This window comes from Ochrobactrum sp. P6BSIII (assembly GCF_014138065.1).
GTDB lineage: Bacteria > Pseudomonadota > Alphaproteobacteria > Rhizobiales > Rhizobiaceae > Brucella.
In genome coordinates, this window is sequence record NZ_JACGXB010000004.1 from 113,030 (window position 1) to 168,992 (window position 55,963).

Genomic DNA, 55,963 nt, shown 5'->3' on the forward strand with positions numbered 1-55,963 from the left:
CCTATTACCGCATGTTTGTCTCTTACCTGCGCACGTTTGCTCGCGTCGGTCTGCAAGCTATCCCGATGCGTGCCGATACCGGCCCGATCGGCGGTGATCTGTCCCACGAGTTCATCATTCTGGCCGAAACCGGCGAAAGCCAGGTCTATTGCGACAAGGCCTATCTCGATCTGGCCGTGCCGGGCGCGGATACGGATTTCCGCAACGATGCGCAGCTCACCGATATCGTCAATCGCTGGACGACGCCTTATGCGGCAACCGACGAAATGCATGACGAGGCTGACTGGGCCAAGGTCAAGGCTGACGATCAGGTTTCAGCGCGCGGCATCGAAGTTGGTCACATCTTCCATTTTGGCACGAAATATTCCGAGCCGATGGGCGCCAAAGTGCAGGGCCCGGATGGCAAGGAACATCTGGTGTCGATGGGTTCCTACGGCATCGGCCCGTCGCGCCTCGTGGCTGCCGCTATCGAAGCATTCCACGACGATGCGGGCATCATCTGGCCGAAGGCCATTGCACCGTTTGGCGCAGGTATCGTGAACATGAAGCCGGGCGATGAAGGTTGCGACGCTGTGAGTGAAAAGCTCTACGAAGCGCTGACCAATGCCGGTGTCGATCCGCTTCTGGACGATACGGATGACCGCCCGGGCGCCAAGTTCGCCACCATGGACCTGATTGGCCTGCCGACGCAGGTGATCGTCGGTCCACGCGGCGTTGCTGCTGGCGAGGTTGAAGTCAAGGATCGCAAGACCGGCGAACGCCAGAACCTGACGGTGGAAGCCGCCATCAACATGCTGACGGCTGAAGCATGAGCGGCGCGGCGGCAGCAAAGTCCGAAGGGCAGGCCAAGGCAGCGGTAAAGCCGCCGAAGTCTGGCCCATTCTCGGCCTTCGAACGGATGATCGCGTGGCGATATCTGCGTGCGCGCCGCCGTGAGACATTCATTTCGGTTATTGCCGGGTTTTCTTTCACCGGCATCATGCTTGGCGTGGCGACGCTCATTATCGTTATGGCGGTGATGAACGGTTTCCGTGCCGAGCTTCTGTCGCGTATTCTTGGCATTAATGGCCATCTGATCATGCAGCCGATTGATCGTCCGCTGGATGATTATGCTGATCTGATCAAGCGTATCGACGGCATTTCCGGCATCAAATTCGCCATTCCCGTTGTGGAAGGGCAGGCTCTGGTGCAGGGCACTATCGGCGCGGGCAATGGCGCATTGGTTCGTGGCCTTCGTGAAGAAGACCTTGAAAAGCTGAAGCTCGTGTCTGGGAATATTCGTCAGGGTACGCTGCAGGGCTTCGACCAAAGCGGTGGTGTGGCCATTGGCACGCGCATGGCCGAAAATCTTGGTCTTTCGGTCGGGGACACGCTGCGGGTGATTTCTCCTGATGGCGACGTAACGCCGTTTGGCGTCAATCCGCGTGTGAAAGCCTATCCGATTGTCGCGATCTTCGAGATCGGCATGTCGGAATACGATAATTCCATCGTGATGATTCCGCTTTCCGAGGCACAGCTTTTCTTCAATCAGGAAGGCAAGGTGCAGTCTCTGGAAATCTTTGTCGATAATCCCGACAAGGTGGATGCGATGCGCGCGCCGGTAGAAGAGGCGGCAGGTCGTCAGTTGACACTTGTTGACTGGCGTCAGCGCAATCAGACCTTCTTCTCGGCGCTGGAAGTTGAGCGCAATGTCATGTTCATGATCCTGACGCTGATCGTGCTTGTCGCTGCGCTTAATATCATTTCCGGTCTCATCATGCTGGTGAAGGACAAGGGGCATGATATCGCCATTCTGCGTACCATGGGCGCGACGCGCGGCGCGGTGATGCGCATATTCCTGATGACGGGTGCCGCCATTGGCGTGACCGGCACGGTCGCCGGTGTGGTGCTCGGCGTGGTCGTATGCCTGAATGTCGAGCGGCTGCGTGAGTTCTTCTCGTGGCTTTCGGGCACGACGCTGTTCAATCCGGAACTCTATTTCCTGAGCCAGTTGCCAGCCAAGATGGACCCGGGCGAGACGATTTCCGTCATCGTCATGGCACTGGTTCTTTCCTTTATCGCCACCATTTTCCCTGCCTGGCGCGCTGCCAAGCTCGATCCGGTCGAAGCATTGAGGTACGAATAATGGCGGCTGAAATTATTCTGCGGCTGGAGAAGGTCAGTCGCGCCTATAAGGAAGTCGACCGCGAGCTGGTCATTCTGAAGGACGCCGATTTCACGCTGCGTCGCGGCGAGATGGTGGCGCTTGTTGCACCATCAGGTGCAGGCAAGTCCACGCTGTTGCATACAGCGGGCCTTCTGGAGCGTCCTGACCATGGCGATGTCTTTCTAGACGGACGTTCTTGCAGCGCTCTCTCGGACGACGACCGCACGGCGGTACGCCGCAACGATATCGGCTTCGTCTATCAGTTCCACCATCTGTTGCCAGAGTTTTCCGCGCTGGAAAATGTGATGATGCCGCAGATGATCCGTGGCCTGACCAAGAAGTCCTCGGCGGAACGTGCGCAGCAATTGCTCGAATATATGAAGATCGGCAAGCGTGCGTCGCACCGTCCTGCCGAGCTCTCTGGTGGTGAACAGCAGCGTGTCGCCATTGCGCGCGCCGTTGCCAATGCGCCGCTTGTTCTGCTGGCCGACGAGCCGACGGGCAATCTCGACCCGACGACCTCGTCCTATGTGTTTGGGGCGCTGGAAGCTCTTGTGCGCCAATCAGGTCTGGCGGCGCTGATCGCTACGCATAATCACGAGCTGGCCCGCCGCATGGACCGCCGTGTGACTTTGCAAGACGGCAAGGTCGTCGATCTGTAAAAGGCGCCGACCAAAGCGCCAATATCTTCTCCATTGCTAAGCCATTGAAACCGCAGGCGCGTGATACCGCCTGCGGTTGCGCGTTTATTATTCGTAAACCCTAAAGTAACTGGCGACTCGAACAGGGTGTTGACTTTGGAACAAAAATAGAACAAAAAATAAACATACGTGAACACAGAGGAGTTTTCCACATGACCGATCTCGTCCACGACGTTTTGTCATTCGTCTCCGTCAGCCTGTTTATTGCAACCTTCGCCATCTGGGTCAGCGCGATCTGAAGTGACTGAAGCATATCTCCGAAAGCCGGGATCCGGTTATGGGCACAGATATGCGCAACAAAGCTTAGCGCGCGCTCGCTGAATTTCGCCGTAGAAACGGGTCGAATGGAATGCGCTTTTGAGGGTTCTCTTGTGTACCCTTTCGATACCGGCGGCTGTCTCTCTGGACATCGCCGGGACATTCCCTGAAACTGAAAGCTCAAGGCGACAGAGTCGCTGGCGACCAGTCGCATTTCAGTAGGCGGTCCCATGAAACGGGTGTATGTCCACCCGCACGGTTCGGTTTGATCGGGGTAAATAGAATGAGTGATGCAGCAGCAGACAATGCAGCCGGTGGAAGCGTTTCCACGCCGCGTTTTGTGCATCTGCGCGTTCACTCGGCCTATTCCTTGCTTGAGGGCGCATTGCCACTTGGCAAGGTTATCAAACAGGCGATTGCCGACCAGGCGCCGGCCATCGCGGTAACTGACACCAACAATCTGTTTGGTGCACTGGAATTTGCGCAGAAGGCATCGAAAGATGGTGTGCAGCCGATTATTGGCTGTCAGGTCGATGTTGCCTTCGGCGACCACAATGACAACGGGCGCAGCGTCAATCGCAGGCTCGCGCTTGATCTGGCTCCTCTCGTCCTGCTCGCCTCGACGGAAGAGGGCTACGCAAATATCGTGCGGCTGGTCAGCCGCTCGTTTCTGGACACGCCTGCGGGCGATCCGGTCCACATAGATGCGAGCTGGCTGCCAGCCCTTGCCAAGGACGTCATTGTTCTGTCGGGTGGGCCGCTTGGGCCGATCGGTCGCTCCTTTGCGGCAGACCGGCCAGACAGAGCGCAATCGCGTCTCGCGTTCCTGCATGAAACATTTGGCAATCGGCTTTACGTCGAATTGCAGCGTTATGCGGGCTATGACCGCGCTCTGGAAGCAAAGACTGTTGCGCTTGCCTATGAGATGGAATTGCCTCTGGTTGCCACCAATGAGGCATTTTTCCTCAAGGCGGAGGATTATGAAGCCCACGATGCGCTTCTGGCCATTGCGGAAGGACAGATCCTCTCCAATGATGATCGCCGCCGCCTGACGCCGGATCATTATCTGAAAAGCCGTGCCGAGATGGCGGCGCTGTTTGCCGATTTGCCCGAGGCGTTGGACAATACGGTCGAGATTGCCGAGCGTTGCAGCTGGTACACGCAAACCCGCGCTCCGATCCTGCCGCGCTTTACCGGAGAATCCGACGATCCGGAAGCCGCTGTGGCCGAGGAAGCGGGAGAACTGGCGCGACAGGCCCGCGAGGGCTTGCAGATGCGGATTGAAAGCGTAGGGCTCGCAGAAGGCTATACGGCGGAACAGTATGCCGAACGACTCGAATATGAGATCGGCATCATCACCCGTATGAAGTTCCCCGGCTACTTCCTGATCGTTGCCGACTTCATCAAATGGGCCAAGGCCCATGGCATTCCGGTCGGGCCGGGCCGTGGTTCGGGTGCGGGCTCGCTCGTCGCTTATGCGCTGACGATTACGGACGTCGATCCGTTGCGTTTCTCGCTGCTGTTCGAGCGCTTCCTCAATCCAGACCGCGTTTCGATGCCCGACTTCGATATCGACTTCTGTCAGGATCGCCGTGAAGAGGTGATCCGCTATGTGCAGGAGAAATACGGGCGCGATCAGGTAGCCCAGATCATCACCTTCGGTACGCTTCAGGCGCGCGCCGTGCTGCGTGACGTCGGCCGCGTTCTCGAAATGCCCTATGGCCAGGTGGACCGGCTCTGCAAGCTCGTGCCACAGAACCCGGCCAATCCGGTGTCGCTGGCGCAGGCCATAGAAACCGAACCGAAGATCACCGAAGAGCGTGAGAAGGAGCCGGTCGTCGGGCGGCTTCTCGATATGGCGCTCAAGCTTGAAGGTCTCTACCGCCACGCTTCGACCCACGCCGCCGGTATCGTGATCGGCGACCGTCCGCTGTCGGAATTGGTGCCGATGTATCGCGATCCACGTTCCGACATGCCAGTCACCCAGTTCAACATGAAATGGGTGGAGCAGGCAGGGCTGGTCAAGTTCGACTTTCTTGGCTTGAAAACGCTGACGGTTCTCGAAACGGCGGTCAAACTCGTCGCGCGCAAAGGGATCGAGATCGATCTGACCCGGTTGCCGTTTGACGATGCGCTGACCTATGAGATGCTGTCGCGCGGTGAAACCGTCGGCGTGTTCCAGGTTGAAAGTGCGGGCATGCGTAAGGCGCTGCTCGGCATGCGCCCGGACCGGATCGAGGACATTATCGCGCTCGTCGCGCTCTATCGTCCGGGTCCGATGGAGAACATTCCGACCTATAATGCGCGCAAGAACGGCGAAGAGGAAATCGCTTCCATTCACCCGAAGATCGATCACCTGATCAAGGAAACGCAAGGCGTTATCGTTTATCAGGAACAGGTGATGCAGATCGCGCAGGTGCTGTCGGGCTATTCGCTCGGTGAAGCTGACCTTCTGCGCCGCGCCATGGGTAAGAAGATTCGCGAGGAAATGGACAAGCAGCGCGTCCGTTTCGTCACCGGCGCTATCGATGGCGGTGTCGACAAGGCGCAGGCGAATATGATCTTCGATCTGCTCGCCAAGTTTGCCGATTACGGCTTCAACAAGTCGCACGCGGCGGCTTACGCCATCGTCTCCTACCAGACCGCCTATATGAAGGCGCATTACCCGGTCGAGTTTCTCGCCGCGTCTATGACCTACGATATGTCGAACACCGACAAGCTCAACGATTTCCGTCGTGAAGCGAATCGTCTGGGCATTGAGGTTGTACCGCCCTCGGTCATGACATCGTTCCGTCCGTTTGAAGTCGGCGAGAAGCAGATTTTCTATTCGCTGGCTGCCATCAAGGGCGTCGGTGAGGCTGCCGTCGATCATATTGTGGATGTGCGTGCTCAGAAGCCGTTTGAAAGCCTTGAGGATTTCTGTGAGCGGATCGATCCGAGGATCGTCAATCGCCGCGTGCTGGAAAGCCTGATCAATGCGGGCGCGATGGATTGCTTCAAGCGTGAGCGCCCGGCAATGAGCGCGGGTATGGACCGCATCATGGGCTTTGCCCAGCGCACGCAGGAAAATGCGGCCAGCGGCCAGTCCGATATTTTCGGATTGTCCGGCGCACCGAAAGAGCAACTCATCCTGCCGCAGGCAGCGCCGTGGCTGCCGTCGGAAATGCTGCACCGCGAATTTCAGGCGGTCGGTTTCTATCTGTCGGCGCATCCGCTGGATGAATATCGCACCGTTCTTGATCGCATGCGTGTGCAAAGCTGGGCCGATTTCTCGGCTGCCGTGAAGCGCGGCGCCAATGCCGGGCGTCTGGCAGGCACAGTGACGGCACGTCAGGAGCGCAAGACCCGTACCGGCAACAAGATGGGCATTGTGCAATTGTCGGATGCCAGCGGCCAGTTTGAAGCCGTGCTGTTCTCGGAAGGTCTCGCGCAATATCGCGATCTTCTGGAAAGTGGCAAATCGGTGGTGATCACTGTGCAGGCTGAAGACCGCCCGGAAGGCATCGGTTTGCGAATACAGACCGTGCAATCGCTTGAAGATGAGGCCTGCCGTATGCAGAAGGCCATGCGGCTTTATCTGCGCTCTGCGGAAGCGGTTCGCCACATCGCGCCACATTTCAACACGCGTGGCGATGGACAGGTCAGCCTCATCGTCATCAAGGATAATGGCCAGCGCGAAGTTGAAATCGAGTTGCCGCATCGCTACCGCGTCAGTCCGCAGATTGCGAGTGCCATGAAAGCCATTCAGGGCGTTGTCGACGTGGAACTGGTTTAGAGCATTTCCAGCAAAAGTGTGAAGCGGTTTTGCGCAGGATAATGTGTTTTAAAGAGCCCGGTCGTGAGACCGGGCTTTTCTTTATGCCACGGATGGCACGCCTAGCGCTTTGCGCACTTCCGGTGCAACCTTGGTGCCAAACAGCTCAATCGATTTCATCGTATATTTATGCGGCAGATTGCCGAGTGCTGTCTGGAAAAGAAAGCGGTCGTGCTTGAAGTAGCTGTGCTGGGTCAGGATCTTGTCGATGACCTGCTGCGGACTGCCCACCAGAAGCGATCCACGCGGCTCACGCATGGCATCGAATTGCTCTCGCGTGGTCGGCGGCCAGCCGCGTTCGCGGCCAAGTTTTGCCATGACATGCGAATAAGACGGATAAAACTCATCCGCCGCTTGTTGTGCATTTTCAGCGACATAGCCGTGCGAGTTGATTCCAACTTTGAGCTTTTCCGGCGCATGACCGGCTTTTGCGCCAGCTTCGCGATAGAAATCGGTCAGTTGTGCAAACCGCTCCGGATAACCACCGATGATGGCAAGCGCCAATGGTAGTCCGAGAAGGGCGGCGCGACCGATCGAAGCTGGCGTGCCGCCGACAGCAAGCCATATGGGGAGTGTTTGCTGGACAGCACGAGGATAGACGCCCCGCCCGTCGATGGCCGCACGCGTTGTCCCGGTCCAGCTCACGCGTTCATTGTCGCGAATGGTCAGAAGCAGATCGAGCTTCTCGGCAAAAAGCGTGTCGTAATCGTCGAGATTGTACCCGAAGAGCGGGAAGGATTCGATGAAGGAGCCGCGTCCGGCCATGATTTCGGCGCGCCCATTCGAGATCAGGTCGAGCGTTGAAAACTGCTGATAAACACGCACGGGATCATCGGAGGAGAGAACAGTGACTGCGCTCGTCAGCCGGATGTTTTTTGTCCGCGAGGCTGCGGCGGCCAGAACAACTGCGGGTGCGGATATGGAATAATCGGGCCGATGGTGTTCACCAAGGCCGAAAACATCAAGCCCCACCTGATCGGCCAGCTCAATCTCCTCGATCAGATTGCTGATACGCTGTTGCGGCGAGATGGGCCTGCCGGTTTCCAGGTCTGGGCCAAGATCGCCAAAGGTATAGATTCCCAGTTCCATGAGGTTTCCGCCTGTTGTTTCTCAATCAATAAAGCCGGATGACATTCGCCACCCGGCTTTGATGCTAAAGCAGTTCTCGATCTACTTCGATAGGATCGAACGCGATCGCGAGGCTGTAATCAATAGGCAGCGGTGAAGCGCTTGCCGATATGCTTGCCCTGTTCGGCCTCATCGACAATGGCGACGGCCAGATCGGCGACCGAAATAGCACTTTCGCCCTTATCGTTGAAAACCGGCTCGTCGCCGCCAAGACGATATTTGCCCGTGCGTTCACCGGGCTGGAGCATGATTGCGGGGGATACGAAGGTCCAGTCTAGACCGTCTTCCTTGCGCAGTTCGTTCAGGGCTTCACGAGCGCCGAGCGCGCCTTCTTTCCATTCTGCGGGGAATTCAGCGGAATCGACAAGCTGCTGGCCGTTGATTGAAAGGCTGCCCGCGCCGCCAACAGCGATCAGGCGCTTGACGCCTGCCTTCTTGGCAGCCTCATTGATCGAGCGACTGCCCTTGATGTGGTTCTCACGAATATTCGCGTCGCCCCAGCCGGGATTGAAAGCGGAAATGATGATGTCGTGACCAGCAAGCTGCTTGGCCAGCGCGTCCGTGTCGTACACGTCCGTCTTGACGGCGGTTACATTGGCAAGCTGTTCAACCTTTTCCGGGTGGCGAACCAGCGCTGTAACATGATGACCGCGCGATGCGGCTTCTTTCAGGATTGCCGCGCCAACAAAACCCGTCGCGCCGATGAGTGCGATTTTAGCCATTCCAATTCCTTCCTTACGCTTTTATAGCGTTGCGGTTTAAGGTATGTTTCATAATCAGGTTATTTCTGGTAACTACATATGTCAGGCTTGAAGGCTTGTGAAGAACGCACTTCTACATGGGTAAGAAACATGGAAGTAACCGCCCAAAAGGCAAGGCGAGGTATGGGGAAGATTGCCAGCTCGGGCGCCGACCCAAAGCCTGATCGTTGCAACCGGGAGGTAATACCGAAGCATCCGGTTTGATCCGATGAAGCGAGTATGTGATAAGAATGACTATGACGATACCAACACGACCAGACGCCAAGACGCCGCTATTGTCTTCAACACCGGCCTTTGAGACGGACGGCAAGGGGTCTTGCCCGATCCGTGACGTGCTTGACCGTGTCGGCGACACATGGAGCATTCTGGTTGTATTCAGTTTGCAAAGCGGCTCTATGCGTTTCAATGCCTTACGGCGTGAAATTGAAGGAATCTCGCAGCGTATGCTGACAGTTACGCTGCGCTCGCTCGAGCGTGACGGGCTGGTTTCGCGCCATGTGCGTCCGACGTCACCGCCGGAGGTGGAGTATTCACTGACCGAGCTTGGCCATTCACTGGCGGGGCCTATCGACAGTCTGGGTCAATGGGCGGTCGCAAACCGAACGGCGTTGCGCAGCGCTCGCTCCCGTTTCGATAGCGAACAGGAATAGCAGGCTGGAACTGATTCCTGTCCGGCACGTTGGCCTTGGGGCGGCGTAACAGGAGACGATTCCATGCCTGCAAAATCTCAAGCCCAACAGAAAGCTGCGGGTGCCGCGCTTGCAGCCAAGCGCGGCGAGATCAAGCTCAGTGAGCTTTTCGGTGCATCGAAGGAAATGTATGAATCGATGACCGAGAAGGAACTGGAGGAATTTGCGGAGACCAAGCGCAAAGGCCTGCCTGAGCATGTCGACGACAAAAAGGCCTCCTGATTTGTAATCAAGGGGCCTCTTCGGTCTGGCGGTTGCCGGTGGGTTTACTCGGCGGCTTTGGTTTGAACCAGTTCGATGGCGGTCAGCTTGCCATTGGTGATGCCGCAACGCAGGTTGACGCCATCCCACTTATAGCCTGTGCTCTTGATGCGCGCTTCGCCCGGCACGGAGATCACGGCTGATACCTTGCGAGGGTCCTTGGTGCTGAACTTCGACGACGTATCATTGGTCGTTGCCGATGAAATGTCATCCTTGGTAAAGCCCAGACGATCGTATTTCTTGTCCTTCTTCACCAGATCATAGCCGCTGGCCACGCAATCGGCGACCTGCGGCGAGGCGTGCTGGTCCTTGACCAAAGTCTGGTAATTCCCGGTAAAATCTTTCGAGCGTTTCGGAACGGCGTCCGCGTGGGCGGCGCTCGCAAAGCCGATTGCGCAAATGGTGGAAAGTATAATTTTAGTCAATTGCATGCCCCACATCCTTTTCGGAAACCGTGCAAAATAAGCAACAAGAGCGCTTCCAACGATTCTATCTCAAGCGGAACCGTTCTGGAATCGATAATACCGCATCAAATTAGAAACCGGATTTGGATTTTTTTATGAATTCCGGGCGGTTAGAGTAAAACTCTCGTGACCACCTTACTGGCATATGCGTGCTGTGCAGCTCTTGCCATGACACCCCTGATCGAGATGCATATTGGTGCGGTGCGCCGCATCGCCATCGGGGCCGATAACGGTCATGAATAGCTTGCAGCTTGCGCCATGCACGGCGCGCCAAAAGGCCTTTTCCTTGTCGGCTCCGTTCCAGCCGCTTTCCAGCTCGGTCTTGCTGCCGTCGGAGAACGTGAACGACATGATGTCGAGCGCATTGCCAAACGCATGTTCGGAGACGCGGCCTGTCGATGCGCCATTCACCTTGCGGCATTGATAATCAGAGCCGGTGCCGATCTGCGTAATCTTGACGTCCTTGCCGTAAATATCGTGGGCAGCGTTTTTCACGTCGTTGCTCCACTGGGCCAGTGTCACTGCCATGGCGCAGTTCGTCGTGACGGGGTTTGCGAGCTTGAGCGGTTCGTCCTTGCCGATTGCCGTCAGTGATAGCGGCGAATGAACGCCGCATTGTGCGCCATCTGCGATGGGCGACAGGAGCTTGCCTTCGACGTCGCCGGAAATGAGCGCAGGGCAGGCGACCTGATAGACACGCTCGTCAGGGGCGGGTTTCGCAGGTTCAGGCTGTTTCGGCTCGGCATGTTCCGGCGGGGTTGGCTTTTCAGGCGGTACGATGACAGCAGGCTGGGCCTCGTTTTTCGGTCCGGGTTTCTCATCCGGTTTGGTTTCCGGTGCCGGTGCCGGGGCTGGCGTCGGCACTGGCGCTGCCTCCGGGACCGGTTCCGGTCTGGGAGCAGGTGTCGGAACGGGAACAACCACAGGCAATGCGGACTGGGATATCGGCCTTTCCGGCGTTTTCTGTTCCTGTCGGGGGGCAGGCTGCCTGCTTTGCCGCTTCTTTTGCGACTTCGCCGACGGGCGCTTGCGCTGCTGCTTTGCCTTTTGCGCGTCGCGTTTCAGGATTTTTTCGATGAATGTCTGCGCCTGGGCGGGCTGAGGGTAAAGGATCGCCGCTCCAGCCGGAGCGAGTAAACTGAGGGTGAGAATTGCGGTAATCGAATCTTTGCGGGATAGGAAACGGGGCAGAACCAGCAACACCGATGAACACCTCATATTCTACAGCCCCGACTGCATAATGCGGTAAATAGAGGCCACGTTCCTTCACGCTTGATGGCAATATGTTGCAAAGGACGGCAAAAAACGCTTTAAACGCCCGGTTATCAGGGCTTTGGCAAGCGTTCGAACTTGACAAGATGACATGCACATGACTAAAAGCCCGCCATCGCTGGCGCTTTAACGCGCTGGCGTTTCATTTGACGTGTCCCGTGGATGGAGATCGCTGCTGCGCGCTTCATCCTGTCAGTCCTCGAAAACGGAGGGCAGAGGAGGGCGCGTTTCCTGTCTGCGCCGTATGGCGCACTAACTTTTTGAAGGAAATGCGATGAGCAAGCGCGAATCCGCAAAGTATAAGATTGACCGCCGTCTTGGCGAAAACATCTGGGGCCGTCCGAAGTCCCCGGTTAACCGTCGTGAATATGGCCCTGGCCAGCACGGCCAGCGCCGCAAGGGCAAGCTCTCGGACTTCGGTGTGCAGCTGCGCGCCAAGCAGAAGCTCAAGGGTTTCTACGGCGATATCTCGGAAAAGCAGTTCCGCAAGACCTATGACGAAGCCGCTCGCCGCAAGGGCGACACGGGTGAAAACCTGATCGGTCTTCTCGAATCGCGTCTGGACGCTGTTGTGTACCGCGCAAAGTTCGTTCCGACGATCTTCGCTGCACGCCAGTTCATCAACCACGGTCACGTGAACGTGAACGGCCGTCGCGTCAACATCCAGTCCTTCCGCCTGAAGGCCGGTGACGTTGTTGAAGTTCGTGAAAAGTCGAAGCAGCTGGTTGTTGTTCTCGAAGCTGTTCAGCTCGCAGAACGCGATGTACCTGACTACATCGAAGCAGATCACAACAAGATGGTTGCGACCTACGCCCGCGTTCCGACCCTGACGGATGTGCCTTACGCCGTCCAGATGGAACCGAACCTCGTCGTCGAATTCTATTCGCGTTAATCTGGTCGCCTTCGGGCACCACTTATCGCAAAGAAATGGCCGCCCATGGTTTCCCCATGGGCGGCTTTTCTGTATGTAAAGCGCAGTACGAGACAGCATCCGAGAAGAACCATGAACGCTTTCGATCTGAACATTGCGCCAGATAATTCGCCCGGTATATCGGAAGACACCAGCGGAGACGGTTGCCATGCGCTGTTTCGCGAAGTGCCCACTTCGGTCGAATTCAACAAGCTGCGCAAGCGCCTTCTGCGTCTGACGCGTCAGGCTATCGAAGATTTCGGGATGGTGAAGCCGGGCGAGCGCTGGATGATCTGTCTGTCCGGCGGCAAGGATTCCTATGGCCTGCTGGCGCTGCTGCTCGACCTCAAATGGCGCGGACTGCTGCCGGTGGAACTGCTGGCCGTCAATCTGGATCAGGGGCAACCGAATTTTCCAAAGCACATTCTGCCCGATTTCCTGAATCGCTATGGCATCGAGCATCGCATCGAATATCAGGACACCTATTCAATCGTGACGGAAAAGCTGCCAGAGACCAGCACCTATTGCTCGCTCTGTTCGCGCCTGCGTCGCGGCAACCTCTATCGTATCGCTCGTGAGGAAGGCTGCTCGGCCATTGTTCTCGGCCATCATCGCGAGGATATCCTCGAAACCTTCTTCATGAACCTGTTCCATGGCGGACGTCTCGCCGCGATGCCGCCGAAGCTTTTGAACGACGAAGGCGACCTGATGGTTTTCCGCCCGCTGGCCTATGCTGCGGAAGACGACCTTGAGAAGTTTGCGACGGCCATGCAGTTTCCGATCATTCCATGCGACCTGTGCGGCAGCCAGGAAGGGCTCCAGCGCAATGCCATGAAGGCCATGCTGACGGATATTGAAAAGCGCATGCCGGGCCGTAAGGACACGATGATCCGCGCTATGACCAACGTGCGTCCGAGCCACCTGCTGGACCGCAAGCTGTTCGATTTCGCAGGCCTGATGGCTGGCCCGCATGAGGAGAAGAGTGAGGGGAATGACAGTGCGCTTTGATGAAGGCCAGATCGACTGGCTTGCCGATCTTTTGGCAGAGGCCGCCCAACAGGAAGTCATGCCGCGTTTCCGCAAGCTTGATGCGGACGATATCCGACAGAAAACATCGCCAGCCGATCTGGTAACGGAAGCCGATGTCAATGCAGAGCGCTTTATCACCGCAAAGCTGAAAGAGCGTTATCCCGATGCTATGATCGTGGGTGAGGAAGCTTGTTCCGATAATCCAGCCTTGCTCGATGGGCTCGGCGATGCCGATTTTGCTTTCACCATCGATCCGGTGGACGGCACATTCAATTTCGCATCCGGTGTGCCGCTCTTTGGTGTGATGCTGGCCGTTGTGTCCAAAGGCGAGACCGTAGCGGGTATTATTCACGATCCGGTTGGCAATGACTGGATCATGGCCTCAAAGGGTAGCGGTAGCTATGTTCGCCATGCTAGCGGCAGCACGCGAAAGGTGCGCGTTGCCGAACCTGCTGGTATCAACCAGATGACAGGCTCGATTTCATGGCAATATACGGCTGAGCCGATGCGTTCCCGTCTGGCGCGCAATCACACGAAATTTCTGTCGCAGATCGGTTACCGCTGCGCGGCGCATGAATATCGCATTCTCGCGACAGGCGGTGCGCATTTCGCCGTCTACAACAAGCTCATGCCGTGGGATCATTTGCCCGGCGCGCTGATCCATCAGGAAGCGGGCGGCCATCTCGCACGCTGGGACGGCAGTGAATATCACCCGTCGCATATCGGTGGCGGCATATTGGCCGCACCGAGCAAGGAGAGCTGGCAGGCCATTCAGGCTGCGCTCTGGGAAGAATGAGAACAAAAAGCCCGCCAATTGGCGGGCTTTTTGTTTGGTCTTATCCGACGACATGTTCGGCAGGCGGGTTTTGCACCTGGAACAGTCTGCCGCGTTCGGCGATCAGCACGCAGATCAGTGCAACGAAACCAAGCACGCCGTAACCCATCGCGACAGGCGTTGTAGTGCCGTCAAAGGCTTGACCGATGATCGCCCCCAGCGCAGCACCGATGACGGTTTGGGCAAAGCCCAGCACAGACGAGGCCGTGCCTGCCACTTCGCCCAGCGGCTCCATGGCGAGCGCGTTGAAATTGGCGGTCACGAGGCTGAACGAGAACATGATGGTCATGTAGATCGCCATCAGCAACGGGAATGGCACAGGATCGACAAGCACAATCGACAGCACCATCCAGAGCAGGCTGAAACTGGTAAAGACCAGCAGCATCGTCTGGGAAATGCGGCGCATACCGTAACGCCCGACCAGTCGGGAGTTGAGGAATGAAGCGAGCGCCAGCGTCATGGCAACCGCTGCAAAGGCCAGCGGAAACAAAGACCCAAGCTTGTAGATTTCCACGAAGATCTGTTGGGCCGAATTGATATAGCCAAACAGGGCACCGAGGATGAACGACGTGCCGAGCATGTAGAACAGGGCAACACGGTTGGACAGCACGATACCAAAGCCGCCAATCACGCTTTTGATGGTCAATGGACGGCGCTGGTCTGTAGGGAGCGTTTCAGGCAACCGAACGAAGGCCCAGATGCCCACAATCAACGCCATGATAGCCATGGACAGGAAGATCAGGTGCCATTCGCCGAACAGCATGATCAACTGTCCGGTCGCTGGTGCAATGACGGGCAGGATCATGAAGATCATCATCACCAGCGACATGACTTCCGCCATCTGGCGTCCGGCAAAGCGGTCACGAACCACCGAAACCGCAATAACGCGTGTTCCGGCGGCGCCAAGTCCCTGAAGTACGCGCAGGATGATGAGTGTGGTGAAATCCTTGACCATGGCGGCGCCGAGTGCGGCCAGTACATAAATCACCAGCCCGCCGAACAGTGGCGCGCGACGGCCGAAACGGTCGCTGAGCGGTCCATAGAACAGCTGTGAGACACCAAAGCCGAGCAGATAGGCGGTGATCACGAATTGAACGTGGTTTTCCGACTGCACGCCAAGGCTTGCACCAATCTGCGGCAAGCCGGGCAGCATGATATCAACCGCCAGCGCATTGATGGCCATGATAGCTGCGATCAGTGCAATGAATTCGCCACGCCCGTGCATGGAAGTTTTTTGATCTGGCGAGGCGTGCTTTATGTCGATCGGCATGACTGACATTCCTTGGCATAATGACGCGCCGCGCCTGAAAAGGGCGGTGCGAACGTCGAAATCTCGAAAATGGGGCACCCGGCAGAAGCTGCCGTCGGAAAAAAACGAAAAGGCGCCGATGAACGGCGCCTTTATAAAAAGCTAAGACTAAAGCCGTATGACCGGCTATTAATCCTCAAGCAGCCTTGGTGGCAATACCTTTATCGGTAAAAAGTGCTTGTAGTTCGTTGGACTGGAACATTTCGCGCACGATGTCGCAGCCGCCAACGAATTCACCCTTCACATAAAGCTGCGGGATGGTCGGCCAGCTGGAATATTCCTTGATGCCCTGACGAATCTCGTCGGAGGCGAGCACGTTCACGCCCTTATAGTCGACGCCGAGATAATCAAGGATCTGAACGACCTGACCGGAAAAACCGCACTGCGGAAAGCCGGGTGTGCCCTTCATGAAAAGCACGACGTCGTTGGTCTTCACTTCGTTGTCGATGAAATCGTTAATGCCGGTCATCTCGTTTCCTTTCAGAGCGTGTGCCCAATGTCGTCAGAACATATGGGCATCATCACGCTTCAAACAAACTCGCCGGGTCGATTTCCGGCATAATTGGGAGGTCACTCCCAATATAATCATTTACATGCTCGTAACCACCCCGTTCGGGTGAAAGCAAGTCAAATACGCGCGAAGTGCCGGATTCAAGGGGCAACATCTTGCCGCAGCAGTTGTCGCCCGCTCAATAAAGCGCTTGCCTTATTCCGGTACGCTGGTCTGCAGGGCGAGCGCGTGAAGCACGCCGCCCATGTTGCCCTTCAGCGCGTCATAGACCATCTGATGCTGCTGCACGCGCGACTTGCCGCGGAAACTCTCCGCGACCACTTCGGCTGCATAATGATCCCCGTCTCCGGCAAGGTCGCGGATCGTCACCTTTGCGCCGGGAATCCCTTCGCGTATCAGTTTTTCGATCTCATGAGCGTCCATAGCCATGCAAAAACTCCCGCCGTTTCCAGCTTCTTATCGTTGTTATTCATCGAATCGTACCGCACCATCGTGGAACGTCAATGAGTATCTGTCTAATGTTTAAATGCCACACACGCGATCCATACAAGCAAAACGCCCGGACGAGATATTCATCCGGGCGTTGAAGTCGTGTTCGCTTTGCTACGATCAGTTATCGCTGACCGGTTCACCGCTCATGAAGCTAGGGAACCATCCTTCGAAAGCCTGCATCAGTTCTGCGACGCTCGCATCAACGGCATCACCAAACGTCAGACGGTCGCCGCCGACCTGACCCAGAATGCGGAACGGAACGCCTGCGCCCTCGGCATTAAGCGCAATGAGCTTGGCCATTTCCGGCGTTGCAGCAATCACATAACGCGCCTGATCCTCACCGAACAGAACAGCATGCGGCAGGCCGTCGCCAGCGTTGAGGGTCGCGCCCTTGCCGGACTTGATCGCCATTTCGGCGACAGCAATTGCCAGTCCACCGTCGGAAAGGTCATGGCAGGCCGTGACCTGACCGTTGCGAATTGCCGAACGGACGAACTCGCCGTTGCGCTTTTCCATCGAAAGATCGACAGTCGGGGCAGGGCCGTCTGCACGGTCGAACAGATCGCGCAGATAGATCGACTGGCCGAGATGTGAGCCGTCGCCGCCAAGCAGAACCAGCGTGTCGCCGTCCTGCATGCCGCCGATCTTGGCCGTCTGCGACCAATCCGGAATGAGGCCGACACCAGCAATGGTCGGGGTCGGCAGAATGGCCTGACCGTTGGTTTCGTTATAAAGCGAAACATTGCCCGAAACGATCGGGAAATCGAGGGCGCGGCAGGCTTCGCCAATACCTTCGATGGCCTTGACGAGCTGGCCCATGATTTCCGGCTTTTCAGGATTGCCGAAGTTCAGATTGTCGGTCGAAGCCAGCGGCTCTGCGCCGGTCGCCGTGATGTTGCGCCAGCATTCGGCCACAGCCTGCTTGCCGCCTTCGAACGGGTCCGCTTCGCAATAACGCGGCGTCACATCCGACGAGAAGGCAAGCGCCTTGGTGTCATGGCCTTCAACGCGGATCACACCGGCATCGCCGCCGGGAACCTGCAAGGAATTGCCCTGAATGAGCGTGTCATACTGTTCGTAGACCCAGCGACGCGACGAAAGATCCGGCGAGCCGATGAGCTTGAGGAGCGCTGCCGAATAGTCGTCCACCTGCGGCACATTGCTGGCCGGGAGCGGTGCGTGCTTGCCCGGTTCCATCCACGGACGATCATATTCCGGTGCCTGGTCGCCCAGATCCTTGATCGGCAGATTGGCGACTTCCACGCCCTGATGAATGACGCGGAAACGCAAATCGTCGGTCGTCTTGCCGACAATGGCGAAGTCGAGGCCCCACTTGCGGAAGATCGCCTGCGCTTCGGCTTCCTTTTCCGGCTTCAGAACCATGAGCATGCGCTCCTGGCTTTCCGAAAGCATCATTTCATAGGCCGTCATGTTCTCTTCGCGGACCGGAACATGGTCGAGAATGAGTTCAATGCCGAGGTCGCCCTTGGCGCCCATTTCAACAGCCGAACAGGTGAGGCCAGCCGCACCCATGTCCTGAATGGCGATAACCGCGCCGGAAGCCATCAGCTCGAGGCAGGCTTCGAGCAGGCATTTTTCAGTAAACGGATCGCCGACCTGAACGGTGGGGCGCTTTTCATCAATCGATTCGTCGAATTCAGCCGAAGCCATAGTCGCGCCGCCGACGCCGTCGCGGCCAGTCTTGGCACCCAGATAGACGACCGGCAGGCCGACGCCCTTGGCTTCCGACAGGAAGATGCCGTCATGCTTGGCAAGACCGGCAGCAAATGCATTGACGAGGATATTGCCGTTATAGCGCTTGTCGAAGTTCACTTCGCCGCCAACGGTCGGCACGCCGAAGGCATTGCCATAGCCGCCGACGCCGGAAACGACGCCCGATACCAGATGACGGGTTTTCGGATGGTCAGGCTCGCCGAAGCGCAGCGCGTTCATTGCCGCAACGGGACGTGCGCCCATGGTGAACACGTCGCGCAGAATGCCGCCAACGCCGGTCGCTGCACCCTGATAGGGCTCGATATAGGACGGGTGGTTGTGGCTTTCCATTTTGAAGACGACGCAATCGCCGTCACCAATGTCGACAACGCCTGCATTTTCGCCGGGGCCCTGAATAACGCGCGGACCTGTGGTCGGCAGCGTGCGCAGCCATTTCTTCGAGGACTTGTAAGAGCAATGCTCGTTCCACATGGCCGAGAAAATGCCGAGTTCGGTAAAGCTCGGTTCGCGTCCGATCAATTCGAGAATACGCTGATACTCGTCCGGCTTGAGGCCGTGGGATTCGATGAGTTCCGGCGTGATTTCGCGATTATTGGAATTGGAAATAGTCATGGGAATGGGCAACCCCGTCGCAGGCTGTGGCACCCGAAAACCTTCCGCCGAAGGCTGGGCATCTAAGGTTTCAAGGGGTCTCTTTAACCTAACTCTGTTGGAAGCGCGACAGGAAAATGCCGCTTTCCCGGCCTGATTCAGCATCTTGCCGCATCAAGGCTCCAACAGTCCTGTAACGGGCAGCGTTTATACGCTGCCCTCATAGCCCGCCTGCTCGTTTTCGAGTAGTTGCCGCAATGTCAGGAAACTGCTCTCGACGATGTTTCGGTCGATTGGGGAGGAGAAGGCGATGCGCACGCGATGATAAATCTGATCGACGCGACCGGCTTTGAACTCGTCTTCATCGTCAATCAGAATGCCGCTTTCATAGGCTGCAGCCTTGAATGTGCCAGATAGCCACGGCTCGGGCAGCCCCATCCAGAGGAAAGGAATATTGGGGCGGGACACAAAGTCGAAGCCAGAGAAAACGCGGCGTGCGATTTCCTCGCGCGCTTTGGTTTCTATGCGGCTTTTCTCGCGGATAGCGTCGGCTGCACCAGAAAGCACAAGCTGCGCGCCAGTTTCGGCCAGAAGAAAAGCCACGCCGCCCGTCATCATCTTGTGTGTGACCTTCACACGCTGCGCGCAATGCGGCGGGCAGGAAACCCATCCGCTGCGTATGCCAGCGGCAACGGCTTTGGACAGGCTTGATACGACGAATGTACGCTCTGGCGCAAAACTCGCCAGCAGTGGAATGTCGCTTTCGCACATGCCGCCGTAAATATCGTCCTCGATGAGCCAGACATTATAGCGTCGCGCGATATCGGCGATGGCGCGCCGCCGCTCTTCCGTCATGGTCGCAAGCGTTGGATTGTGCAGGGTTGGCATGAGAAATGCCAAAGTTGGGTGCTGCTGGCGGCAGGCGCGCTCGAATTCTTCCGGAATGAGGCCATATTCATCATGTGCAGCCTGAATGGTGCGCCTTCCGAGAAGTCGCACCGAACGGTTGATCTGCGCATAGGTCAGATTTTCGAACAGGATGCGGTCGCCCGGATTGGTAAAGGCCGTGATGATGGCAATGCTCGCGGCCTGCGCGCCATTGGTGATGACAATGCTGTCGAGATCCGGCTGCCAGCCAGCCCTGCCGAGCCATTTCTGGCCTGACTCCAGCCAGTGCTGCGGAAACTGACGCGAATAATTGGCAATCTCCTGCGGAAAATCACGATGAATGTCGGCGCTGATCCTGGCGAGCACTTCGTGCTGGCCAACCTCTGGCGCCGATGTGGAATCGAGCCGGATTTTGCCCATCGGCACATCGGCAGGCTTTGTGCCGATCAGTCCGGGTGGGACAAGTCCGGATTCGGACGGCTCTTCGCCGAGCACATAGGTGCCGCGTCCCACTTCGCCGGTGACAAGGCCACGTTCGTGGGCAAGTGCATAGGCGCGCCCGATTGTACCGATTGTCACCTTCAGATCGAAAGCGAGATTGCGCTGCGGCGGCAATTTTACGCCCGCAGGCAGTCCACCACTACCAATCGCTTCTTCAATGGCATCCGCCAATTGCAGGTAAAGCGGACCAGTTCTGCTTGATAGGTCAGGAATCCAATTTGTCATGGTGACAACTTATAAATTGTATCGATTACTGAGTCAATTATAGAGTCATTCCAACGCTGAGTGATGATACGGCAACCAGATTTGCTGCGAGTAAACTTCAAATCTGGTCCGTTTGGACATCTGACGAGCAGAAGAATGGATCGAACAATGTTTTACTTCAGGCCTCAGACCGAGACAATAGATACAATTCTACCGATACCCGATGCTGATCGCATAAGTGACCTGCCTCAAGGCTTGCATGCCCAGCTGGCAGCTGCGACGGAAGAGGGGACGGATGTGGGCCTGCTGCGTCGATTTGTGAACTGGCTTTCATACATCAGCATGATGCGTCGCAGCCGCTTGGCGCTGTACGAAATGACGGATGAACAATTGCGCGACATCGGTCTCAAGAGAAGCGAGGCTGAACGCGAAGCACGTAAAGTGCGTTTTCATCTCCGTTAGAGATATCAAGGTAAAGTCCGGCATTGCGGCGCTGGTTGGCAAATCTGCGCCTGCAATAATTGAGATATGTATTAGGGATGTCGCGGTAGCTCTTTCAAAGAAATAGGGGGCGATAAAACCGGCTCAACTAGTTGTAATTGTTAATTTTTATGAAGTTGTTAGCATACTAATTATTGAAACATTTGCATAAAGCTAATGTTATAATTAGGAGGCTGCTGTAATGAACTACATCAGACCAACCAGTGAAGTAATTGACGTCATTACCATTCTTCCGAATGTCGATCTTGAGAGTGATTTGAACGCAAGATTGCGCGCTCAGCCGCCTTCGGATGAGCCGCACCGCATAAGCAGCGTATGGACATGGATTGTCGATGAAGTTCGATTTTCTCTGAACAGGCAGCGGACGAGGCGGATGCTCCGGGAACTGGATGATCGACAGCTACAAGATATCGGCATCAGGCGGGACGAAATTTGAAGCCTACCGTCCGGAAAAAAGAGCTGGTCTTGCGGAAGCTAGGCGCAAAGTGAATGGGAAAAACCCAAGCTGATGGAAGTGGACCGGTATTCTAAACGACATATATGTGTCGCTTTATCTTTGAAGAGTGATGCAATCGAATGAACCCCTCCCGTGAGATCGCGGGAGGGGTTATTGATTTCAACAGCCTTTTTGGCCGGATGCCCAGCGATTGACGTCGCTGAGGATGCGATTGCCATGACTTTCCTGAAGCATTGGGCCGAACGTTTCGACGCGTGCTGGATTGCCTTCCGCCTGAACGACCAGCAGCGGGCGCGCTGCAGGGTTATGGCCTGGTACAACGAGAATACGCGGACGGCCGCTATAGGAATTCAGTTCCGGCGCCAGTGTATAGCTGCGGAAATCCTTGTCCTTGGATTTGAACCAGCAGCTATTGGCGGCCAGCGCGATGCGTTCCATTGTCGGCAGCGCAGCCTTGCTGACATTTTGCGTGACGGGCCCACTGGCCGGGCGCGGTGTACAGGCCGCAAGAAGCGCAATCGCAGGCAAGGCGATAAGAGCGATGGTCTTTTTCGTCAAGAAACGAACTCCAAAAGGGCACGCCACCGGGAGGACTGAGGGCGGCATGCGAAAATAATGACAGAAACGGGGATGCTACCGGCTTTAAGCCAGATGCGGCATGAAGGCTTTCAGCCCGTCGCTCATCTCGTTCCAGATGCGCTCAAAGGCCGGGTGCTGCTTTGCCTTCGCGGCATATGCATCGAATTTCGGAAACGCGTCCAGCAGATCCGGCTTGTTCGACAGTTTCTTCAACGGTTCCATGAGAAAACGCACCGGCAGCAACCAGGCATCAGCCAGTGTCGGTTCTTCGCTGACGGCGTAGAACGTATCTGGAAGGCGATGTTCGATCACCGACAGGCCGGTGTTCAGCTTTTCAAACAGGCGATCAATGGTTGCGCTGTCGCGCTCCGGTTTGCTCAACAGGATGAACAGTTTCATTGCCGGTCCGAGCACTTCCAGCTCGATCACGCGGGCCAGAAGCCGGATCAGCGCGCGCTGGCGCGGCGTGCCGGGCAAGAGCGGCTTTTCAGGAAAATGATCTTCGAGATATTCGGCGATCACAACGGCTTCGAAAAGCGTTTCGCCGGAACTGGTAATCAGCACCGGAACACGGCGCAGAGGCGTGATTTCACCAAAATCAGCCGGGAAAGGATAGGGCAGAGTGATCGGCTTGAAGGGCAGATCCTTCAGATAAAGGACACTGCGCACAAAAGCTGAGTAAGGGGAAAGTGGTCTAGAATAGAGTTGCATTGCGCGGTCCCCCCGATTCGGTTGCCAAGGAATTCTCCCAAGGCAAAACTGCCATGAAAACAGGCTTCAAGCTAGACTGGTTTTCGCTGGCGGGAAAGCGGGACGTGGGAACGTTATCTTACCGACGATGCAATTCGGTGAAGGAAATAAAAAAGGGCGGCCTCATGGAGAACCGCCCTTTTTGAGAAATCGATTAGGCTGCGATGCCCAGAGCGCCTGCAAAAAGTGCGCGCCCATCGTCGCCGCCATGGGCGGCTTCAATCAGGTTTTCCGGATGCGGCATCATGCCAAGCACATTGCCGCGCGCACTGACGATGCCGGCAATATCATTGACCGAACCGTTCGGGTTGGTGCCTTCCGCATAACGGAAAACGACCTGACCTTCGCCTTCGATGCGCTTCAGCGTTTCGGCATCGGCAAAATAATTGCCGTCATGATGCGCGACCGGGCAGCGGATGATCTGGTTCTGCTGGTAACCGCGGGTGAAAGCGGTGTTGGCATTGCTGACTTCCAGCTTCACTTCGCGGCAGACGAACTTCAGCGAGGCGTTGCGCATCAGCGCGCCTGGCAGCAGGCCGGCTTCAACGAGAATCTGGAAACCGTTGCACACGCCCATAACCATGACGCCCTTGTCGGCCTTCTCGCGCACGGCCTGAAGAACCGGCATACGGGCTGCAATCGCACCGCAGCGCAGATAGTCGCCGTAAGAGAAGCCGCCGGGGATGAGGATCAGGTCGACATCGTCCGGAATGCTGGTATCGGTCTGCCAGACCGTGACAGGAGCCTGACCGGTGATCTTGGTGAGTGCTGCGATCATGTCGCGGTCACGATTGAGGCCGGGAAGGAGAATGACAGCGGATTTCATGGGCGTCTGCTTCCTTTGTTTGGCTCAGCCGATGGCGATGGAATAATCTTCGATCACCGTATTGGCGAGGAGCTTGTCGCACATGGCCTTCAGCTCTGCTTCGGCCTTGGCCTTGTCGGTGCCTTCGAGTTCGAGGTCGAACACCTTGCCCTGACGTGCCGAGTTGACGCCAGCAAAGCCGAGGCTGCCGAGTGCGCCGACGATTGCTTTGCCCTGCGGGTCTAGAACGCCGTTTTTCAGTGTAACGGTGACGCGTGCCTTGATCACTCTGTGGTTCCTGTAGCTCTAGATTTGGTTCTCACAACTTCAGACAGAAATCTGGAGCTGCTGGTCGCGAATGAAACGGCCCGGAAGGTTTTGTCTTAGAGGCTCCCGGGCCGATCAGATTATTTCACAAGCACGGGGCCGGAAGGACGGGGCGAGTCATTCTCGTTCATGATGCCGAGACGGCGCGCCACTTCTTGATAGGCCTCGACCAGTCCGCCCATATCGCGGCGGAAGCGATCCTTGTCGAGCTTGTCGTTGGTGTTGATATCCCAAAGACGAGCCGAGTCCGGGGAGATTTCGTCGGCGACGACGATCCGCATCATGTCGCCTTCCCACAGACGGCCACATTCGATCTTGAAGTCGACAAGCTGGATGCCGACGCCCAGGAACAGGCCGGAGAGGAAGTCGTTGACGCGAATGGCAAGTGCCATGATGTCATCGATTTCCTGCGGGCTGGCCCAGCCGAATGCAGTGATGTGTTCTTCCGTGACCAACGGATCTTCGAGCGCGTCGGCCTTGTAATAAAACTCGATGATCGAGCGCGGCAGCACCGTGCCTTCCTCGATCCCGAGGCGCTTGGACAGCGAACCGGCTGCAACATTGCGGATCACGACTTCCAGCGGAATGATTTCCACTTCCTTGATCAGCTGCTCACGCATGTTGAGACGGCGGATGAAATGGGTTGGTATTCCGATACGGTTCAGCTGGGTAAAAATATATTCGGAAATGCGGTTGTTGATGACACCCTTTCCGTCCACGACTTCGTGCTTTTTCTTGTTGAACGCGGTTGCATCGTCCTTGAAGAACTGGACCAGCGTTCCTGGCTCGGGGCCTTCGTAAAGAATCTTGGCCTTGCCCTCGTAAATACGGCGGCGACGGTTCATGGCTTTTCTCGGATTTCCATATCTATGGTGATCGGCTCTAAGCCGCTATTCTCGCGGGCTACCTATAGCAAATAAGGGCTTTTAACAATCCTGCTTCGTGCCGGTTCCCCCGTTTTCGGTGTTTCCAGAGCGTGTATCGATCCGATTGCATCCGATCGGCGCTCCAGTTCATGTTTTGGCGCGCATCTATTCCGAAAATGTTTCGCACTTTTCGGGATGCGTTTTAGTGCAAGATTATGGACGAGCTACAAGAAATTGATTTGCCGCTCTTGTATAATCTTGCTCCCCTTGCCAGCATTAGGCAAGAGAATGGGTGACGATCTCTTCCTAATGGGAGTTGTTGGGAGTTTTGTGAATGACGACAGGTATGGACGATCGCCGCGATACTTTCGAAAAGAAATTCGTGCACGATGCTGACTTGCGCTTCAAAGCCGAAGCGCGCCGCAACAAGCTTCTCGGATTGTGGGCTGCCGAGCGGCTCGGCAAGAAGAACGGCGAGGCGGAAGCCTATGCCCGCGATGTGGTTGCAGCCGATTTTCTCGAGGTCGGTGACGGCGATGTGTTTCGCAAAATCCGTACCGATTTCGACGATGCAGGTCTCCCCGACAGTGACGAAACGATCCGCCAGAAGATGCAGCTCTTCCTTGAGGAAGCGATCCACCAGATACAAGAAGATTGAAGCGATAGGGTGGAAGTGCAGGCTTCCGCCCTATGTTTTATTTGCCCGTTATTCTGAAATGCCATTCTTATGAAATGCCAGTTGTGAAATGAAGGAAATCCCTATGTCGTTGTCTTCGCGTTTGCGTGCCGGTGAAACTGTTCTCTCGGCGTGGTCGTCTCTTCCTGAGCCGTTGACGGTTGAAATCCTCGCTCATACTGCTTTTGACGCTGTCACGCTGGACATGCAGCATGGCGGTCATGACGAGGCAAGTGTGCTGCGCAGCGTTGGTCTCATTCTGAACGCCGGAAAGCCGCCGGTGGTGCGTATTCCCGTCGGTCGCTTCGATATGGCAAGCCGTGCGCTGGATTTCGGTGCTCAGGCGGTGATTGCTCCGATGATCAATTCCGCCGAAGATGCGCGCAAGTTCGCGGCGGCCATGAAATATCCGCCGGTGGGCGAACGTTCATGGGGGGTTTTCCGCCCCAATGCCGATTATGGCACGCCCGGTTCCAATGATTATCTGACAACGGCAAACCAGGACACGCTTGCTTTCGCGATGATTGAGACGCGCGATGCCTATGATGCGCTGGACGCTATTCTGGATGTGCGCGGCATTGACGGCGTATTTGTCGGCCCGGCTGATTTCTCGATTGCCTGGAGCAATGGACGCGAGGCCAATCCGAATTCTGACGCTATCGTCGAACCGATCAGCAATATTGCGCGCAAGGCTGCTGCTGCGGGCAAAATCGCGGGCATTTACTCGCCGTCGCCGGAATTTGCGCGACGTTATATTCCACTGGGCTTCCGCTTTGTGACCGTCAGCAATGAAGGCGGCTATCTGCGCCTTGCCGCGCAGAAGCTGGTAGACGTTGTTCGCGCCTGACTTTGGTCCAGATCGTTGAATAGACAAAAGGCGGGTTTGAAACCCGCCTTGTGTCTCAGTGTTGTTTTGGCGCCTGGAGTTGCGTCATGAACTCCGCAAACACCATCGAGCCTTCCGGCCAAGGGCCGTGGCCTGAATCCGAGTTGATATGACCGGACTCGCCAGCATCGATGAGCATCGCGCCCCAATCCTTCACGACCTCTTCGGCAGCTTCGAAGCTTGAGAAAGGATCGTTGCGGCTTACGACCGTGATGGTCGGGAAGGGCAGTCGTTCACGCGGATAGGGACCGAAGGTCATCAGATGCTTCGGGCGAATGCTCTCATTCGAGACATCCGGCGGCGCGACGAAAAACGCGCCTGCGATCTTGTGCTGGATCAACGGCACAGCGTGCAAGGCTGTGGCCACACCCAAAGAATGCGCAACCAGCACAATGGGCTTTGTTGCGGCATTCGCGGCCTTGACCACTTCACCGACCCAATCGTCGCGCACTGGCTTCGACCATTCGGCCTGCTGCACACGGCGCGCGGTTGAGAGCTTGCTCTCCCAACGGGTCTGCCAGTGGTCGGGGCCGGAGTTGGTATAGCCGGGAATAATGAGAATATCTGCGTCTTTGACTTTCATAGCCCCCATTTAGATCGCCTTAGTCAGTTCTTCAAGCGCTTCGACGTGCGCCGAAACGCATACGAATGTTGAACAGCCTGTTCGCAGATCGCGATCTTGTGAACGATGCGGCAAACAGCGATGTTTAGGGCGAGCAAAACGCGAAGGAGAGCATAGGCCATGGCAATCAGCAGACGTTCGGTGCTTGGCGCTACGGGAGCTGCTGTGATGGCCGGTATATTGCCCGCGCGTGCAGACATGCCGTCGAAGGAGAATGATATGACACAGCAATTGAAGACGCCGGTTACTGAAACGACCCGTCCTGTTGCACCGCTTCCATTTGCCATGACCGCGCCGATGCGCGTGGCGCGCATTGGTCTCAAGGCACGCGATGCGGAAACGCTGGCTGAATATTACCGCGACGTTGTTGGCTTGCGCGAAATGAGCCGTCGTGGCGCGTCCATCGTTCTCGGCGCCGGAGATCGCGAATTGATGGAAATCGAACAGTTCTCGGCTGCTCGTCCGGATGATCCGCGCAGTGCCGGTCTTTACCACACGGCGTTCTTGCTGCCGACGCGAGGCGATCTGGCGCGCTGGTCGCGCCGGGCTATCGACAAGCAATTGCCGGTTGTCGGCGCTTCGGACCATGATGTCAGCGAAGCTATCTACCTGACCGATCCGGAAGGGAACGGCATCGAGATCTATTCCGACCGCCCGCATAAGAATTGGCAGTGGAATGGCGACCGCGTGAAAATGGGCACGGAAGCGCTTGATGTGCGCGGCTTGCTCGATGTCATCAAGACAGAAGGCGGAGAATGGACCGGTGCGCCGCAGAACACGGTCGTTGGCCACGTGCATCTGCGTGTCGGTAACGCGCATGACGCGGAAACCTTCTGGCACAACGAGCTTGGGCTGGAAACGGTGCAGACCTATGGCGACCGGGCTGTGTTTATGTCCACCGGGCGTTACCACCACCATATCGCGGCCAATGCCTGGCAGAGCGCCGGTGCTGGCAAGCGCGATGCGGATCGGACAGGCCTTGCCTGGGTCGAGCTGGAAGATACGCGCGGCGGCGACAACAGTTCCTTCGTCGATCCTTGGGGCAATGTGGTCAATACGATCAAGACCAAGGCTTAAAGGCTACGCAAATCTAAAAATAAAAAGCCCCATGTTTTCAAAAACATGGGGCTTTTTCTAATGTGAAAAAATGACTTGAAGGGTGATCGTTTCAGATCAGTCGAACCCTTGTTGTCCCCCCTCATCCTGAGCAGGTGCGTAGCACCGTGTCGAAGGGCGAGGGCAGACGCTTTACTTGTTTCCCTCTCCTTCGAGACGCCGTTTTCAACGGCTCCTCAGGATGAGGGAAACGGCAGCGCCAGAACCAGAACCTAAATCTTCCTTAGCCGAAGACGCGCTTGAAAATCGTGTCTACATGCTTGGTGTGGTAGCCGAGATCGAACTTCTCGCGGATCTGCTCTTCGGAGAGGGCTGCACGCACTTCCGCGTCGCCGAGCAGTTCTTCGAGGAAGTCTGCACCCTGTTCCCAGACCTTCATGGCATTGCGCTGCACGAGACGATAAGCGTCTTCGCGCGATACGCCAGCTTGCGTCAGTGCGAGCAGGACGCGCTGCGAATGCACCAGACCGCGGAACTTGTTCATGTTTTTCAGCATGTTGTCTGGATAGATTACCAGTTTCTCGACCACGCCAGCCAGGCGGTTAAGCGCGAAATCGAGCGTGATGGTGGTGTCCGGGCCAATGGCGCGCTCGACGCTCGAATGCGAAATATCGCGTTCGTGCCAGAGAGCGACGTTTTCCATCGCAGGCGTGACCGACATACGCACCAGACGGGCGAGGCCGGTCAGGTTTTCGGTCAGAACCGGGTTGCGCTTGTGCGGCATGGCCGACGAACCCTTCTGGCCCGGAGAGAAGAACTCTTCGGCTTCCAGAACTTCCGTGCGCTGCATGTGGCGGATTTCGATGGCGACATTTTCGATCGACGAGGCGATGACGCCGAGTGTCGCGAAGAACATTGCATGACGGTCGCGCGGGATGACCTGCGTGGAAACCGGCTCGGCTTCGAGGCCAAGCTTGGCGCAGACATATTCCTCAACGCGCGGGTCGATATTGGCAAAGGTGCCGACCGCGCCGGAGATCGCGCCGGTTGCGATTTCTGCACGTGCTGCGACGAGACGGGTGCGGTTGCGCTGCATTTCTGCATAGAAACGCGCGAAGGTGAGGCCCATCGTGGTCGGCTCGGCATGGATGCCATGGCTGCGACCGATACGCACCGTATCCTTGTGTTCGAAAGCGCGGGTCTTCAGCGCGGTCAGAACGCGGTCCATGTCGGCGAGCAGCAGATCGGCAGCGCGCACCAGCTGGACGTTGAGCGTGGTGTCGAGCACGTCCGACGAGGTCATGCCCTGATGCACGAAACGGCTGTCCGGGCCAATGAATTCAGCAAGATGGGTCAGGAAGGCGATAACGTCGTGCTTGGTGACAGCTTCGATCTCGTCGATGCGAGCGACGTCGAACTTTGCCACGCTACCCTTTTCCCAGATGGTCTTGGCAGCTTCCTTCGGGATGACGCCCAGTTCGGCCAGCGCTTCGCAAGCATAGGCTTCGATCTCGAACCAGATACGGAATTTCGTCTCTGGAGACCAGATAGCGACCATTTCAGGCCGGGAATAGCGCGGGATCATTGGCAAATCCTGTTTTGGCGGCCCGGATGCGGGCCGCAGGTCTTGGGAAATTGGGATAGGCGCGGTTTAGCAGAGGTGACGCCTCTGCTCAACGTCTTAACGACGCGCAGCTTCGGCTGCGGCGCGGATTGCCTGAATATTGGCGCGGTAGGATTCCACCGAATTGCCCTTATAGACGGCAGAGCCTGCAACAAGAACATTGGCGCCTGCGGCGACAACCAAGCTAGCGGTTTCAGCCGTCACGCCGCCATCGACTTCAATATCGATTGGACGGTCGCCAACCATTTCACGGACGCGCTTGATCTTGTCGAGCATCGGGTGGATGAACTTCTGGCCACCGAAGCCCGGATTGACGGTCATGACCAGGATCAGATCGACATCATCCAGAATATTGGTGATAGCTTCGACCGGAGTTGCCGGGTTGAGCGCAATACCGGCCTTTTTGCCGAGTGCGCGGATCGATTGCAGCGAACGATGCGTGTGCGGACCGGCTTCGGCGTGAACCGTAATCACATCGCAACCTGCATCGGCAAAGGGCTCGAGAAAGAGATCGCACGGCGCGATCATCAGATGCGTGTCAAAGACTGCCTTGGTGCGCGGGCGGATAGCCTTCACCACCTGCGGGCCAAACGTGATGTTCGGCACGAAATGCCCGTCCATGACATCGATGTGGATCCAGTCGGCACCGGCTTCCAGCACGGCATCAACTTCTTCGCCAAGACGGGCGAAATCTGCGGAAAGAATGGACGGGGCAATCGCGATGGGACGCATGGTGGGCTCCTTGAGCAATTTCCTAGGGTGACTGGCTCCCAGGCAATATCGCTTGCCGGTAGCACGGGGCAGGAGCGCACTCAACCAATTATAGCATCGCAAAAATGCCTATATCGGTTGAAATTGTCGCTCCAGCCTCGTGTTGAACCCAAAAGGGAACTTTATCCCCAGCGCTTGTGGAACCACATCCACTGGCCCGGATATTCACGAACCCATTGTTCGACAGTATCGTTGAGCAATTGCGCCGTGGCATCGATATCGATCTGGCCCTTGTCGTCGCGTGGCAGTTCCATGCGCTCATAAAGTTCCAGCCGGTAGCGTCCGCCGGGCAGACGGATACAGCGCGCCGGATAGACATCGCAATCATACTGGCGTGCAAGCTTGGCCAGCAGCGGATTTGTTTTCACCGGACGGTTGAAGAATGTCGACGGCACGCCGCGCGAAAACTTCTGGTCGACGAGCATGCCGACATTGCCGCCATCGCCCAGAATACCTGCCAGCGCCCAGGCCGCACCCGCCTTGGAGGGCACGAGGTGACCCATATTGGTGTGACGGGCTTTCAGAACCTTGTTAGCGATATAGGGATTGTTCGGTGGACGGAACAGCGCGGTGACATTCAGGCCGAATGTGGCCGCGCAGATCGGCAGCAGCTCGAAATTACCCGTATGCGCCGTGAAGAAGATATGCGGCTTCTTTTCATCGCGCAGGCGTTCGAAAATCGGAATACCGTCGACTTCGATCAGGCCCGGCTTGGCAGCATGGGGATCGAAATCGAAAATCGCGTCGAGGAAAATATATTCCGCCAGAAGGCGCGCCATGGAATCCCACATGTCGCGCGCAATCACCTCGATCTCCGCATCGCTTTTTTCGGGATAGGCTTTGCGCAGATTGTTGGTTGCGATCTTGTGGCGCGGCGTCAGTGGCCCGATGAGACGGGACACCTTGGCCGCAAAGCTGATGGCAGCCTTCGCCGGAAACAGGCGCAGCAGGCCAAGCAGCACAAAAACGGCCTGAGCCCAGAGCCAGTAATTGAACTGCTTCAGCTTGCGCGACCAGCGAAAGAGCAGGAGCTTCAGTTTGAACATCATGACAGGGACGGGCTTCAGTCGATCTGGAGAATGATCTTGCCGAAGACGTCACGGCCTTCCATGCGCTTCAGGGCGGTGTCGATATCGTTGAAGCCGACCACCGTGTCGATGACCGGATGCACGATACCACGCGCCATTTTCTGCATGGCATCGGCCATATTTTCCATACGGCAGCCGAAGGAACCCAGAATCTTGAGCTGCTGCTGGAACAGTTGCATCAGGTTCATGTTGGTCGAAACGCCCGAGGTAGAACCGCAGGTGACAAGACGCGCGCCGCGCTTCATGCAGAGCATCGAGCCGGCCCATGTGTCTGCGCCGACATGTTCGAAGACGACATCGACGCCCTTCTTTTTGGTCAGCTTGCGCACAACGCCTTCGAAGCGGTCTTCGCGATAGTTGATGACGTGATCGGCGCCAAGAGCCTTGGCCTTCTCGATCTTGTCGTCAGAACCGACTGTGGTGATGACCGTGCAGCCCATCTTCTTGGCAAGCTGGATCGCTGCCGAACCGATGCCCGAGCCGCCAGCCTGTACGAGAACGGTTTCGCCCGGTTCCAGCTTGGCATTGTCGAACAACATATGCTCGACCGTGCCGAAGGTCACGGGAGCTACGGCAGCACCGATCGCGTCAACACCGGGAGGTGCAGCCACGAGCAGGCGCGCCGGAAGGTTCACAGCTTCGCATGCAAAGCCATCGAGATGGAAACCATGCACGCCGCCGACATGTTCGCACAGATTGTCGCGGCCTTCGCGGCAGGCGCGGCAAAGGCCGCAGGTACGCGCACCATAGATCGAAACGAGCTGGCCGGGCAGCAGATTGGAAACGCCGGGACCAACGGCATCGACAACGCCGGATGCTTCCGCACCGATCACCAGCGGCATTTTGCGCTTGGCGAAAGCCATGCCGCGCCAGCCCCATACGTCGATATGGTTCAGCGCGACCGCCTTGATCTTGACCGTAACTTCGCCAAGCCCGGGAGGAGGAGGCGGTGCAATATCGGTGATTTCTAGGCGACGGTCGTCGAGAAGCTGCAAAGCGCGCATGGGCTATTCCTTTCATGGCATGATCCCGGAGAGCTTCCGCCTTCCGGGATCATCAGGAAATTTAAAATTCGTTTGCCGGACGGATTAATTCGGATTTGCCGCCAAAACAAGGCTCGTATTCTGTCCGCCGAAGCCGAATGAGTTCGAAAGCACTGCGGAAACCTCCGCCTGACGCTTCACATTCGGCACGACGTCCAGCGGAATGGCCGGGTCCGGATTGTCGTAATTGATGGTGGGCGGCAGCGTTCCGGTCTGGATCGTAAGCAGCGAGAACACAGCTTCAATCGCACCGGCTGCGGTCAGCGTATGGCCTATCATCGACTTGTTGGACGAAACCGGGATGGATTCGATGCGTTCGCCGAATACGGACGAAAGCGCCAGATATTCCATCTTGTCGTTTTCCGGCGTCGAAGTGCCGTGGGCGTTGATGTAGGAAATCTGGTCTTCGGTCAGGCCTGCATCGGCAAGGGCAGCGCGCACCGTGCCAATGGCAGGCGAAGCATCCGGCTTCGAACGGGTGCGGTGGAAGTCATCGGCCTTTTCGCCGCAACCGGCCAGAATGCCGAGAACCTTTGCGCCGCGGGCAACAGCACTTTCGAGCGATTCCATGACCAGTGCGCCGGAACCTTCGGCCATGGCAAAGCCGTCGCGATCCTTGGAGAAAGGCTTCGACGCCTTTTCCGGCTTTTCATTCTGCGTGGACAGTGCGGAAAGCAGCGAGAAGCGGATCAGCGCTTCCGCTGAAACGGAACCGTCGGTGCCAATCGCAAGAACATGGTCGCTTTCGCCGCGACGGATGGCTTCAACGCCAAGCTGGATCGCCGTTGCACCCGAAGCGCAGGCGGTGGAAAGCGTGATCGGCAGGCCGCGCGTTCCAAAGGCTTCCGAGAGACGCTCGGCGATGTAACCGAACTGCGTCGTGTTGAAGAGCGCTTCATGGCGCACGCGGCGGCAGGCTTCGAGCAGAAGCTGATAGCTGGCCGGGCCTTCGTTCTTCACGCTGGCATCAAGCGCAAAGCGGCTTTTCCAGTCGAGTTCGACCGGCGGGGCGGCCAGAAAGAGCGGGCCGCCGAAATTGGTTGTCGAAAGGCCGGACTGGGCAAGTGCCTCTTCACCGGCAAGACGTGCCAGCTTTTCCGACAAAGCCGAAGCACCGGTTTCGCTTTCAGGCAGGAAATCCACGGTGCCCGCAAAACGTGTGTTCAGATTTTCCAGCGGAAAACGGGTAATGCTGTGAATGCCCGAAACACCGCCGGTCAGCGCGGCCCAGTTGTCTTCCTTGCCCTGTCCGAGCGAAGAAACAACGCCAGCGCCTGTGATGGCGACGATGGGGCGGCCCAGATGGTCTGTATATTTGGTCATCTTATGCTCTCACCAGCTTTGCGGCACCTTCGGCGCGCGTTGCTCCGACAGTGGTGACGACGGCTTCGCTGATTTTTCCGTCAGCGGCCTTTTCCGATGCGTTCAACGGCGCAAAAGCCTCACCTTTCCAGACGGAAATGGCGGCTAGCGCCAGTGCCAGCGGAAATTGTGCTTCGCGCAAATGTCCGGTCAGGCCGGATATGCCGCGATAGGCTGCGGAAAAGCCGTCCAGTACGGATTTTTCGGCTTTGGTCGCGTCATGAGCGCCGGATGCGCCGGAAACAACATAGGCCGGGTCCTTGCCGTCATTGGCTGCCAGAACAAGATCGCGAACGGTCTTGGCAAGGTCGTCGCTTTCGCGGCGGATTTGCGTGGCTGCGATTCCCGCGACTTCTGCATAGGCGCGTGCACCGCGTTTGGCAGCATGTTCGGCATTTTCGAGAACGAGGAACACGCCGCCGGAGCCGGAGATCATGCCACCGCCTGCCGAACCATCGCGCTCCCAGAGCGGTGCCCAGCCGTCATGCTTGAGCAGTCCGCCCAGCTCGTGACCGAGAATCATGTCGAAATGTTCGGCATTGTAGGAGCCGCCCACCAGCGCATGCGTGCTCTGTCCGGTGCGGATGCGGGCTGCCGCCGTTTCAATGGCCGAAATGCCGGAGCCTTCTTCGCCCATGAACGTGCGCGAAGAACCCGTCACCTTGTGCACGATGGAAATATTGCCAGCGAGCAGGTTGGAAAGCTGCGCCAGAAACAGGGTCGGCCGCAGTTCAGTCGAGAGTTTCTCGTTCAGCATCACACCGCGATTGTTGCTGGTGCGGCCTTCTTCGAGAATCTGCATGTCGACGGTAATGTCGCGTTCGCCACCACCTGCGCCCACAACCATATCCATGGTCGCGCAGAGCGCTTCATCGTCCTTCATGCCTGCATCTTGCAGCGCGAGGCCTGCGGCATAGGTGCCGAGTCGCTGCCAGGTTTCCATCTGGCGCTGGTCGCCGCGCTTTGGAATTTGCAGGCTCCAATCGACTTCGCCGAGTGGATGAACGGTATAGGGAGCAAAGGCTTCTCTTTCGAGGCGTGGTTCGCTACCCGCTGTCGAAAAAGCGTTCCAATGCACTTCGGCGCCTTCGCCGAGTGATGAAATAATGCCGATGCCGGTGATGACGACTTTATTGTTCTGCATGGGTCCGGTTCTGCCGTGATGAGGCCAAGGGGCTGTCCTAGGAACTGTCTTGTGCTCCAGAAACGGAATCAGGGCGAACATTGCTGTCCACCCTTCAATACCGTCAATTTTTCAGCGAGCTCAGGCCTTTTTGGCCGCAACCAGCTCGTCGATCTTGGCGCAGAGATTCTTCAGGACGAAGTATTCTTCGGTCGGAACCTTGCCTTCGTTTACTTCCTGCGTCCACTGCTCAAGCGGAATCTTGATGCCGAAAGCCTTGTCGATAGCAAAGACGATGTCGAGGAAGTCGAGGCTGTCGATGCCCAGATCGTCGATGGTGTGGCTTTCCGGCGTGATGGTGTCACGATCGATTTCACTGGTTTCGGCGATGATGTCGGCGACTTTGTCAAAAGTAGAGGACAAGTTTCGATTCCTTTATTCCTGATGATGCCGCGAATTATAGGCATCTGATTTTTTCGTCGCATTTCGCGGCCAGCAAAAGTGTTGGGCACATTTGCTGGAAATGCTCTGTATGCGCGTGTCTAGCGTTTTTCCGGTCATGAGGAAAGTCATATTAGTTTCAAGATCACCGGGAGTTCGATGCGCATATAAGATGCCAGACGAGCGAAGCGCAACATAAAGGCAATCTCAATTTTTTGAAATCTCTTCATGCGGGGCTGTGTTGGCATCTTTTTCAGCGCTTGGCGAAATAGATTACACCTATCAGAGAGATCGCAATCATCGCACAGGCAAGCCCCGTTTCCAGCGGGCCATCCTGCACGATAATGGCGACCAGCCCTGATGCGATACTCGCCACAGTGCCAAGCACTCCGGGCTGTTGCAATGTACTCACGACGGGATTGCCGGGTTGAGCGACCTCTGGTCGCGTGTTGTACGCGGGTTCATAGGAGTGCGGGAACGAAATGCCCGCTGGATGCGCTGGGTCGACATCGTTGACAGGCTTTAGCGCAAGCGCCAGCGCGCGTGAACGCACCCGTTCAACGCGGGCCTGCCAGCCTTTGCCGAAGGTTGCGGCGGCAGCAAGTCCCCGGAGCCAGGCCGCGCGTTCATCGCATAGCCGGTCGATAATATCCTGCGGCGGGCGGGAGGAGAGTGCTGCAAAAGTCGCGGGTCCGAGAAATCCATCTTGCAATAGACCAAGTATTTGCTGCAACATTTTTATTGCGTGACTTGGGCCGGAATTGACCGCAAAGTCCAGCATGGCATAGTCAACGCCAGAGGGAAGACTGTCGCCGTCTATCTTGTCCCAATACTGTTTTCTATAAATGTCTGTAGCAGTATCTTTCGTAAGATTTTTGACGTCCTGGGCAGATTCGGAATGACCTGTCCATCCGGCAAGAGTACCGGTGGTAATACCCATATTGGTTGCGCCGCCAGGATCAGCCGGATTGTCGACGAAGCCACCTTCTTCCTGAAATATATACGGCATAATCGTCGCAAAATTTGATCGCATATCTATACCTTTTTCAATTTATATTTGAAAAATATATTAAATACGGTGTCGGTAATACTGAATGCTCTAACATATAGACATGTAAAAAATATCGGAGGAATCGATTGTGATCAAGCGGCAACCCTCTTGCTTAAGAGCCTGCAATGCGGCTTGATGCGGTTCCCTTAAATCATACTTTTACAGGCGGCAGACGTGACATCGGAAGTTTTCGGACATGCGCCAGACGGGCAGGCGGTTCATCGGCTGACCATCTCCAACGGGCCATTGACGGCCAAGATCATCACATGGGGCGCGGCGATTCAGGATATGCGCTTCGCGGGCCATGATGCGCCGCTGGTGATCGGCTATCAGAATTTTGACGATTATCCCGCCCATTCGCCGCATCTGGGTGCAATTGCGGGCCGCTCGGCCAACCGCATTCGCGATGCGCATTTTGTGCTGGATGGCAAGACCTATGAGGTGGAGGCGAACTATCTTGGACGTCATAATCTTCATGGCGGCAGCAAGGGGCTCGGCAATCGGGTCTGGAAGGTCACGGGCAGCGGCGCGGATTATGTGACGCTCGGCACGGTGGCCGAAGATGGTGAAATGGGCTTTCCGGGCAATCTGAAGGTCAGCTGCACCTACATGCTCAATGAGAACGGCGCCTTGATCGTGCGGCTGGAAGCTGTGACCGACAAGCCGACGGTCTGCAATCTTTTGCATCACAGCTATTTCAATCTCGATGATGGCGGTGAGGGCGATATTCTGGACCACCAGCTCAAGATTCTAGCCGACGCCTATATGCCGGTCGATGAGGCGCTGATTCCAGATGGGCGCGTTCTGCCGGTCAAGGACACGGTGTTCGACTTCCGCGATTATCGCCCGATCCGCCATGCCGACAACGGCAAGCAGGTTGAATATGACAGCAATTTCTGTCTGTCGGCGACACGTGTGCCGTTGCGTCTTTGCGCCTCAGTCAAGGGGGCGAAGTCCGGTGTGCGCATGGACGTGCTGACGACAGAGCCGGGCGTTCAGTTTTATGCGGGGAATACGATGGCCAATGATTGCATCGGCCTGACCGGCAAGCCCTATGGCAAACATGCGGGCTTCTGTCTGGAGCCGCAGATCTGGCCCGGCTCGCTCGAATATCCCTATTTCCCACAGGCCATTCTGCGCCCGGGTGAAATCTACGCTCAGGAGAGCCGTTTCGCCTTCACCCGGGATTAATGGTTGCTATCCGGTATAAGCGGCGCGCGCCGTCTCCATAGGGGTAAGCGCGCCGCGCGTTTCGACGACACGGGCTGCAACGGCATGGGCCTTCTGCGCGGCTTCAACCGGCGAAAGCCCTTCCATGCGCGCAACGAGATAGGCGCCATTGAAGCTGTCGCCAGCCCCCGTAGTATCCACGGCATTGGCGAAAACGGATGGAACCAGTGTCTGTTCGCCATTGGTTACGACCAATGCCGGTTCCGTACCGTCCTTGACGACAACTTCCTTCACACCAAGGCCTATCAGGCGTTCTGCACAGGCTTCGGCGTTTTTGTCACCGAAAAGCGCCTGCTCATCGGGGAAGGTGGGCAGCGCGATATCGGCGAGCCGCATTGCTTCGCTGATGATTTCCTGCGCCGCCTTGCGATCCGGCCAGAGCTGGTGACGGAAGTTCGGATCGAAAGCGATCCGCGATCCCGCAGCGCGGCATTGCTGCAGCACGTCGAACAATGTTTCGCGATGCTCCGGCAAGACGATCGCGATGGAAATGCCGGAAAAATAGATAATGTCGCGGCCCGAAAGGCTTTGCTCCAGCGCGGCCCGGTCGCTGGCAAGGCGACGTGCGGCGGCATCGCTGCGCCAATAGGTGAAGGAGCGTTCAGCACCGTTCAGCGTAATTGCATAAAGACCCGGATGCACACCGGCGATCACCGGGCTATGCGCAATGCCGATGCCGTTGGACGAGAAGAAAACGCGCTGTTTTTGCGAGAAATTGTCTTCGCCGAAAGCGCTCACATAATCGACCGGAAACGATCTGTCGGTCAGTGCGCGAACATACCAGGCGGTGTTCAGCGTATCGCCAGCAAAACCCATGCGCCACTGGTCGCCTTCGCCGCCCGAAAGCTCAATCATGCACTCGCCGATAGACGCGAAACCGCTCATCTTTTTCTCCTCAAATCGATTACAGACGCCTATACCAATTTTCTGTGATGTAAAATCGCTTTGTCAGTTGTCTTCCATCATTGTCATACAGGCTTTATCGACTTGCCACATTCGTTGTGTAACGATCCCGCGCCACGCCGCGGCGAGACACGGTTCCAGACCAAGGATTTGAAATGCGTTATGCGATCTACTTCACGCCGCCTTCCAGCGATGCGCTTCTGAAGGTTGCGGCCAACTGGCTGGGGCGCAATGCCTTTAGCGGTGAGCCGGTGAAGCTGCCGGCGATTCGCTCGCTTGGCACGGAAGAGATTGCATCGCTGACCGAAGAACCGCGTCGTTATGGTTTTCACGCCACGATGAAAGCGCCGTTTCGGCTGAATGACGATCTGACGGAAAGCGAACTTCTGTCGGCGCTGATGCATTTTGCATCGTCGGTGGAGCCCGTCATCATTCCGCGCCTGAAGCTTCGGGCCATCGGGCCGTTTTTCGCGCTGGTGCCGCATGAACCAGTCACGGCCTTGAACCAGCTCGCCAATGATGTGGTCGTCGCGCTGGATCGTTTTCGCGCACCGCTCAATGAAGCTGAAATTGCCAAACGCCGTCCTGAGCGCCTGAACGAAGCGCAGCGTCACAATCTGGAACGCTGGGGTTATCCTTACGTTTTTGAAGAGTTCCGCTTCCACATGACCCTGACTGGTCCGGTCGCGGAAGGTGATCGCGCACGGATCGAGCGTCGGCTGGAAGAATTTTTTGCACCGCTTCTGAACGATCCGGTCGAGGTTGCGAATCTCGCACTGTTCGTGGAACCTGAGAAGGGCGCGCCCTTCGAGATTCATTCGCTGCATCCGCTGACAGGTGGAGCCACGAAGACGCGGACCCAGCGGGCAGTGGGGAGGCCTTAAGCGATGACCAGTGAAACTATCCTGCGTAACGCGCGCATCGTCCTCGCAGACGATGTCGTCGAAGGCTCGATCAAGCTCGTCGACGGTCAGATTGCAGATATCGCCAGCGGGCCGTCATCAGTCGGCGAAGACATGGAAGGCGACTTCCTGACGCCGGGTCTGATCGAGCTGCACACCGACCATCTGGAGGGGCATTATGCCCCGCGCCCCAAAGTGCGCTGGAACCCGATTGCCGCCGTACAGGCGCATGATGCGCAGATCGCCGCTTCTGGTATCACCACCGTCTTCGATGCTTTGCGCATCGGTTTGGATGATGATGCGCAAACCGGCATCGACGATATGCTGAAGCTTTCCACGGCCATTGCAGAGGGGCGTGCGGCGGGCCGGCTGCGCGCTGACCATTTCCTGCATATGCGTTGCGAAGTGTCTGCGCCCGATTGTCTTCCGGCCTTTGAACGTTTCGGCAGCCACCCGTTGGTCAGGCTGGTTTCGCTAATGGACCATGCGCCGGGACAGCGGCAGTTCACCAATCTGGACGCCTACAAGGCGTACTTCCTGGGTAAGAACAAGCTGTCGGAAGAAGAGTTCCGGATTTATTGCGAGCGCCGCATTGGCCAGTCGCAGATCTATTCCGCCAAGACGCGCAAGGCGATTGCCGATCTGTGTCATGAGCGCGGCGTGATCCTTGCAAGCCATGACGACGCAACGCTCGATCACGTGGAAGAAGCGCGAGAACAGGGCATTCGTGTTGCCGAGTTCCCGACCACCCACACGGCGGCCAAAGCCTCGAAAGAATCCGGCATGTCGGTGCTGATGGGCGCGCCCAATGTGGTTCGTGGCGGCTCGCATTCGGGCAACGTTTCAGCGCGAGAACTGGTCGAAGCCGGGCATCTCGACATCATCTCGTCGGATTACATCCCGGCGAGCATGATGCAGTCGGCATTTTTTCTGGCCGATGTGCTGGCCCATGCTCCCAATGCGGTTTCACTTCCACAGGCTATTCGTCTGGTTTCGAAGAACCCAGCGCAGGCTGTGGGCTTTGATGATCGTGGCGAAATAGCCGAAGGCAAGCGCGCTGATCTGGTGCGCGTGCAGGTGGCAGAACACGTGCCGATTATCAAGACGGTTTGGCGCGAGGGGCGGCGGGTCATTTAATTCCGGCTCTGACGGCCTGCAAATGGCGTTGTTCTGCGCTTCCGGTGCTCATGTGCTTAAGCACACTGCGCTCCGGTTCTCGAACTCCACCATTTTCGGCTCGTCATAACCAGAATTTCGTCGCGCTTACCCGACCGAAATGGTCTCACCGACGGCAAGGCTAAGCTTGCCGTCATCGGCTACGCTCAGTTCCAGCTCGCGATAGCTGTCGATGCTTCGATGCGAGGTCTCCGGCGAATGTGGGTGCGTTGCTGTGACGACAACCACGCAAGCGCCTGCTGATTCGCCTGCAACGATGCCAGCCGGCGCGTCTTCGAACACCAGACAGCGATGCGGATCAAAGCCAAGCTTCTTCGCACCAAGCTGAAAGCATTCCGGGCTCGGCTTGCCGCGTTCAACATCTTCCGCCGAGACAATGGTCTTTGGCAGCGGCAATCCGGCCGCCTTGATGCGGCGACGGGCCAGTTCAAGCGGGGCTGACGTCACAATCGCCCAACGGTCTTCCGGCAGCGCGTTCAGGAAGTCGCAGACGCCATCGATTGGAACGATACCATCCAGATCGGCCATTTCAGCTTCCAGTAGAATTGCAGCTTCCTGATCGGGGTCGAGGCCGATATCGAGACGGCGGACTGTATCGACGGCGCGCACGCCGTGAATTGTCGGCAAAAATGTAACCGGATCGATCCCGTGACGCTTGGCCCATTCTCCCCAGACGCGCTCGGTTGCCGCAATGGAGCTGAGGATCGTGCCGTCCATGTCGAACAGGAAGGCATCGAAGGATTTGCCGAAGGGGGAAAGGGAGGTCACGCCGGATTTCCTTGAATGAATGAGAAAAGAATCGGAGGGGATTGCTTAGGACGCGATCATAATGCGCAAATGCGACCAAAGTCACAGCCTGTTCGCCTTTAACGGCGCTGGTTGGTGCTGAAACCGATGAAATATAGCGATAAAGTTCTATATTGGAGCTTAGCTGCAAAACTTGAACATTTCGCGCAAGTGTGGCTTTTTGCGCCATTCTAACGGCAGATTGCCAGCATTCTGATCGAATGATCTGAAATCATTCCTTGAATCGTCTTCTCAGGATTTATGTCTAAATGACTGATGTAACATCGAAAAATCGCAACTATCCGGACTATCGCTTCGCCGTTGCGCCGATGATCGATTGGTCAGACAGACATTGCCGGTATCTTCACAGGCTCTTTTCGAAGCGCGCTTTGCTTTATACGGAAATGGTTGTAGCGGATGCGGCGATCCATGGTCCGCGCGAACGTTTGCTCGGTTTCGATGCGGCAGAACATCCCATCGCCTTGCAGTTGGGCGGATCTGACCCAGCCAAGCTTGCAGAAGCGGCGAAAATCGGTATCGGCTTCGGTTATGATGAGATCAACCTGAATGTCGGCTGCCCATCGGACCGGGTTCAGTCGGGTACATTCGGGGCCTGCCTGATGCAGACGCCCGAAATCGTGGCACGCGGTGTCGAGGCGATGAAAAGCGTTGTTTCTGTTCCGGTCACGGTCAAGTGCCGTATCGGCGTCGACGATCAGGACCCGGAAGTGGCGCTGGATGCGCTCGCTGATCTGGCGCTTGCCGCCGGAGCCGACGCCCTGTGGGTGCATGCACGCAAGGCATGGCTAAAAGGTCTGTCGCCGAAGGAAAATCGCGAAATCCCGCCACTCGATTATGATCGCGCCTATCGGTTGAAGGCCCGTCTCGGCGATGTTTTCGTTGGCATTAATGGCGGTATCACCTCGCTCGATGACGCCAAAACCCATCTGGAACATATGGATGGGGTGATGCTCGGGCGCGCCGCCTATCACAATCCCGCCTTGCTGGCGGAAGTGGATGCCCGTTTGTTTGGCGATGAACCCGTCGCTGTTGATATGGCGGATATTATCGAGGCCATGTGCGAATACACCGACCGGCATATCGCATCGGGCGGCAGGCTTTCGCATGTGAGCCGCCATATGGTGGGTCTGTTCAGCGGCATGCCGGGCGCACGCCGCTGGCGTCAGATGCTGTCCACCGACGCGACAAAGCCTGGCGCGAACAGCGATGTGCTGCGCGAAGCCTATGCCGCTGTAACCGAGGCCAGTGCCGAAGCGGCTTAATCGATCAGGATTAGCTGGTCGCCACGTACTGTAAAGCCACCCAACGTTTGCAGAAAATTCATGCCGAGCAGACTGCCGGTCATCAGGCCTTCCTTGGTGACCATGGCGCGAATGTTTTGGCGCTCAATGTCGCCGATCTGTAAGTTCGCGATGGTTATGCTTGCGGCGGAGGCCGTGCCATTGGCTGTCATCACCGGCACATTATAGTTCAGCGACGCCGTATCAAGGCCTGCGCGCTCCGCGTCTTCCTGTGACAGAACAACCGAAGACGCGCCTGTATCGACCAGAAAATGCACGCGCGCGCCGTTGACACGGCCATTCACTTCGAAATGGCCGTTGGAAGCCTTGGCAAGTGTGACGGTCACAGCGCCTTCGGCATTTCGCCCGGAAATCGGACTGCCGGGGATAAGGCCCGCAGTGATCCGGCTTGCAGCGTCCTGAAGATCGTAGCGATACTGATAGCCCGCGACGAGACCGAGAATAATCACCGCCCAGACGGCCATATTGCGCGCGAAATCCGAAAGCCTGATGCCGGAGCCGAGCAGACCGGCAGCGAGCACGACGCCCCATATGCCGAGATAGGCTGCACGGGCGAAGACATCATTGTCGAGCCCCATTGTGGTGCCGCTGTCATTGTTGGACATCAGCAACAAAGCGACGATTGCGACGGCGGCAATAACGAGCCAGAAAAAGCGCCCCATCAACCTACTTTCTTTTCAATGAGAATTTCATGCCGGTCGGGCAGAAGCGATAGTACCGTGATCTGCTCTTCGGCGGTCATGCAGGACCAGCGCGTAATTTCATCGAGCGTGCGCGCACAACCCAGACAAAAGCCGGTTTCAGTGTCCATCGTGCATATCAATATGCAGGGTGATTTGATTGTCGCCGTGTTCATGAGTGAAATGTGGTTGCATTACAGGGTCATGACAAGCCCGATTAACACAGCAAGGGAAGCGATTTGTTGCGCAGCGCCCAAGGTATCGCCGGTCTGACCGCCGATTTTCGACATGCAAAGCCGGGCAAAGCCGACAAGCAGTAGCGTCACAAGAACAAGCGCGTTGATGACGGACAGAACGCCGCCGGAAGGGATCAGCCCCAGCGCCATGATGACGAAACCGAGTGCCGCGCCGCAAACCACTGTTTCCCAGCTCGGCGCACCAACGCTGTCGGCAAGTCCACCGGGACGGGCTGATGGCAGGCTATGCCAGAAGGCGAGCATGGCAGAGCGGCTTGCCGCTTCGCTGGCGATCAGTGCAAGCAGGGCATAGCCGGGACCCGCGCGCTCCATGATGGCTGTCAGCAGAGAAACCTTGATGCCGACCCAAATGATGAGTGTGAGCGCGGCAAAAGTGCCGATGCGGGAATCCTTCATAATGTCGAGGCGACGCTCCGGCGTTGCTCCGGCGAAGAAGCCATCGGCGGTGTCGCCAAGTCCATCTTCATGCAATGCGCCGGTCATGGCCGCTAGTGCCCCAACTGCGATAAATCCGCAGGCGAGGGCAGGCAGATGCAGGGAATTGGCGATCATCAGCGCGATGCCAGCAAGCAGGCCCAGCAGCGCACCGGCAAGTGGAAATGCGCGTGCGTTGCGCAGCAGCGAATCGTCCGTGTTCTCGAACCAGCTTGGCGGAAGCGGAAGGCGGCTCAGAAAGCCGAGCGACCGGATTGTATCGCCTATGAAACCATTTCGCTGCAAATGACTGCTCCGCAACACTTTATCGCCCATAGGACTATTTAGGGCTCGCGATATTTCGCCTCAAGGGCCATCGGCTCGAAGAGGTGATTTGAAAAATTGTGTGAGTGCTTATAGGACGTGCCAAACAGATTTGCATCTCCCATGATCGATTGGACTGAACGATATGAGCGCCAGTGGCCTTCCCTTTGACGATTTTCGTGAACTGATCCGCAATCTGCCCGGTCCCGATCTGGGCGCTGAACGGGCAGTGCGCGAGCGCGAGGTAACTCTGACCAAGCCTGCCGGTTCGCTGGGACGTCTTGAAGACATCGCCGCCTGGCTTGCCGCCTGGACGGGCAAGCGCACGCCGCAGATCAATCGTCCGCTGGTCGCGGTCTTTGCCGGCAATCACGGCGTCACGGCAAAAAACATCACGCCGTTTCCGTCCAGCGTCACGGCGCAGATGGTTGAGAATTTCGCGGCAGGCGGTGCGGCGATCAACCAGATCTGCATTGCCAATGATCTTGGACTGAAGGTTTTCGATCTGGCGCTGGAACATCCGACTGCCGATATCACTGAAGAACCGGCCATGGATGAGCGCACCTGCGCGGCGACCATGGCTTTCGGTATGGAAGCGATTGCCGGTGGCACCGATCTTCTCTGCATTGGTGAAATGGGTATCGGTAACACGACCATTGCAGCGGCGATTGCACTCGCATTGTTTGGCGGTACGGCGGAAGACTGGGTTGGACCGGGCACGGGTTCGACTGGCGATCTGTTGCAGCGCAAGCTTGCAGCGGTCCGTCAGGCGGTTGCCTTGCATCAGGCGCATCTGAAAGACCCGCTCGAAGTGCTGCGCCGCCTCGGCGGACGTGAAATCGCAGCCATGGCTGGCGCCATTCTGGCCGCCCGCATGGAAAAAATCCCGGTGATTATCGACGGCTTTGTGGCGTCTTCGGCTGCTGCCATACTCTATGCCGCAAATCCGGAAGCGATCGATCATTGCCTGTTTGGCCATGTCTCGGCTGAACCGGGCCATCGCTTGCTGCTTGCAAAGCTCGGCAAAGAGCCGCTTCTCGATCTCGGCATGCGTCTTGGCGAAGGAACCGGCGCTGCTCTCGCTGCCAGCATCGTCAAGGCGGCTGCGCAGTGCCACAGCGGCATGGCCACCTTTGAACAGGCTGGCGTGGCTTCCGCAAAGCACTGATAAAAAGCTCAGCACAAAAAAGCCCGCCAATCGGCGGGCTTTTTCATTTCAAAGTTTGGGAGGTCAATTATTTTCCTTGTCCAGCACCATGTAGTCGAGCGGCAGTTCAGTCGTGTACTTGATCTGCTCCATCGCGAAGGATGACGACACGTCGCGGATTTCGATCTTGCTGATCAGTCGCTTGTAGAAGGCGTCATAGGCCGCAATATCCGGCACTGCGACGCGCAGGAGATAATCGACATCGCCGCTCATGCGGTAGAATTCGATAACTTCGGGGAATTCCTGCACGACTTCCGAGAAGCGCTTGAGCCATTCATGGCTGTGCGAGCTGGTGCGCACCGATACGAAGACCGTCACACGCGCATTGACGCGGATCGGGTCGAGGATCGCCACACGGCGCTTGATGACACCATCTTCTTCAAGCTTCTGGATACGACGCCAGCAAGGCGTTGTGGAAAGGCCAACCTTCTTGGCAACGTCTGCCACTGCCAATGTTGCGTCTTCCTGCAATAAGCGCAGTATTTTTCTGTCGAGCCTGTCCATGCGTTTCCGTTCCCGGTTTTAGAAATCGTTTCCCGAACTTTGCGAGTGTGCGAAACGTCATACCTTATGATGTGCTATCGACAGAAGTTACAGGAAAAATATTCTTATGAGAACCGATCTTGTAAAATTTATTTATCGTCGTTGATGAGGCTTCGGACTTTTGCCTGAACAATAGGCACAACCTCTTCATCGAACCATGGATTGCGCTTCAGCCAGCCACTATTGCGCCAGGAAGGATGAGGGAGCGGCAGCACTATACGTCCCGCCTTGTTGGGCGTTTCAATGAAGTTCCGCCAGTTCTTCACCGTTTCGGTCAGATTGCGCCCGCGATAGTCGGGAAGATGGTAGGCCAATGCATATTGCCCGACTACCAGAACGAACTCCAATTGTGGCATGGCAGCAAAGACACGGTCATGCCATGTCATGCGGCATTCGCGGCGCGGGGGCAGGTCGCCGCCATGTTTGTCATAACCGGGAAAGCAGAAGCCCATGGGAACGATGGCAAACCGGGCAGGATCGTAGAACTCTTCACGGGTCGTTCCGAGCCATTGCCGCAGGCGGTCGCCGGACGGATCGTTGAACGGCAGGGATGTATTATGCACGCGGATACCGGGCGCCTGTCCGCATATGGCAATGCGCGCCGTATTGGAGACAATACAGACCGGGTTGGGCTCATGCGGTAGTGGTGGCTGAAACCGCGGCTCATCGCGGCAGATGCGACACGCTTTGATCGACTGACTGAGCGTGTTCAGGTCTTCCACTAAGCTTCGCTCCGGATTTTGGGATGTCGTCATCGGAAATAATTGATGAGGGCGGCGATACGCTCTTTAATATAGTGAGTGAATGCGCTGAAGCTATTGCGCCCGTTCGTCTGAGCGCTGCCATGGTTCGTTTGCGCGTTCTCGCTTTCGCGCGGATTTTCCTTTCGCCATGACGAGGGCTTTTCAAAGCGGCCAGCCCAGATGCCGCGACCATTTTTGCGGGCGTCCGCTTCCTCGCGCTCATAATCGCCATAGGCAATCGCCCACCCCTGTTGGACCATCCAGCTATTCAGATCGGTTTCGCCGAGGTAACAACGCGCCAGATCGCGGCCATAGCGGTCAAAGCCCTCCGTCTCGCACCGAATCGGTGCTTTTCCGATTCTTGCCCGCAAGAAATTGCGAGCCTCCGTGCCGCAATCGTAATGAATACCGTTTCGCTCGCAGGTCTGCGCCATCTCCGGCGCATCAATACCCTTCAGGCGAATATGCACCTTGTTTATGATCACCGTATCCCCATCTATCACATAGACGGGGCCGTCGCGCGTTTCGGTCGGACGCTTTTCATCCGGCAGGTATGAAATACCAACGATAATCGCGGAAAAGAACAATAAAGTCAGTATGATGCTGCGAAATCCTCCTATTCCGCTTCGGCGGGTGCCGGAGGTAAATCGCCTCTGCGGGCGCCTATTGGGGCGTCGGTAACTGCGCATGTGATCCGGTTGGTTCCAATCGGTTGAGTCATCGCTGTTCTATTCTATGCGTCCGCCAGACGGAAACAATCGCCATCGCTTTGTTCGACGGGGAGCGCATTTCGATGAGCAACAACAGTGAGTTTGTTGTCAAACGGCAACAGTCTTTACCGTTACTTTAGGTTACAAAGAACTACGGTCATTTTTGCCTATTTCCCGCCACAAAGGGACATCATCCGTCAAGGAAAGGCAGAAGCCGTCAAACAATCAGGAGCGAAGGCTCCCGCAGGATTAGGCAGGAATGAGCAAGAGCGCGTTGTTGCAGAGCAAACCGATTGCAAGCAAGGGAAACCTTGCCGACGCTGCTCCGATTCCTTCCAATGATGGTAAGGCTTTTTTCGGCCAAGATCGGGTCTCAGTCTTGACGAAAAGCATGGCTATTCTGCCTTCAATGAATTCCTTCTCCACGATTTGTGCCAACTATTGTGAAAGACCGGCGTTGTGATGCGTAGTCGCAGTTTTTCATATCCTGTTATTGCCATGGCTGTTGGTTTGGCCATCGCCTGCAACAGTGCCTTTGCTTTTGATCTGAACGACGATTCCGAAAAGTCGCGCAGCCCGTTTGAACTCTTCAAGTTCGGCTTCTCCGCCTACAAGAACGGTCACAAGGACGAAGCGATCAAGGCGCTGCGTTATGCCGCCGAGCGCGGTCATCAGGGTGCAAAGTGGAAACTGGCCCGCATGTATGCCGATGGCGACGGCGTGGCTGAAAATGACTACGAAGCCTACAAGATTTTCGAGAAGATCGTCCGTGAAGGTTCCGAACCCGGTTCCGAGAACGATTCCTATGTGGCTGACGCGCTGGTTGCGCTCGCTGGATATGTGAAGCGCGGTATTCCGGGTACGCCGGTGCGCGCTGATCTGGGTGTCGCCCGTGATCTTTATGTGCAGGCCGCATCGAATTTCGGCGATTCTGCTGCCCAGTTCGAGCTTGGCAAGATGCTCCTGTCCGGTGAGGGTGGAGAGCGCAATTCAGTTCAGGCCGCACGCTGGTTCCAGCTGGCTGCGAACAAGGGCAATGTCAGTGCTCAAGCCATGCTTGGAAACATGCTGTTTCAGGCTGGCAAGACCGTGCGCGGGCTGGCCTTCATGACAGCTGCCTCTGAGCGTTGCGCAGCCGAGGATTGCACCTGGATACGCGAAATGCAGGAACAGGCTTTCTCGATTGTCGGTGAAGCGGATCGCCGGAACGCTGTCGCTCTCGCCAGCGATATGACCACCAAGGGCTCGTTCTAAGCTTCTTTCGTCTTAATCCGACAGCGTGACCGTAACCGGTACGTGGTCAGACGGCTTCTCCCAGGCACGAACGTGCTTTTCAATATCGGTCGATACGAAACGATTGACCGCTTCTGGCGACAGCATCAGATGATCAATGCGGATGCCATTGTTTTTCTGCCAGGCGCCTGCCTGATAATCCCAGAATGAGTAGATACCATCATCGTCAGTCGCCGCGCGAATAGCCTCGGTGAAACCGAGATTTTCCAGCTTGCGAAACGCCTGTCGCGATTGCGGCTGGAACAATGCATCGCCAAGCCATGCCTGCGGGTTCTTCGCGTCCTGTGGTTCTGGAATGACGTTATAGTCGCCAGCCAGCACAAGCGGCTCCTCAAGCGCCAGACGATCTTTCGCCCAGGCTTCCAGACGCTGCATCCAGGAGAGCTTGTAGGGAAATTTCTCGGTATCGATCGGATTGCCGTTGGGCAGATAGAGCGACACGACGCGGATGACGCCTTTATCGGTCGAATAAACGCCCTCTATGAAGCGTGCCTGTTCATCGCTGTCATCGCCGGGCAGGCCACGATTGATCTCGTCGGGTGACTTCTTGGAAAGAAGTGCGACGCCGTTAAAGCCTTTCTGGCCATGGGTCTCGACGTGATAGCCAAGCGCCTCAATCTCAAGCCGGGGGAACTGCTCGTCCACCGATTTGATTTCCTGCAGGCAGGCGATATCGGGCGAAGACTCCTTCAACCAATGCTGAAGGTTCTCGATGCGGGCCTTGACGCCGTTGATGTTCCACGTAGCGATCTTCATGGCTCAAAGATTAGGCGCTTGAGCGGGTGAGGGCAAGCACGGCGCAGGCCTCATCACAGAAATTGCAGCCAAGTACATATTTCAATGCTGGATGCATTTGTATTGCCGTCGTTGCGTTCCTATCTCGGACTCATTGGAGCCAGACAGGAGATAACAATGTTCGACGCCAAGAAACTTCTCGACCAGTTTTTGGGATCGCAGGTACCAGGCATGTCGGGGAGTGTGAAGGACAAAGCCGGGCAGGTCGGTGATCTCGCCAAGAAGAACCCGCTTGCCACCGGCGCTATCGCTGCCGCAGTTCTTGGCACCAAGACGGGCCGCAAGCTGGCCGGTAATGTCGCCACCGTTGGCGGCATCGCAGCCATCGCTGGCCTCGGCTATCTGGCCTACAAGAATTACAAGTCCGGCCAGTCGCCGCAAACAGCGGAACAGCCGGTTGCCAAGGAGCAGGAGCTTCTTCCGCCTCCGCCTGCCGATTCGCCGTTTCATCCGCAGTCGCCCGCCATGAGCAACAGTTTCGCCCTGACGCTGATCCAGGCGATGATCGCCGCAGCCAAGGCAGACGGTCATATCGATGATGCGGAACGTGCACGTATCATGGAGAAGCTTCAGATTTCTGGCCTTGATGACGAGGCGGAAGCTTTCTTTCAGAAAGAACTGGCGGATCCGGTCGATCTCGACGCGCTGGTCGCTGCGGCTCAGACGGAAGAGCAGAAGGTGGAGCTTTACACTGCTTCGCGTCTGGCGATTGATCCCGATAGCCGGGCGGAGCGCGGTTATCTCGATATGCTGGCTGGGCGCCTGGGTCTGCCGGACGCGCTGGTGGACCATATCGATACCACGGTCGCTTCGGTCAAAGTCTGACAAAACAAAACCGGCTGCCATGAGGCAGCCGGTTTATTTTCACGCTATGCGTTTCGGTTCGATTAAATCGCGAAGCTCGTGCCGCAGCCGCAAGACGCAGTCGCGTTCGGGTTGCGGATCTGGAACGACTGCCCCATCAGATCGTCAACGAAATCGATTTCCGATCCATCCATGTAAGGAACCGAGATCGAATCGATCAGAACTTTCGCCCCGAGCTTTTCAATGACGATGTCGTCATCGGTCTGTTCGTCGACCAGATCGTATTTGTAGGAAAAACCGGAGCAGCCGCCACCTTCGACAGAAACGCGCAGCGCGGTCTTGTCCGGTTCGGAATTGAGAATTTTAGCGATCCGCTTTGCGGCGGAATCGGAAACGGTAATGCCTGTCATCGGTCTCGTCCGTTTGCAGTTGCTGGGCCAGAGCGGGATTTTCCCCGGCTGCCCGTTATCGCAGACTTGCTTTCATATTCCTCTGATAGCTATGAACGCTACCAATAGAAGTCAATGTCAGCATGAATATAGTGTAATCATATTACAGTGAAGGATGCATCGCAATGTCGCTGGAAGGAATAGGCTTTGGTTATCGTGAGCGCGCGCCCTATGCCTGCGATCCGATCTCAAGCCGTGGGCGGCTGGTGCCGGAACCGGAAAGCCCGACACGCACCCCGTTTCAGCGCGACCGCGACCGCATCATCCATTCTACCGCGTTTCGCCGTCTGAAGCACAAGACGCAGGTTTTCATTGCGCATGAAGGCGACCATTACCGCACGCGGCTGACGCATACGATTGAAGTGGCGCAGATTGCGCGCGCGCTGGCCCGTGCGCTGCGGCTGGATGAAGATCTCGCCGAAGCCGTCGCGCTGGTGCACGATTTTGGTCACACGCCTTTTGGCCATACCGGCGAGGATGCGCTCAACGAACGCATGAAGGATTACGGTGGCTTTGATCACAACGCCCAATCGCTCCGTATCGTTACCAAGCTTGAGCATCGCTATGCGGATTTTGACGGTCTCAACCTGTCCTGGGAAACGCTGGAAGGGCTGGTGAAGCACAATGGTCCGCTGGTCGGACCATACGCCGTACATTCGGATGAGCCGGTGCCGCAACCCATCCTCGATTTCAACGAACGCTACGATCTGGAACTGGGGCGCTTTGCCAGTCTGGAGGCGCAATGCGCCGCGATTGCCGACGACATCGCCTATAACGCCCATGATATCGATGATGGCTTGCGCGCGGGCCTACTAACGCTTGAGGCGCTGGATGAAGTGCCCCTGACCAAGCGGCTGCTCGATGTGGTGCGCGGGCGCTATCCCAATCTTGATGCCGTGCGCACCGGCCATGAACTGGTGCGCAGGCAGATCACCATCATGGTCGAGGATGTTATCGCCGAAGCCCAGCGCCGTCTGGCTGCTGTGCAGCCGCAAAGCATTGCCGACATCCATGCCCATTCGCAGTCGCTGGTGGCGTTTTCACCCACGATGCGCGACGAGGAAAAGGTGCTGAAGCGGTTTCTGTTCAAAAACCTCTATTTCCATAACAGCGTCGTGCTGCGCCGACAGGCGGCAGACAAAATTGTGCAGGACCTGTTCGACGCCTGTTTTGCCGATCCGTCGATCATGCCGCCCGAGTGGCAGTCGGGCTGTGAAACGCTGGATATCCCGTCGCGTGCGCGCCGTGTCGCCGACTATCTGGCGGGTATGACTGATAATTTTGCCGTGCGCGAACACCGACGATTGTTTGACCATACCCCCGATTTAGCTTAATCGGGGCCAAACGAAGTGATTGCGAGGCCGAAAGGCCGTCTGCAACACAACTATCTAATAGAACGAGCCGACTCTGGAATACGCAGTCAAAACTCCAGACGAAAGCCTGACAGGACAGACCATGAATATCTTCGCAGATTTCGACGCACGTATCAAAAAGACGTTGCAAGATATTGATCTGAAACCGAAAGATGGCGGTGAACTCGATCTTTCTCGCGTTGGCGTCGAGCCGCCGCGCGATGCGACCCATGGCGATATTGCGACCAATGCGGCCATGGTTCTCTCCAAGGCTGTTGGCCAGAACCCGCGCGAACTTGCGGTGCGTATCGCCGAAGCCTTGAAGAGCGACGAGGATGTCGAAACAGTCGATGTTGCCGGTCCGGGCTTCATCAATCTGCGTCTGAAGGCAACTTACTGGCAGCGCGAGCTTGCCGCGATGCTCAATGAAGGCACGGATTTCGGTCGCTCCAAGCTTGGTGCTGGCAACAAGGTCAATGTCGAATATGTTTCGGCAAATCCGACCGGCCCGATGCATGTCGGTCATTGCCGCGGCGCCGTTGTCGGCGACGTGCTGGCCAACCTGCTGAAATTCGCAGGCTATGACGTCGTCAAGGAATATTACATCAACGATGCTGGCTCGCAGATCGACGTGCTCGCAAGCTCCGTGATGCTGCGTTATCGCGAAGCGCTGGGCGAAATCATCGGTGAAATTCCGGCTGGCCTCTATCCGGGCGATTATCTCGTGCCGGTGGGGCAGGCGCTCGCAAAGGAATATGGCACGAAGCTTCTGGAAATACCGGAAGCTGAAGCGATGGCTATCGTCAAGGAAACCACCATCAATGCCATGATGGCGATGATCCGCGCTGATCTGGAAGCGCTGAACGTCCATCACGATGTCTTCTATTCCGAACGTCAGCTGCATGCCGACCATGCCCGTGCGATTCGTAATGCAATCAATGATCTGACGCTGAAGGGCCACGTCTATAAGGGCAAGATTCCGCCCCCGAAGGGCCAGCTGCCGGAAGATTGGGAAGATCGCGAACAGACCCTGTTCCGCTCGACCGAAGTGGGTGACGATATCGACCGTCCGCTGATGAAGTCTGACGGCACATTCACCTATTTTGCGGCCGACGTTGCCTATTTCAAGGACAAATACGACCGCGGCTTCAACGAGATGATTTACGTTCTGGGCGCCGATCATGGTGGCTATGTGAAGCGTCTTGAAGCCGTTGCGCGTGGCGTTTCCGATGGCAAGGCCAAGCTCACCGTACTGCTCTGCCAGCTGGTAAAGCTCTTCCGCGACGGCGAGCCGGTGCGCATGTCGAAGCGTTCGGGCGAATTCATCACCTTGCGCGATGTGGTCGACGAAGTGGGCCGCGATCCGGTGCGTTTCATGATGCTTTATCGGAAAAACGACGCGCCGCTCGATTTCGATTTTGCGAAAGTCACCGAACAGTCCAAGGACAATCCGGTGTTCTATGTGCAGTACGCTTCTGCGCGCTCGCACTCGGTTTTCCGTCAGGCTGCCGACCAGCTGGGCCTTGCCGATCTGGATCGTGTTGCCATGGCCGCACAGTTCGACAAGCTGACCGACGAGAGCGAAATTGCACTGGTTCGCAAGCTTGCAGAATATCCGCGTCTGATCGAAGCAGCGGCGATCCATCAGGAGCCGCATCGTCTTGCTTTTTACCTGTTTGACCTTGCCAGCGCGTTCCATTCGCAATGGAATAAGGGCACAGAGAACCCGGACTTACGTTTTATTAAGGTTAACGATCCAGACTTGTCACTAGCCAGGCTAGGGCTGGTACAGGTTGTTTCCGATGTTCTGACGTCCGGATTGACGATCATCGGGGCTGACGCTCCGACGGAAATGCGCTAGGATTGATCGACTGACCGGGAGCTCGTTAAGTCAAACGAAGCTCTTGAATGCGGTAGATCAAGTCTAAAAAGAGAAGACCGGGATGAACTGAAGGTGTTGGTTTATCCCGTTCTGGTCTTTCGGCGTAGGAAACTACCGTCAACTTTTGCCCACATTGCCTCGCTAATAAGCAATGTAAAGTGACGTCTTGCGGCGTCCAGGGTTTGAGTTAGGAACACACCATGACGGACAGCAGTGCAAATCCCCGTAATTACGGCGAGCGTCCGCTGCACGAAGACGATCCGCTGATGGAACTGTCGCGAATCGTGGACTTTGGCACGCCTCAAGGTGATCATTCCGCTTGGAACGAGCGCCAATCTCACGACCGGCCCGAGCCTGACTTTGATCCGGCGCTTGATCTCGAACGCGAGCTTCTCGGCGATTTTGACGATTACGCGCAGCCGGCAAGTCACAACCAGCCTGTCGAGCCTGAGCCGGAAGTTGCTCAGGATCAGCGCTATAGCGAACAGTATTATCGTGGCGCGGAACCGCTGGCGCACGAAGAAGACCTTGCTTCTGCTTTGGAAGAAGAACTCGACCTGCATCTGGATAATGGAGCATCCGTTCCTGCGCCTGAACTGGACGACTTCGAAGACGTCGAACGCACCGAGCCTGTTCAGCAGTTCGATTATGCCGATTATTCGAATGCGCGTGATTCGTATGGCGACCCTTACGCGGCAGCGCAAAGCTCGGCCTATGATAATCACGAATCGCCGAATAGTGCGCAGGGAGGTCATACAGCCGACCACGGCGCATATGATCCGACGATCTATCAGCCGGCTATCGAGCCGCACGAAGAATCCTATTTGACGCAGACCGCGCAAAGCCGTGACTGGGATGTACAGGCCGTTGAGCCTGCAACGCCGTCTTATGGCGCTGAGCCTGCACATCAGTCCATGTCGCTTGAAGACGAGCTGGAAAACTTGCTGTTCGGCGATGAGCCGCAGCCAGCCTCCGCGAACGACAGCGCCTATGGCTATCAGCCAGAGCCAGTATCCTATGCGCCGCAGGCAGCTGCATACGAGCCGCAAGAGGCTGCATCCTACGCATCCGCTGCATCGGATCATGGCTATGCGGCAGCGGAAGAGGCTGAGCCGGCATTTGACGATTTTCAGCTCGATGAACTGCATCTGGACGAGCAGGCCTTCGAGCAGGCGCATCAGCCTGTAGAAGCTGCTGCGCCTGCGCAGGAAGCGGCCGCCCGCACGGAGCCATCTGGCTATCCCTATTACACCCGTGGCAATTTCGCTTCGGGCGTTGTCGCGCAGATGCCGACGGTAACCGCGCATGCGGGTGAGGCGGAAGCGCCTTACGCTGCTTCCAACGCCTTTGCCGGTTCGGAGCAGGCTTCAAACGAAGTTGCAGCGCAGGACGACGACTTCTCCTTCGATGATGATTTCTCATTCGATGCCGCTGCATTCTCCGCAACAACAGCAGCGGAAGGCACGGACGACGATCTGTCGGACCTTGATGAGCTGAGCCTGAGCGACGACGACTTCGGCTTCGAGCCTTCCGGTGATTACTCCGAATCGGAAGTCCTCAAGGCGACCGACGAAGAATTGCTTGGCGGCGATGATTTCTTCAACGAAGACGATCTCGATCTGCATGATGACAACAGTGCAACCGCAGCCGCGCCTGCCTATGCTC

59 protein-coding genes (2 of these 59 cut by a window edge) are annotated in these 55,963 nt (G+C 56.9%); 26 read left to right on the top strand and 33 right to left on the bottom strand.

From position 1 onward, the window contains the following. From proS to dnaE, 4 genes are all read left to right on the top strand, one after another. On the top strand, positions 1-812 hold the 3' portion of the coding sequence (proS, locus tag FHW00_RS06950; RefSeq protein ID WP_078338438.1) for a proline--tRNA ligase. It extends 517 nt beyond the left edge of the window; 812 of the gene's 1,329 nt are visible here — the last part of the coding sequence; the start codon falls outside the window, past its left edge; it ends in the stop codon at positions 810-812. Beyond that, positions 809-2,125: a lipoprotein-releasing ABC transporter permease subunit gene (locus FHW00_RS06955; RefSeq protein WP_078338439.1), complete on the top strand. Its 1,317-nt coding sequence runs from the start codon at positions 809-811 to the stop codon at positions 2,123-2,125. Before proS ends, FHW00_RS06955 begins: the two co-directional genes overlap by 4 nt. Beyond that, a complete protein-coding gene (locus tag FHW00_RS06960; protein WP_078338440.1) occupies positions 2,125-2,808 on the top strand; it encodes an ABC transporter ATP-binding protein in 684 nt (227 codons plus the stop codon). The genes FHW00_RS06955 and FHW00_RS06960 overlap by 1 nt, the downstream gene beginning before the upstream one ends. A gap of 580 nt (positions 2,809-3,388) precedes the next feature. Beyond that, positions 3,389-6,880, top strand: a complete 3,492-nt coding sequence (gene dnaE, locus FHW00_RS06965) for a DNA polymerase III subunit alpha (protein WP_113533536.1) — start codon at positions 3,389-3,391, stop codon at positions 6,878-6,880. Positions 6,881-6,961: 81 nt separating this feature from the next. On the opposite strand, the gene FHW00_RS06970 is transcribed toward dnaE, so the two are convergent. Both FHW00_RS06970 and FHW00_RS06975 read right to left on the bottom strand, forming a co-directional pair. Next, positions 6,962-8,008 carry an LLM class flavin-dependent oxidoreductase gene (locus FHW00_RS06970; RefSeq protein ID WP_078338441.1) on the bottom strand — a complete coding sequence of 349 codons (1,047 nt, stop codon included), beginning with the start codon at positions 8,006-8,008 and terminating at the stop codon, positions 6,962-6,964. 119 nt (positions 8,009-8,127) lie between these two features. Then, positions 8,128-8,769 carry an NAD(P)-dependent oxidoreductase gene (locus tag FHW00_RS06975; RefSeq protein ID WP_078338442.1) on the bottom strand — a complete coding sequence of 214 codons (642 nt, stop codon included), beginning with the start codon at positions 8,767-8,769 and terminating at the stop codon, positions 8,128-8,130. Positions 8,770-9,044: 275 nt separating this feature from the next. Here FHW00_RS06975 and FHW00_RS06980 point away from each other — a divergent pair, with 275 nt between their 5' ends. Next, positions 9,045-9,458, top strand: a complete 414-nt coding sequence (locus FHW00_RS06980) for a winged helix-turn-helix transcriptional regulator (RefSeq protein ID WP_078338443.1) — start codon at positions 9,045-9,047, stop codon at positions 9,456-9,458. A gap of 63 nt (positions 9,459-9,521) precedes the next feature. Next, a complete protein-coding gene (locus FHW00_RS06985; protein WP_078338444.1) occupies positions 9,522-9,719 on the top strand; it encodes a DUF3008 family protein in 198 nt (65 codons plus the stop codon). Between the two features lie 44 nt (positions 9,720-9,763). Here FHW00_RS06985 and bspC read toward each other — a convergent pair whose 3' ends face one another. Both bspC and FHW00_RS06995 read right to left on the bottom strand, forming a co-directional pair. Continuing rightward, complete coding sequence (gene bspC, locus FHW00_RS06990; protein WP_078338645.1) at positions 9,764-10,189, bottom strand: type IV secretion system effector BspC; 426 nt, start codon at positions 10,187-10,189, stop codon at positions 9,764-9,766. A 168-nt stretch (positions 10,190-10,357) separates the two neighbouring features. After that, positions 10,358-11,413, bottom strand: coding sequence for an extensin-like domain-containing protein (locus tag FHW00_RS06995; RefSeq protein ID WP_445557925.1), 1,056 nt, complete (start codon positions 11,411-11,413; stop codon positions 10,358-10,360). 355 nt (positions 11,414-11,768) lie between these two features. Here FHW00_RS06995 and rpsD point away from each other — a divergent pair, with 355 nt between their 5' ends. The 3 genes from rpsD to FHW00_RS07010 all read left to right on the top strand — a co-directional run bounded on the left by rpsD (position 11,769) and on the right by FHW00_RS07010 (position 14,229). Then, entirely contained in the window at positions 11,769-12,386 is a 618-nt protein-coding gene (rpsD, locus tag FHW00_RS07000) for a 30S ribosomal protein S4 (RefSeq protein WP_078338446.1), read from the top strand. A 111-nt stretch (positions 12,387-12,497) separates the two neighbouring features. Continuing rightward, a complete protein-coding gene (ttcA, locus tag FHW00_RS07005) occupies positions 12,498-13,412 on the top strand; it encodes a tRNA 2-thiocytidine(32) synthetase TtcA (protein ID WP_078338447.1) in 915 nt (304 codons plus the stop codon). Next, positions 13,402-14,229: an inositol monophosphatase family protein gene (locus FHW00_RS07010; RefSeq protein ID WP_078338646.1), complete on the top strand. Its 828-nt coding sequence runs from the start codon at positions 13,402-13,404 to the stop codon at positions 14,227-14,229. Before ttcA ends, FHW00_RS07010 begins: the two co-directional genes overlap by 11 nt. 40 nt (positions 14,230-14,269) lie before the next feature. On the opposite strand, the gene FHW00_RS07015 is transcribed toward FHW00_RS07010, so the two are convergent. After that, positions 14,270-15,538 (bottom strand): multidrug effflux MFS transporter, encoded by a 1,269-nt coding sequence (locus FHW00_RS07015; protein WP_078338448.1) that lies wholly within the window; start codon positions 15,536-15,538, stop codon positions 14,270-14,272. Here FHW00_RS07015 and FHW00_RS07020 point away from each other — a divergent pair. Next, positions 15,525-15,683, top strand: coding sequence for a hypothetical protein (locus tag FHW00_RS07020; RefSeq protein ID WP_162762612.1), 159 nt, complete (start codon positions 15,525-15,527; stop codon positions 15,681-15,683). The genes FHW00_RS07015 and FHW00_RS07020 overlap by 14 nt on opposite strands. Positions 15,684-15,713: 30 nt before the next feature. Here the strand turns inward: FHW00_RS07020 and grxD are convergent, their stop codons facing one another. The 4 genes from grxD to FHW00_RS07040 form a co-directional block, all read right to left on the bottom strand. After that, on the bottom strand, positions 15,714-16,046 hold the full coding sequence (gene grxD / locus FHW00_RS07025; protein WP_078338449.1) for a Grx4 family monothiol glutaredoxin: 333 nt from the start codon (positions 16,044-16,046) through the stop codon (positions 15,714-15,716). Between the two features lie 237 nt (positions 16,047-16,283). Then, complete coding sequence (locus tag FHW00_RS07030) at positions 16,284-16,517, bottom strand: BolA/IbaG family iron-sulfur metabolism protein (RefSeq protein ID WP_007874594.1); 234 nt, start codon at positions 16,515-16,517, stop codon at positions 16,284-16,286. A 180-nt stretch (positions 16,518-16,697) separates the two neighbouring features. Continuing rightward, positions 16,698-18,926 (bottom strand): phosphoribosylformylglycinamidine synthase subunit PurL, encoded by a 2,229-nt coding sequence (gene purL / locus FHW00_RS07035; RefSeq protein WP_078338450.1) that lies wholly within the window; start codon positions 18,924-18,926, stop codon positions 16,698-16,700. A gap of 186 nt (positions 18,927-19,112) precedes the next feature. Beyond that, positions 19,113-20,519 (bottom strand): aminotransferase-like domain-containing protein, encoded by a 1,407-nt coding sequence (locus FHW00_RS07040; protein WP_078338451.1) that lies wholly within the window; start codon positions 20,517-20,519, stop codon positions 19,113-19,115. Between the two features lie 147 nt (positions 20,520-20,666). Between FHW00_RS07040 and FHW00_RS07045 the strand changes: the two genes are divergently transcribed. Next, positions 20,667-20,960, top strand: a complete 294-nt coding sequence (locus FHW00_RS07045; RefSeq protein ID WP_078338647.1) for a DUF1127 domain-containing protein — start codon at positions 20,667-20,669, stop codon at positions 20,958-20,960. A 220-nt stretch (positions 20,961-21,180) separates the two neighbouring features. Beyond that, the gene (locus tag FHW00_RS07050) at positions 21,181-21,435 is read left to right on the top strand and encodes a DUF1127 domain-containing protein (RefSeq protein ID WP_078338452.1); all 255 of its coding nucleotides are present in this window, start codon (positions 21,181-21,183) and stop codon (positions 21,433-21,435) included. Between the two features lie 180 nt (positions 21,436-21,615). Here the strand turns inward: FHW00_RS07050 and FHW00_RS07055 are convergent, their stop codons facing one another. From FHW00_RS07055 to purC, 5 genes are all read right to left on the bottom strand, one after another. Further along, entirely contained in the window at positions 21,616-22,014 is a 399-nt protein-coding gene (locus FHW00_RS07055) for a hypothetical protein (RefSeq protein ID WP_113533537.1), read from the bottom strand. Between the two features lie 84 nt (positions 22,015-22,098). Then, on the bottom strand, positions 22,099-22,746 hold the full coding sequence (locus FHW00_RS07060) for a glutathione S-transferase family protein (protein ID WP_078338454.1): 648 nt from the start codon (positions 22,744-22,746) through the stop codon (positions 22,099-22,101). A gap of 193 nt (positions 22,747-22,939) precedes the next feature. Then, the gene (gene purQ / locus FHW00_RS07065; protein WP_078338456.1) at positions 22,940-23,611 is read right to left on the bottom strand and encodes a phosphoribosylformylglycinamidine synthase subunit PurQ; all 672 of its coding nucleotides are present in this window, start codon (positions 23,609-23,611) and stop codon (positions 22,940-22,942) included. A 24-nt stretch (positions 23,612-23,635) separates the two neighbouring features. After that, a complete protein-coding gene (gene purS / locus FHW00_RS07070) occupies positions 23,636-23,878 on the bottom strand; it encodes a phosphoribosylformylglycinamidine synthase subunit PurS (protein ID WP_078338457.1) in 243 nt (80 codons plus the stop codon). A 119-nt stretch (positions 23,879-23,997) separates the two neighbouring features. After that, positions 23,998-24,762, bottom strand: a complete 765-nt coding sequence (purC, locus tag FHW00_RS07075) for a phosphoribosylaminoimidazolesuccinocarboxamide synthase (protein ID WP_113533538.1) — start codon at positions 24,760-24,762, stop codon at positions 23,998-24,000. A gap of 355 nt (positions 24,763-25,117) precedes the next feature. Between purC and FHW00_RS07080 the strand changes: the two genes are divergently transcribed. Both FHW00_RS07080 and FHW00_RS07085 read left to right on the top strand, forming a co-directional pair. Beyond that, a complete protein-coding gene (locus FHW00_RS07080; RefSeq protein WP_078338458.1) occupies positions 25,118-25,441 on the top strand; it encodes a DUF1476 domain-containing protein in 324 nt (107 codons plus the stop codon). A 97-nt stretch (positions 25,442-25,538) separates the two neighbouring features. Continuing rightward, positions 25,539-26,306, top strand: a complete 768-nt coding sequence (locus FHW00_RS07085; protein ID WP_176168314.1) for an HpcH/HpaI aldolase family protein — start codon at positions 25,539-25,541, stop codon at positions 26,304-26,306. 55 nt (positions 26,307-26,361) lie between these two features. On the opposite strand, the gene FHW00_RS07090 is transcribed toward FHW00_RS07085, so the two are convergent. Next, positions 26,362-26,928, bottom strand: coding sequence for an alpha/beta hydrolase (locus FHW00_RS07090; protein WP_078338460.1), 567 nt, complete (start codon positions 26,926-26,928; stop codon positions 26,362-26,364). A 159-nt stretch (positions 26,929-27,087) separates the two neighbouring features. Between FHW00_RS07090 and FHW00_RS07095 the strand changes: the two genes are divergently transcribed. Further along, entirely contained in the window at positions 27,088-28,044 is a 957-nt protein-coding gene (locus FHW00_RS07095; protein WP_445557919.1) for a VOC family protein, read from the top strand. A gap of 262 nt (positions 28,045-28,306) precedes the next feature. On the opposite strand, the gene purB is transcribed toward FHW00_RS07095, so the two are convergent. The 8 genes from purB to FHW00_RS07135 all read right to left on the bottom strand — a co-directional run bounded on the left by purB (position 28,307) and on the right by FHW00_RS07135 (position 36,508). Further along, positions 28,307-29,608 carry an adenylosuccinate lyase gene (gene purB / locus FHW00_RS07100; protein WP_078338463.1) on the bottom strand — a complete coding sequence of 434 codons (1,302 nt, stop codon included), beginning with the start codon at positions 29,606-29,608 and terminating at the stop codon, positions 28,307-28,309. Positions 29,609-29,704: 96 nt separating this feature from the next. After that, positions 29,705-30,379 (bottom strand): ribulose-phosphate 3-epimerase, encoded by a 675-nt coding sequence (gene rpe / locus FHW00_RS07105; protein ID WP_078338464.1) that lies wholly within the window; start codon positions 30,377-30,379, stop codon positions 29,705-29,707. A 161-nt stretch (positions 30,380-30,540) separates the two neighbouring features. After that, positions 30,541-31,467 carry a lipid A biosynthesis lauroyl acyltransferase gene (locus FHW00_RS07110; RefSeq protein ID WP_078338465.1) on the bottom strand — a complete coding sequence of 309 codons (927 nt, stop codon included), beginning with the start codon at positions 31,465-31,467 and terminating at the stop codon, positions 30,541-30,543. A 14-nt stretch (positions 31,468-31,481) separates the two neighbouring features. Then, a complete protein-coding gene (locus FHW00_RS07115; RefSeq protein WP_078338466.1) occupies positions 31,482-32,510 on the bottom strand; it encodes a zinc-binding dehydrogenase in 1,029 nt (342 codons plus the stop codon). A gap of 84 nt (positions 32,511-32,594) precedes the next feature. Continuing rightward, the gene (locus tag FHW00_RS07120) at positions 32,595-33,872 is read right to left on the bottom strand and encodes a beta-ketoacyl-ACP synthase (RefSeq protein WP_078338467.1); all 1,278 of its coding nucleotides are present in this window, start codon (positions 33,870-33,872) and stop codon (positions 32,595-32,597) included. 1 nt (position 33,873) lies between these two features. Continuing rightward, positions 33,874-35,055 carry a beta-ketoacyl-ACP synthase gene (locus FHW00_RS07125; protein WP_078338468.1) on the bottom strand — a complete coding sequence of 394 codons (1,182 nt, stop codon included), beginning with the start codon at positions 35,053-35,055 and terminating at the stop codon, positions 33,874-33,876. Positions 35,056-35,175: 120 nt separating this feature from the next. Then, on the bottom strand, positions 35,176-35,457 hold the full coding sequence (locus FHW00_RS07130) for an acyl carrier protein (RefSeq protein ID WP_078338469.1): 282 nt from the start codon (positions 35,455-35,457) through the stop codon (positions 35,176-35,178). Between the two features lie 271 nt (positions 35,458-35,728). After that, a complete protein-coding gene (locus FHW00_RS07135; RefSeq protein WP_078338470.1) occupies positions 35,729-36,508 on the bottom strand; it encodes a glycoside hydrolase family 108 protein in 780 nt (259 codons plus the stop codon). Positions 36,509-36,700: 192 nt separating this feature from the next. Between FHW00_RS07135 and FHW00_RS07140 the strand changes: the two genes are divergently transcribed. Then, a complete protein-coding gene (locus tag FHW00_RS07140; protein WP_078338471.1) occupies positions 36,701-37,717 on the top strand; it encodes an aldose epimerase family protein in 1,017 nt (338 codons plus the stop codon). A 6-nt stretch (positions 37,718-37,723) separates the two neighbouring features. Here FHW00_RS07140 and FHW00_RS07145 read toward each other — a convergent pair whose 3' ends face one another. Continuing rightward, on the bottom strand, positions 37,724-38,641 hold the full coding sequence (locus FHW00_RS07145) for a sugar kinase (RefSeq protein WP_182514641.1): 918 nt from the start codon (positions 38,639-38,641) through the stop codon (positions 37,724-37,726). A 173-nt stretch (positions 38,642-38,814) separates the two neighbouring features. Here FHW00_RS07145 and FHW00_RS07150 point away from each other — a divergent pair, with 173 nt between their 5' ends. Together FHW00_RS07150 and FHW00_RS07155 are read left to right on the top strand one after the other, a co-directional pair. Then, on the top strand, positions 38,815-39,543 hold the full coding sequence (locus tag FHW00_RS07150; protein WP_078338473.1) for a DUF1045 domain-containing protein: 729 nt from the start codon (positions 38,815-38,817) through the stop codon (positions 39,541-39,543). Positions 39,544-39,546: 3 nt separating this feature from the next. Beyond that, positions 39,547-40,698, top strand: a complete 1,152-nt coding sequence (locus FHW00_RS07155; RefSeq protein ID WP_078338474.1) for an alpha-D-ribose 1-methylphosphonate 5-triphosphate diphosphatase — start codon at positions 39,547-39,549, stop codon at positions 40,696-40,698. A 126-nt stretch (positions 40,699-40,824) separates the two neighbouring features. On the opposite strand, the gene FHW00_RS07160 is transcribed toward FHW00_RS07155, so the two are convergent. Continuing rightward, positions 40,825-41,505 carry an HAD family hydrolase gene (locus FHW00_RS07160; protein ID WP_078338475.1) on the bottom strand — a complete coding sequence of 227 codons (681 nt, stop codon included), beginning with the start codon at positions 41,503-41,505 and terminating at the stop codon, positions 40,825-40,827. Positions 41,506-41,792: 287 nt separating this feature from the next. On the opposite strand from FHW00_RS07160, the gene dusA reads away from it, so the two are divergent. Beyond that, positions 41,793-42,806 (top strand): tRNA dihydrouridine(20/20a) synthase DusA, encoded by a 1,014-nt coding sequence (gene dusA, locus FHW00_RS07165; RefSeq protein ID WP_078338476.1) that lies wholly within the window; start codon positions 41,793-41,795, stop codon positions 42,804-42,806. Here dusA and FHW00_RS07170 read toward each other — a convergent pair. From FHW00_RS07170 to FHW00_RS07180, 3 genes are read right to left on the bottom strand one after another with little or no spacing between them, the layout of a single operon-like run. After that, positions 42,803-43,507, bottom strand: coding sequence for a TIGR02281 family clan AA aspartic protease (locus FHW00_RS07170; RefSeq protein WP_078338477.1), 705 nt, complete (start codon positions 43,505-43,507; stop codon positions 42,803-42,805). The two genes, dusA and FHW00_RS07170, sit on opposite strands and share 4 nt — an antisense overlap. Next, positions 43,507-43,701: a DUF1289 domain-containing protein gene (locus FHW00_RS07175; RefSeq protein WP_078338478.1), complete on the bottom strand. Its 195-nt coding sequence runs from the start codon at positions 43,699-43,701 to the stop codon at positions 43,507-43,509. The genes FHW00_RS07170 and FHW00_RS07175 overlap by 1 nt, the downstream gene beginning before the upstream one ends. A gap of 18 nt (positions 43,702-43,719) precedes the next feature. Beyond that, positions 43,720-44,502, bottom strand: coding sequence for an adenosylcobinamide-GDP ribazoletransferase (locus FHW00_RS07180; protein WP_078338648.1), 783 nt, complete (start codon positions 44,500-44,502; stop codon positions 43,720-43,722). Between the two features lie 163 nt (positions 44,503-44,665). Here FHW00_RS07180 and cobT point away from each other — a divergent pair, with 163 nt between their 5' ends. Beyond that, entirely contained in the window at positions 44,666-45,688 is a 1,023-nt protein-coding gene (gene cobT, locus FHW00_RS07185; RefSeq protein WP_078338479.1) for a nicotinate-nucleotide--dimethylbenzimidazole phosphoribosyltransferase, read from the top strand. A gap of 63 nt (positions 45,689-45,751) precedes the next feature. Here the strand turns inward: cobT and FHW00_RS07190 are convergent, their stop codons facing one another. The 3 genes from FHW00_RS07190 to FHW00_RS07200 all read right to left on the bottom strand — a co-directional run bounded on the left by FHW00_RS07190 (position 45,752) and on the right by FHW00_RS07200 (position 47,702). Continuing rightward, positions 45,752-46,231 (bottom strand): Lrp/AsnC family transcriptional regulator, encoded by a 480-nt coding sequence (locus FHW00_RS07190; protein ID WP_078338480.1) that lies wholly within the window; start codon positions 46,229-46,231, stop codon positions 45,752-45,754. A gap of 128 nt (positions 46,232-46,359) precedes the next feature. Then, positions 46,360-46,992, bottom strand: coding sequence for a uracil-DNA glycosylase family protein (locus tag FHW00_RS07195; protein ID WP_445557920.1), 633 nt, complete (start codon positions 46,990-46,992; stop codon positions 46,360-46,362). Between the two features lie 29 nt (positions 46,993-47,021). Next, positions 47,022-47,702 (bottom strand): thermonuclease family protein, encoded by a 681-nt coding sequence (locus tag FHW00_RS07200; RefSeq protein ID WP_078338482.1) that lies wholly within the window; start codon positions 47,700-47,702, stop codon positions 47,022-47,024. Between the two features lie 280 nt (positions 47,703-47,982). Here FHW00_RS07200 and FHW00_RS07205 point away from each other — a divergent pair, with 280 nt between their 5' ends. Both FHW00_RS07205 and FHW00_RS07210 read left to right on the top strand, forming a co-directional pair. Next, a complete protein-coding gene (locus FHW00_RS07205; RefSeq protein WP_078338483.1) occupies positions 47,983-48,186 on the top strand; it encodes a hypothetical protein in 204 nt (67 codons plus the stop codon). Then, entirely contained in the window at positions 48,186-48,977 is a 792-nt protein-coding gene (locus FHW00_RS07210; protein WP_078338484.1) for a tetratricopeptide repeat protein, read from the top strand. The genes FHW00_RS07205 and FHW00_RS07210 overlap by 1 nt, the downstream gene beginning before the upstream one ends. A gap of 12 nt (positions 48,978-48,989) precedes the next feature. Here FHW00_RS07210 and xth read toward each other — a convergent pair whose 3' ends face one another. Continuing rightward, entirely contained in the window at positions 48,990-49,772 is a 783-nt protein-coding gene (gene xth / locus FHW00_RS07215) for an exodeoxyribonuclease III (protein ID WP_078338485.1), read from the bottom strand. A 156-nt stretch (positions 49,773-49,928) separates the two neighbouring features. Between xth and FHW00_RS07220 the strand changes: the two genes are divergently transcribed. Then, positions 49,929-50,636 carry a tellurite resistance TerB family protein gene (locus tag FHW00_RS07220; protein WP_113533543.1) on the top strand — a complete coding sequence of 236 codons (708 nt, stop codon included), beginning with the start codon at positions 49,929-49,931 and terminating at the stop codon, positions 50,634-50,636. Between the two features lie 62 nt (positions 50,637-50,698). On the opposite strand, the gene erpA is transcribed toward FHW00_RS07220, so the two are convergent. After that, positions 50,699-51,025 (bottom strand): iron-sulfur cluster insertion protein ErpA, encoded by a 327-nt coding sequence (erpA, locus tag FHW00_RS07225; RefSeq protein ID WP_078338486.1) that lies wholly within the window; start codon positions 51,023-51,025, stop codon positions 50,699-50,701. Between the two features lie 164 nt (positions 51,026-51,189). Here erpA and FHW00_RS07230 point away from each other — a divergent pair, with 164 nt between their 5' ends. From FHW00_RS07230 to FHW00_RS07240, 3 genes are all read left to right on the top strand, one after another. Further along, on the top strand, positions 51,190-52,398 hold the full coding sequence (locus FHW00_RS07230) for a deoxyguanosinetriphosphate triphosphohydrolase (RefSeq protein ID WP_078338487.1): 1,209 nt from the start codon (positions 51,190-51,192) through the stop codon (positions 52,396-52,398). Positions 52,399-52,519: 121 nt separating this feature from the next. Next, positions 52,520-54,277: an arginine--tRNA ligase gene (gene argS, locus FHW00_RS07235; protein WP_078338488.1), complete on the top strand. Its 1,758-nt coding sequence runs from the start codon at positions 52,520-52,522 to the stop codon at positions 54,275-54,277. Between the two features lie 221 nt (positions 54,278-54,498). Beyond that, positions 54,499-55,963 carry the 5' portion of an SPOR domain-containing protein gene (locus FHW00_RS07240; RefSeq protein WP_078338489.1) on the top strand. Its footprint extends 1,643 nt past the window's final position, so the window shows 1,465 of its 3,108 coding nt (coding positions 1-1,465); it begins with the start codon at positions 54,499-54,501; its stop codon lies off the right edge, out of view.

Coding starts and splice junctions, on each gene's coding strand:
- FHW00_RS07145 (WP_182514641.1), bottom strand. CDS start 38,641: ATGAGCGGTTTCGCGTCTATCGGCGAGTGCATGATTGAGCTTTCGGGC.
- dusA (WP_078338476.1), top strand. CDS start 41,793: ATGACTGATGTAACATCGAAAAATCGCAACTATCCGGACTATCGCTTC.
- FHW00_RS07040 (WP_078338451.1), bottom strand. CDS start 20,519: ATGACAAATTGGATTCCTGACCTATCAAGCAGAACTGGTCCGCTTTAC.
- dnaE (WP_113533536.1), top strand. CDS start 3,389: ATGAGTGATGCAGCAGCAGACAATGCAGCCGGTGGAAGCGTTTCCACG.
- FHW00_RS07080 (WP_078338458.1), top strand. CDS start 25,118: ATGACGACAGGTATGGACGATCGCCGCGATACTTTCGAAAAGAAATTC.
- FHW00_RS07050 (WP_078338452.1), top strand. CDS start 21,181: ATGAACTACATCAGACCAACCAGTGAAGTAATTGACGTCATTACCATT.
- erpA (WP_078338486.1), bottom strand. CDS start 51,025: ATGACAGGCATTACCGTTTCCGATTCCGCCGCAAAGCGGATCGCTAAA.
- FHW00_RS07030 (WP_007874594.1), bottom strand. CDS start 16,517: ATGGCTATGGACGCTCATGAGATCGAAAAACTGATACGCGAAGGGATT.
- FHW00_RS06985 (WP_078338444.1), top strand. CDS start 9,522: ATGCCTGCAAAATCTCAAGCCCAACAGAAAGCTGCGGGTGCCGCGCTT.
- FHW00_RS07210 (WP_078338484.1), top strand. CDS start 48,186: ATGCGTAGTCGCAGTTTTTCATATCCTGTTATTGCCATGGCTGTTGGT.
- FHW00_RS07135 (WP_078338470.1), bottom strand. CDS start 36,508: ATGCGATCAAATTTTGCGACGATTATGCCGTATATATTTCAGGAAGAA.
- FHW00_RS07095 (WP_445557919.1), top strand. CDS start 27,088: ATGGCAATCAGCAGACGTTCGGTGCTTGGCGCTACGGGAGCTGCTGTG.
- FHW00_RS06970 (WP_078338441.1), bottom strand. CDS start 8,008: ATGGAACTGGGAATCTATACCTTTGGCGATCTTGGCCCAGACCTGGAA.
- FHW00_RS06980 (WP_078338443.1), top strand. CDS start 9,045: ATGACGATACCAACACGACCAGACGCCAAGACGCCGCTATTGTCTTCA.
- ttcA (WP_078338447.1), top strand. CDS start 12,498: ATGAACGCTTTCGATCTGAACATTGCGCCAGATAATTCGCCCGGTATA.
- grxD (WP_078338449.1), bottom strand. CDS start 16,046: ATGACCGGCATTAACGATTTCATCGACAACGAAGTGAAGACCAACGAC.
- FHW00_RS07090 (WP_078338460.1), bottom strand. CDS start 26,928: ATGAAAGTCAAAGACGCAGATATTCTCATTATTCCCGGCTATACCAAC.
- FHW00_RS07220 (WP_113533543.1), top strand. CDS start 49,929: ATGTTCGACGCCAAGAAACTTCTCGACCAGTTTTTGGGATCGCAGGTA.
- FHW00_RS07155 (WP_078338474.1), top strand. CDS start 39,547: ATGACCAGTGAAACTATCCTGCGTAACGCGCGCATCGTCCTCGCAGAC.
- purC (WP_113533538.1), bottom strand. CDS start 24,762: ATGAACCGTCGCCGCCGTATTTACGAGGGCAAGGCCAAGATTCTTTAC.
- FHW00_RS07190 (WP_078338480.1), bottom strand. CDS start 46,231: ATGGACAGGCTCGACAGAAAAATACTGCGCTTATTGCAGGAAGACGCA.
- FHW00_RS07045 (WP_078338647.1), top strand. CDS start 20,667: ATGTTTTACTTCAGGCCTCAGACCGAGACAATAGATACAATTCTACCG.
- FHW00_RS06960 (WP_078338440.1), top strand. CDS start 2,125: ATGGCGGCTGAAATTATTCTGCGGCTGGAGAAGGTCAGTCGCGCCTAT.
- FHW00_RS07175 (WP_078338478.1), bottom strand. CDS start 43,701: ATGAACACGGCGACAATCAAATCACCCTGCATATTGATATGCACGATG.
- purQ (WP_078338456.1), bottom strand. CDS start 23,611: ATGAAATCCGCTGTCATTCTCCTTCCCGGCCTCAATCGTGACCGCGAC.
- FHW00_RS07120 (WP_078338467.1), bottom strand. CDS start 33,872: ATGACCAAATATACAGACCATCTGGGCCGCCCCATCGTCGCCATCACA.
- FHW00_RS07150 (WP_078338473.1), top strand. CDS start 38,815: ATGCGTTATGCGATCTACTTCACGCCGCCTTCCAGCGATGCGCTTCTG.
- FHW00_RS07230 (WP_078338487.1), top strand. CDS start 51,190: ATGTCGCTGGAAGGAATAGGCTTTGGTTATCGTGAGCGCGCGCCCTAT.
- purL (WP_078338450.1), bottom strand. CDS start 18,926: ATGACTATTTCCAATTCCAATAATCGCGAAATCACGCCGGAACTCATC.
- bspC (WP_078338645.1), bottom strand. CDS start 10,189: ATGCAATTGACTAAAATTATACTTTCCACCATTTGCGCAATCGGCTTT.
- FHW00_RS07110 (WP_078338465.1), bottom strand. CDS start 31,467: ATGATGTTCAAACTGAAGCTCCTGCTCTTTCGCTGGTCGCGCAAGCTG.
- cobT (WP_078338479.1), top strand. CDS start 44,666: ATGAGCGCCAGTGGCCTTCCCTTTGACGATTTTCGTGAACTGATCCGC.
- FHW00_RS07015 (WP_078338448.1), bottom strand. CDS start 15,538: ATGCCGATCGACATAAAGCACGCCTCGCCAGATCAAAAAACTTCCATG.
- FHW00_RS07060 (WP_078338454.1), bottom strand. CDS start 22,746: ATGCAACTCTATTCTAGACCACTTTCCCCTTACTCAGCTTTTGTGCGC.
- purB (WP_078338463.1), bottom strand. CDS start 29,608: ATGATCCCGCGCTATTCCCGGCCTGAAATGGTCGCTATCTGGTCTCCA.
- argS (WP_078338488.1), top strand. CDS start 52,520: ATGAATATCTTCGCAGATTTCGACGCACGTATCAAAAAGACGTTGCAA.
- rpsD (WP_078338446.1), top strand. CDS start 11,769: ATGAGCAAGCGCGAATCCGCAAAGTATAAGATTGACCGCCGTCTTGGC.
- FHW00_RS07200 (WP_078338482.1), bottom strand. CDS start 47,702: ATGCGCAGTTACCGACGCCCCAATAGGCGCCCGCAGAGGCGATTTACC.
- FHW00_RS07020 (WP_162762612.1), top strand. CDS start 15,525: ATGTCGATCGGCATGACTGACATTCCTTGGCATAATGACGCGCCGCGC.
- FHW00_RS07205 (WP_078338483.1), top strand. CDS start 47,983: ATGAGCAAGAGCGCGTTGTTGCAGAGCAAACCGATTGCAAGCAAGGGA.
- FHW00_RS07125 (WP_078338468.1), bottom strand. CDS start 35,055: ATGCAGAACAATAAAGTCGTCATCACCGGCATCGGCATTATTTCATCA.
- rpe (WP_078338464.1), bottom strand. CDS start 30,379: ATGCGTCCCATCGCGATTGCCCCGTCCATTCTTTCCGCAGATTTCGCC.
- FHW00_RS07170 (WP_078338477.1), bottom strand. CDS start 43,507: ATGGGGCGCTTTTTCTGGCTCGTTATTGCCGCCGTCGCAATCGTCGCT.
- xth (WP_078338485.1), bottom strand. CDS start 49,772: ATGAAGATCGCTACGTGGAACATCAACGGCGTCAAGGCCCGCATCGAG.
- FHW00_RS06975 (WP_078338442.1), bottom strand. CDS start 8,769: ATGGCTAAAATCGCACTCATCGGCGCGACGGGTTTTGTTGGCGCGGCA.
- FHW00_RS06955 (WP_078338439.1), top strand. CDS start 809: ATGAGCGGCGCGGCGGCAGCAAAGTCCGAAGGGCAGGCCAAGGCAGCG.
- FHW00_RS07115 (WP_078338466.1), bottom strand. CDS start 32,510: ATGCGCGCTTTGCAGCTTCTCGACGACCGTCGCCTAGAAATCACCGAT.